At 66.7% G+C, this 56,727-nt stretch carries 55 protein-coding genes and 3 pseudogenes (2 of these 58 running past the window's edge); 19 read left to right on the top strand and 39 right to left on the bottom strand.

What is annotated here, in order from left to right; genetic code table 11:
- From ACXDF8_RS04505 to ACXDF8_RS04455, 11 genes are all read right to left on the bottom strand, one after another.
- On the bottom strand, positions 1-354 hold the 5' portion of the coding sequence (locus tag ACXDF8_RS04505) for a nuclear transport factor 2 family protein (protein WP_457222039.1). It extends 126 nt beyond the left edge of the window; 354 of the gene's 480 nt are visible here — the first part of the coding sequence; the start codon lies at positions 352-354; its stop codon lies beyond the left edge, outside the window.
- Positions 355-383: 29 nt separating this feature from the next.
- Positions 384-911, bottom strand: a complete 528-nt coding sequence (locus ACXDF8_RS04500; protein WP_457222038.1) for a cupin domain-containing protein — start codon at positions 909-911, stop codon at positions 384-386.
- Between the two features lie 34 nt (positions 912-945).
- Positions 946-2,505 carry an MCE family protein gene (locus ACXDF8_RS04495; RefSeq protein ID WP_457222060.1) on the bottom strand — a complete coding sequence of 520 codons (1,560 nt, stop codon included), beginning with the start codon at positions 2,503-2,505 and terminating at the stop codon, positions 946-948.
- A 3-nt stretch (positions 2,506-2,508) separates the two neighbouring features.
- Entirely contained in the window at positions 2,509-3,684 is a 1,176-nt protein-coding gene (locus tag ACXDF8_RS04490) for an MCE family protein (RefSeq protein WP_457222037.1), read from the bottom strand.
- The gene (locus ACXDF8_RS04485) at positions 3,681-5,150 is read right to left on the bottom strand and encodes an MCE family protein (protein ID WP_457222059.1); all 1,470 of its coding nucleotides are present in this window, start codon (positions 5,148-5,150) and stop codon (positions 3,681-3,683) included. Before ACXDF8_RS04485 ends, ACXDF8_RS04490 begins: the two co-directional genes overlap by 4 nt.
- Positions 5,150-6,622, bottom strand: a complete 1,473-nt coding sequence (locus tag ACXDF8_RS04480) for an MCE family protein (protein WP_457222036.1) — start codon at positions 6,620-6,622, stop codon at positions 5,150-5,152. Before ACXDF8_RS04480 ends, ACXDF8_RS04485 begins: the two co-directional genes overlap by 1 nt.
- On the bottom strand, positions 6,619-7,650 hold the full coding sequence (locus ACXDF8_RS04475) for an MCE family protein (protein ID WP_457222035.1): 1,032 nt from the start codon (positions 7,648-7,650) through the stop codon (positions 6,619-6,621). Before ACXDF8_RS04475 ends, ACXDF8_RS04480 begins: the two co-directional genes overlap by 4 nt.
- Complete coding sequence (locus ACXDF8_RS04470; RefSeq protein ID WP_457222034.1) at positions 7,647-8,858, bottom strand: MCE family protein; 1,212 nt, start codon at positions 8,856-8,858, stop codon at positions 7,647-7,649. Before ACXDF8_RS04470 ends, ACXDF8_RS04475 begins: the two co-directional genes overlap by 4 nt.
- 6 nt (positions 8,859-8,864) lie before the next feature.
- The gene (locus ACXDF8_RS04465) at positions 8,865-9,734 is read right to left on the bottom strand and encodes an MlaE family ABC transporter permease (RefSeq protein WP_457222033.1); all 870 of its coding nucleotides are present in this window, start codon (positions 9,732-9,734) and stop codon (positions 8,865-8,867) included.
- A complete protein-coding gene (locus tag ACXDF8_RS04460; RefSeq protein WP_457222032.1) occupies positions 9,735-10,565 on the bottom strand; it encodes an MlaE family ABC transporter permease in 831 nt (276 codons plus the stop codon).
- 127 nt (positions 10,566-10,692) lie between these two features.
- Positions 10,693-11,097, bottom strand: coding sequence for a hypothetical protein (locus ACXDF8_RS04455; protein ID WP_457222031.1), 405 nt, complete (start codon positions 11,095-11,097; stop codon positions 10,693-10,695).
- A 252-nt stretch (positions 11,098-11,349) separates the two neighbouring features.
- On the opposite strand from ACXDF8_RS04455, the gene ACXDF8_RS04450 reads away from it, so the two are divergent.
- Positions 11,350-11,490, top strand: coding sequence for a hypothetical protein (locus ACXDF8_RS04450; protein ID WP_457222063.1), 141 nt, complete (start codon positions 11,350-11,352; stop codon positions 11,488-11,490).
- A 23-nt stretch (positions 11,491-11,513) separates the two neighbouring features.
- On the opposite strand, the gene ACXDF8_RS04445 is transcribed toward ACXDF8_RS04450, so the two are convergent.
- Together ACXDF8_RS04445 and ACXDF8_RS04440 are read right to left on the bottom strand one after the other, a co-directional pair.
- Positions 11,514-12,497 carry a TerC family protein gene (locus tag ACXDF8_RS04445; protein ID WP_457222030.1) on the bottom strand — a complete coding sequence of 328 codons (984 nt, stop codon included), beginning with the start codon at positions 12,495-12,497 and terminating at the stop codon, positions 11,514-11,516.
- 18 nt (positions 12,498-12,515) lie between these two features.
- A pseudogene (locus ACXDF8_RS04440) lies at positions 12,516-12,665 on the bottom strand (universal stress protein); the annotation flags it as partial.
- A gap of 22 nt (positions 12,666-12,687) precedes the next feature.
- Between ACXDF8_RS04440 and ACXDF8_RS04435 the strand changes: the two are divergent.
- The 3 genes and pseudogenes from ACXDF8_RS04435 to ACXDF8_RS04425 all read left to right on the top strand — a co-directional run.
- Positions 12,688-13,076, top strand: a pseudogene (locus ACXDF8_RS04435) (response regulator); the annotation flags it as partial.
- Between the two features lie 53 nt (positions 13,077-13,129).
- Entirely contained in the window at positions 13,130-14,164 is a 1,035-nt protein-coding gene (locus ACXDF8_RS04430; protein ID WP_457222029.1) for an acetamidase/formamidase family protein, read from the top strand.
- On the top strand, positions 14,161-14,583 hold the full coding sequence (locus ACXDF8_RS04425; RefSeq protein WP_457222028.1) for a RidA family protein: 423 nt from the start codon (positions 14,161-14,163) through the stop codon (positions 14,581-14,583). Before ACXDF8_RS04430 ends, ACXDF8_RS04425 begins: the two co-directional genes overlap by 4 nt.
- On the opposite strand, the gene ACXDF8_RS04420 is transcribed toward ACXDF8_RS04425, so the two are convergent.
- The gene (locus ACXDF8_RS04420) at positions 14,479-14,940 is read right to left on the bottom strand and encodes a DUF2784 domain-containing protein (protein ID WP_457222027.1); all 462 of its coding nucleotides are present in this window, start codon (positions 14,938-14,940) and stop codon (positions 14,479-14,481) included. The genes ACXDF8_RS04425 and ACXDF8_RS04420 overlap by 105 nt on opposite strands.
- A 214-nt stretch (positions 14,941-15,154) precedes the next feature.
- On the opposite strand from ACXDF8_RS04420, the gene ACXDF8_RS04415 reads away from it, so the two are divergent.
- Positions 15,155-15,856: a type 1 glutamine amidotransferase gene (locus ACXDF8_RS04415; protein ID WP_457222026.1), complete on the top strand. Its 702-nt coding sequence runs from the start codon at positions 15,155-15,157 to the stop codon at positions 15,854-15,856.
- Here ACXDF8_RS04415 and ACXDF8_RS04410 read toward each other — a convergent pair.
- From ACXDF8_RS04410 to ACXDF8_RS04390, 5 genes are read right to left on the bottom strand one after another with little or no spacing between them, the layout of a single operon-like run.
- On the bottom strand, positions 15,853-16,308 hold the full coding sequence (locus tag ACXDF8_RS04410; RefSeq protein ID WP_457222025.1) for a hydrogenase maturation protease: 456 nt from the start codon (positions 16,306-16,308) through the stop codon (positions 15,853-15,855). The genes ACXDF8_RS04415 and ACXDF8_RS04410 overlap by 4 nt on opposite strands.
- On the bottom strand, positions 16,305-17,591 hold the full coding sequence (locus ACXDF8_RS04405; RefSeq protein ID WP_457222024.1) for a Ni/Fe hydrogenase subunit alpha: 1,287 nt from the start codon (positions 17,589-17,591) through the stop codon (positions 16,305-16,307). Before ACXDF8_RS04405 ends, ACXDF8_RS04410 begins: the two co-directional genes overlap by 4 nt.
- The gene (locus ACXDF8_RS04400) at positions 17,588-18,352 is read right to left on the bottom strand and encodes an NADH-quinone oxidoreductase subunit B family protein (RefSeq protein WP_457222023.1); all 765 of its coding nucleotides are present in this window, start codon (positions 18,350-18,352) and stop codon (positions 17,588-17,590) included. Before ACXDF8_RS04400 ends, ACXDF8_RS04405 begins: the two co-directional genes overlap by 4 nt.
- A 1-nt stretch (position 18,353) precedes the next feature.
- The gene (locus tag ACXDF8_RS04395; RefSeq protein WP_457222022.1) at positions 18,354-19,214 is read right to left on the bottom strand and encodes an FAD/NAD(P)-binding protein; all 861 of its coding nucleotides are present in this window, start codon (positions 19,212-19,214) and stop codon (positions 18,354-18,356) included.
- Positions 19,207-20,322, bottom strand: coding sequence for a 4Fe-4S dicluster domain-containing protein (locus ACXDF8_RS04390; RefSeq protein WP_457222021.1), 1,116 nt, complete (start codon positions 20,320-20,322; stop codon positions 19,207-19,209). The genes ACXDF8_RS04395 and ACXDF8_RS04390 overlap by 8 nt, the downstream gene beginning before the upstream one ends.
- Positions 20,323-20,448: 126 nt before the next feature.
- Between ACXDF8_RS04390 and ACXDF8_RS04385 the strand changes: the two genes are divergently transcribed.
- The gene (locus tag ACXDF8_RS04385; RefSeq protein ID WP_457222020.1) at positions 20,449-22,287 is read left to right on the top strand and encodes a pyruvate kinase; all 1,839 of its coding nucleotides are present in this window, start codon (positions 20,449-20,451) and stop codon (positions 22,285-22,287) included.
- A 116-nt stretch (positions 22,288-22,403) separates the two neighbouring features.
- Positions 22,404-23,321 (top strand): annotated as a pseudogene (locus tag ACXDF8_RS04380) (IS110 family RNA-guided transposase); the annotation flags it as partial.
- 89 nt (positions 23,322-23,410) lie between these two features.
- On the opposite strand, the gene ACXDF8_RS04375 reads toward ACXDF8_RS04380, so the two are convergent.
- From ACXDF8_RS04375 to hisD, 10 genes are all read right to left on the bottom strand, one after another.
- Positions 23,411-24,529: a hypothetical protein gene (locus tag ACXDF8_RS04375; RefSeq protein ID WP_457222019.1), complete on the bottom strand. Its 1,119-nt coding sequence runs from the start codon at positions 24,527-24,529 to the stop codon at positions 23,411-23,413.
- A 114-nt stretch (positions 24,530-24,643) separates the two neighbouring features.
- On the bottom strand, positions 24,644-25,381 hold the full coding sequence (locus ACXDF8_RS04370) for an IclR family transcriptional regulator (RefSeq protein WP_457222018.1): 738 nt from the start codon (positions 25,379-25,381) through the stop codon (positions 24,644-24,646).
- Between the two features lie 21 nt (positions 25,382-25,402).
- Entirely contained in the window at positions 25,403-25,747 is a 345-nt protein-coding gene (gene hisI, locus ACXDF8_RS04365; RefSeq protein ID WP_457222017.1) for a phosphoribosyl-AMP cyclohydrolase, read from the bottom strand.
- A gap of 72 nt (positions 25,748-25,819) precedes the next feature.
- Complete coding sequence (gene hisF, locus ACXDF8_RS04360; RefSeq protein ID WP_457222016.1) at positions 25,820-26,593, bottom strand: imidazole glycerol phosphate synthase subunit HisF; 774 nt, start codon at positions 26,591-26,593, stop codon at positions 25,820-25,822.
- On the bottom strand, positions 26,593-27,396 hold the full coding sequence (locus ACXDF8_RS04355) for an inositol monophosphatase family protein (RefSeq protein ID WP_457222015.1): 804 nt from the start codon (positions 27,394-27,396) through the stop codon (positions 26,593-26,595). Before ACXDF8_RS04355 ends, hisF begins: the two co-directional genes overlap by 1 nt.
- A complete protein-coding gene (priA, locus tag ACXDF8_RS04350; RefSeq protein WP_457222014.1) occupies positions 27,396-28,142 on the bottom strand; it encodes a bifunctional 1-(5-phosphoribosyl)-5-((5-phosphoribosylamino)methylideneamino)imidazole-4-carboxamide isomerase/phosphoribosylanthranilate isomerase PriA in 747 nt (248 codons plus the stop codon). Before priA ends, ACXDF8_RS04355 begins: the two co-directional genes overlap by 1 nt.
- A 2-nt stretch (positions 28,143-28,144) precedes the next feature.
- Positions 28,145-28,774 (bottom strand): imidazole glycerol phosphate synthase subunit HisH, encoded by a 630-nt coding sequence (gene hisH, locus ACXDF8_RS04345; RefSeq protein ID WP_457222013.1) that lies wholly within the window; start codon positions 28,772-28,774, stop codon positions 28,145-28,147.
- On the bottom strand, positions 28,771-29,391 hold the full coding sequence (hisB, locus tag ACXDF8_RS04340; RefSeq protein WP_457222012.1) for an imidazoleglycerol-phosphate dehydratase HisB: 621 nt from the start codon (positions 29,389-29,391) through the stop codon (positions 28,771-28,773). The genes hisH and hisB overlap by 4 nt, the downstream gene beginning before the upstream one ends.
- Entirely contained in the window at positions 29,388-30,518 is a 1,131-nt protein-coding gene (locus ACXDF8_RS04335) for a histidinol-phosphate transaminase (protein WP_457222058.1), read from the bottom strand. The genes hisB and ACXDF8_RS04335 overlap by 4 nt, the downstream gene beginning before the upstream one ends.
- 2 nt (positions 30,519-30,520) lie before the next feature.
- A complete protein-coding gene (gene hisD, locus ACXDF8_RS04330; protein ID WP_457222011.1) occupies positions 30,521-31,849 on the bottom strand; it encodes a histidinol dehydrogenase in 1,329 nt (442 codons plus the stop codon).
- Between the two features lie 78 nt (positions 31,850-31,927).
- Here hisD and ACXDF8_RS04325 point away from each other — a divergent pair, with 78 nt between their 5' ends.
- Genes ACXDF8_RS04325 through ACXDF8_RS04310 form a run of 4 tightly spaced genes read left to right on the top strand, consistent with a single transcriptional unit; the run spans position 31,928 to position 34,689 of the window.
- Complete coding sequence (locus ACXDF8_RS04325; RefSeq protein ID WP_457222010.1) at positions 31,928-32,563, top strand: LysE family transporter; 636 nt, start codon at positions 31,928-31,930, stop codon at positions 32,561-32,563.
- Between the two features lie 50 nt (positions 32,564-32,613).
- Positions 32,614-33,186 carry a hypothetical protein gene (locus ACXDF8_RS04320; protein ID WP_457222009.1) on the top strand — a complete coding sequence of 191 codons (573 nt, stop codon included), beginning with the start codon at positions 32,614-32,616 and terminating at the stop codon, positions 33,184-33,186.
- Complete coding sequence (locus ACXDF8_RS04315) at positions 33,183-34,265, top strand: PrsW family intramembrane metalloprotease (protein ID WP_457222008.1); 1,083 nt, start codon at positions 33,183-33,185, stop codon at positions 34,263-34,265. Before ACXDF8_RS04320 ends, ACXDF8_RS04315 begins: the two co-directional genes overlap by 4 nt.
- A 10-nt stretch (positions 34,266-34,275) precedes the next feature.
- Positions 34,276-34,689: a nitroreductase family deazaflavin-dependent oxidoreductase gene (locus ACXDF8_RS04310; protein ID WP_457222007.1), complete on the top strand. Its 414-nt coding sequence runs from the start codon at positions 34,276-34,278 to the stop codon at positions 34,687-34,689.
- A gap of 1 nt (position 34,690) precedes the next feature.
- On the opposite strand, the gene nadC is transcribed toward ACXDF8_RS04310, so the two are convergent.
- From nadC to nadA, 3 genes are read right to left on the bottom strand one after another with little or no spacing between them, the layout of a single operon-like run.
- Positions 34,691-35,548: a carboxylating nicotinate-nucleotide diphosphorylase gene (gene nadC, locus ACXDF8_RS04305; protein WP_457222006.1), complete on the bottom strand. Its 858-nt coding sequence runs from the start codon at positions 35,546-35,548 to the stop codon at positions 34,691-34,693.
- Positions 35,545-37,110 (bottom strand): L-aspartate oxidase, encoded by a 1,566-nt coding sequence (locus ACXDF8_RS04300; RefSeq protein ID WP_457222005.1) that lies wholly within the window; start codon positions 37,108-37,110, stop codon positions 35,545-35,547. Before ACXDF8_RS04300 ends, nadC begins: the two co-directional genes overlap by 4 nt.
- Positions 37,107-38,156: a quinolinate synthase NadA gene (gene nadA / locus ACXDF8_RS04295; protein WP_457222004.1), complete on the bottom strand. Its 1,050-nt coding sequence runs from the start codon at positions 38,154-38,156 to the stop codon at positions 37,107-37,109. Before nadA ends, ACXDF8_RS04300 begins: the two co-directional genes overlap by 4 nt.
- Before the next feature lie 48 nt (positions 38,157-38,204).
- Between nadA and ACXDF8_RS04290 the strand changes: the two genes are divergently transcribed.
- A complete protein-coding gene (locus ACXDF8_RS04290) occupies positions 38,205-38,897 on the top strand; it encodes an NUDIX hydrolase (RefSeq protein ID WP_457222003.1) in 693 nt (230 codons plus the stop codon).
- Positions 38,898-38,939: 42 nt separating this feature from the next.
- Positions 38,940-40,277: a lipase family protein gene (locus ACXDF8_RS04285; RefSeq protein ID WP_457222002.1), complete on the top strand. Its 1,338-nt coding sequence runs from the start codon at positions 38,940-38,942 to the stop codon at positions 40,275-40,277.
- A 6-nt stretch (positions 40,278-40,283) separates the two neighbouring features.
- Here the strand turns inward: ACXDF8_RS04285 and ACXDF8_RS04280 are convergent, their stop codons facing one another.
- The 3 genes from ACXDF8_RS04280 to bioB are packed head-to-tail and all read right to left on the bottom strand — an operon-like array spanning position 40,284 to position 42,163.
- Positions 40,284-40,904 (bottom strand): DUF2567 domain-containing protein, encoded by a 621-nt coding sequence (locus ACXDF8_RS04280; protein ID WP_457222001.1) that lies wholly within the window; start codon positions 40,902-40,904, stop codon positions 40,284-40,286.
- Positions 40,901-41,128 carry a biotin synthase auxiliary protein BsaP gene (gene bsaP, locus ACXDF8_RS04275; RefSeq protein WP_457222057.1) on the bottom strand — a complete coding sequence of 76 codons (228 nt, stop codon included), beginning with the start codon at positions 41,126-41,128 and terminating at the stop codon, positions 40,901-40,903. The genes ACXDF8_RS04280 and bsaP overlap by 4 nt, the downstream gene beginning before the upstream one ends.
- 27 nt (positions 41,129-41,155) lie before the next feature.
- Positions 41,156-42,163, bottom strand: coding sequence for a biotin synthase BioB (gene bioB, locus ACXDF8_RS04270; RefSeq protein ID WP_457222000.1), 1,008 nt, complete (start codon positions 42,161-42,163; stop codon positions 41,156-41,158).
- Positions 42,164-42,219: 56 nt separating this feature from the next.
- Here bioB and ACXDF8_RS04265 point away from each other — a divergent pair, with 56 nt between their 5' ends.
- Positions 42,220-42,816 carry a TetR/AcrR family transcriptional regulator C-terminal domain-containing protein gene (locus tag ACXDF8_RS04265; RefSeq protein WP_457221999.1) on the top strand — a complete coding sequence of 199 codons (597 nt, stop codon included), beginning with the start codon at positions 42,220-42,222 and terminating at the stop codon, positions 42,814-42,816.
- Here the strand turns inward: ACXDF8_RS04265 and ACXDF8_RS04260 are convergent.
- The 4 genes from ACXDF8_RS04260 to ACXDF8_RS04245 form a co-directional block, all read right to left on the bottom strand.
- Positions 42,809-43,336, bottom strand: a complete 528-nt coding sequence (locus ACXDF8_RS04260; protein WP_457221998.1) for a 2'-5' RNA ligase family protein — start codon at positions 43,334-43,336, stop codon at positions 42,809-42,811. The two genes, ACXDF8_RS04265 and ACXDF8_RS04260, sit on opposite strands and share 8 nt — an antisense overlap.
- A gap of 1 nt (position 43,337) precedes the next feature.
- Entirely contained in the window at positions 43,338-44,015 is a 678-nt protein-coding gene (gene bioD / locus ACXDF8_RS04255; RefSeq protein WP_457221997.1) for a dethiobiotin synthase, read from the bottom strand.
- Positions 44,012-45,160, bottom strand: coding sequence for an 8-amino-7-oxononanoate synthase (locus ACXDF8_RS04250; protein ID WP_457221996.1), 1,149 nt, complete (start codon positions 45,158-45,160; stop codon positions 44,012-44,014). Before ACXDF8_RS04250 ends, bioD begins: the two co-directional genes overlap by 4 nt.
- A gap of 135 nt (positions 45,161-45,295) precedes the next feature.
- Positions 45,296-46,600: an adenosylmethionine--8-amino-7-oxononanoate transaminase gene (locus ACXDF8_RS04245; protein ID WP_457221995.1), complete on the bottom strand. Its 1,305-nt coding sequence runs from the start codon at positions 46,598-46,600 to the stop codon at positions 45,296-45,298.
- A 125-nt stretch (positions 46,601-46,725) separates the two neighbouring features.
- On the opposite strand from ACXDF8_RS04245, the gene ACXDF8_RS04240 reads away from it, so the two are divergent.
- From ACXDF8_RS04240 to efeU, 5 genes are all read left to right on the top strand, one after another.
- The gene (locus tag ACXDF8_RS04240; RefSeq protein WP_457221994.1) at positions 46,726-48,900 is read left to right on the top strand and encodes an acetyltransferase SucT; all 2,175 of its coding nucleotides are present in this window, start codon (positions 46,726-46,728) and stop codon (positions 48,898-48,900) included.
- A gap of 40 nt (positions 48,901-48,940) precedes the next feature.
- A complete protein-coding gene (glgX, locus tag ACXDF8_RS04235) occupies positions 48,941-51,085 on the top strand; it encodes a glycogen debranching protein GlgX (protein WP_457221993.1) in 2,145 nt (714 codons plus the stop codon).
- A 17-nt stretch (positions 51,086-51,102) separates the two neighbouring features.
- A complete protein-coding gene (gene treY / locus ACXDF8_RS04230; protein WP_457221992.1) occupies positions 51,103-53,403 on the top strand; it encodes a malto-oligosyltrehalose synthase in 2,301 nt (766 codons plus the stop codon).
- Positions 53,396-55,117 carry a malto-oligosyltrehalose trehalohydrolase gene (gene treZ / locus ACXDF8_RS04225; RefSeq protein WP_457221991.1) on the top strand — a complete coding sequence of 574 codons (1,722 nt, stop codon included), beginning with the start codon at positions 53,396-53,398 and terminating at the stop codon, positions 55,115-55,117. The genes treY and treZ overlap by 8 nt, the downstream gene beginning before the upstream one ends.
- Before the next feature lie 121 nt (positions 55,118-55,238).
- Positions 55,239-56,727 carry the 5' portion of an iron uptake transporter permease EfeU gene (efeU, locus tag ACXDF8_RS04220; protein ID WP_457221990.1) on the top strand. The gene runs 86 nt beyond the window's last position, so the window shows 1,489 of its 1,575 coding nt (coding positions 1-1,489); the start codon lies at positions 55,239-55,241; the stop codon falls past the right edge of the window.

Genomic DNA, 56,727 nt, shown 5'->3' with positions numbered 1-56,727 from the left:
CATGATCTCGCCCGCGTCGGGAGAGATCGTGTACCCAATCGTCTGATCGATGAAGACTCTGTTCGGCGTCGCATAGACGTCGTGCGTGAGATCCTCGAAGTCGCTCGTTGCGCGGAATAGCTCCTCGTAGTGCTTGAGTACCGATTCCTTGCCCTGGTACTCAAAGTCAACACCCGGGAAGTGCAGCGCCCATTCGATATCGTCGCGATACAGTTTGGCGAGGTCAGTGATGCGCTCGGCTGCCTCCAACGCGACGTGCCAATGGACCAACCACAGTGCATGGTCCGCGGTACCTACCGCGGGCTCGTTGTCTGGATCCGCGTAGATCCCCTCTCGGACAATGCGAGCCGTCATGATGATTGTTTCCTTTCGTGGGTTGCGGGTTAAGCACTCGCCGGATTACCGGTTGCGAGTTGATGCGCAGCCAGATGCAAGTAGTCCTCCCGGATGGGAGCGAAGATGTCCAGAGCGCGGAGAGGTTCGTCGCCCAAGACCGTCGCCTGGTGCGGAACGTCGGCCGGAATGTACAAGCAGCAACCCGGTGTGAGGACATAGCGATCTTCGCCGTTGAGAACCAGTTCCAGGGTTCCCGACAGCACGACCACCGTCTGGTCGAACGGGTGCTGGTCGATAGGAGCCGGTGGATGATGTGGCGCAACCCAGACCGTCTGGATCAGAGCGGCATCGGTCACGATCGCGGTGCGTTTGAAGGAACCTCCTTGAAGTTCCTCCTTGGGGAGATCATCGAGTACTGCGAAGTAAGGTTGGTCAGGCAATGTGTTACCTCCTAGGAGCTTGTCCTCCCCACTAAACGGCAGCCGTGACTGCGCCGTCAACACCGCGTGCCGCGCAATGGATTGAACCGCCGCTGTGGGCTTTATTCCTACATCCCAACGCATTTCGTCCAGCAAAGCACAACGCTGAGTCCTGTCACCAAGCCCGGGATCATGCCGCCCCTGGCCCCAACATGTCCTTCCAGCCATCATCAGGCTCGAGAGGAGACTGGCTGAGAGTGAATCTTGTGCCGTCGGGCGCGACGACCAGGCCGTTCTGTGGGCTGTAGAGCCCCGTCGGCGCCAACGACGGGGTGTAGGTGCACTGACTTGGCTGCTGACCCGAGCACTGCACGGAACCGGCACCAGGATCGGTCAACGGATCACTTATCGGCGTCGGTGGTTGCGGAAGCTGGTCAGCCGGTGCGGGATTCAATCCAGAGTCGATCGACGGCGCAGGAATCACGACACCGGGTTTGACCGGCTGGTCACAACGGGCAGCCGGTGCAGGACAGGTCACGGACTGGTTGGGGTCGCCGTACCACGGATTGGTTCCCAGCGGGCTGTACGGTTCGCCGCTATGACATTCGGCGGGAGTAGCCGCCCGCTTCCCAGGCACATCCTGGCACGGGAAGTTGCGTGCGCCGCGGACTGCATTCGCTGGTGTGTCCTTAGGTATTTTGCAGTAATACGTTGTGTCGGAGAGGTTTGCCACCGAGGTGTCCGCCGGCGACCGCCATTTGTTCGCGGGTAGGAAGCCCGTGAGACACGGGGGAGGCTCATTGAGGTTGAGGTCAACATTCATCACGGCTTTGCCTGGATAGAGCCCAGCAGAGGTCTGCGCGATGGATGCACCCTGCGGCGCAAACACAAGAACTTGCTCGAGTCCAGCATGATAGCGCTTCAGCATGTCGAACACGATGGCCAGATTGGCCGCCACCTGAGGCAGTGCGTCCCCGAGATCTTTGAAGACGGCCGTGGCCGATTGCAGCGTGGGGGCCGCCTGCTCGAGCCCACCCCGAAGTGCGCTGTCCTGCTGCGCGGCCTGATTTGCAATGGACCTCAGGTTGGCCGCCCAGCGCTCGATAGCATCGCGAGAGTCAACCTGACTGTCGAGAATCGGACCGGAGTGGTCAATGAGGTCGGTGGTGGCGCCGACGTTGTCCTTGAAGTCCTCGGCGATAGCCTGTGTCGCGTCGACCAGACGATGCATGGACGGCCCCAGTCCCCCGACTGCCGAGGATGTTTCATCGAGCAGCGAGCTGATTTTCGCACTGGGCAGTGCGGCGAGTGCGCGATTGGCCGAATCCAGTGTCTGGCCGATCTCGCTGGGCACCGTCGTGTCGCTGATGACCTGGCCGTCTGCCAGGAAACTTCCGGTGTTACCCCGGATGGAGACCAGGTCGATGTACTGCTCCCCCAGCGCCGACACCGAATGGACGTTGGCCGACGCATCCGTGGGTATCCTCACATCGTCGCGAATACTCATGGTGGCACGCACGCCTGTCTTGGTGGGCCGCACCGCTGTGACCCGGCCGATGGCCGTGCCTCGATAGGTGACATTTGCGGTGGCGTACAAACCGCCGGACGAGGGCAGGTCCGCATAGAGTGAATACCTGCCGATCCCCAAAAGCGCTGGTACTCCGACGTAGAACAGGAGCAGAACCGCCAGGGCGATCACTGTGAGCAACGAGAAGACGATCAGCTGGATACGCCGGGTTCGAGTAATGATGGTTCACTCACCCCTCTCGACCAGCGGCCCATTAGGTGCATCGTGCGGGTTGGGCGTGAACCGCACGTCGGGGAGCATGGTGTTCGGGTCACGTCCCCACGCTTGCTCGAGCGCCCGCAGCGCGCCAGAGAATCCGGTACCGGTCAGCATGCCGTTATCGAGGGTTGACAGCGTCAGGTCGGTTACCAGCGACATGTTCACATAGTCCCCACGAATTACTTTGGGGATGTTGTTGACATCGAACGGCTCCGTCAGCATGACCCGGAGTGCTTTGACCAAATACGGTGCTGCCCGACCGAGCTGATTCAACGGGCTCTGCGACAGCTCTAGATTCGCGTGGAGATCGGCTTCGCTCGGTGCCAACGCCGCGTCGACGGCGGAGCTCACCCGACCGAGCGCCTCAACCGCTTGGGTGAATAACCGCTGGGTATCGGCGAAGTGCTTGATCAGCGGCGTGAACTCCCGTAGCAGAGCATCGTAGGTATCGCTGTGCTGGACCACCATTGTCAGGAGCCGGTCAGTAGAGTCGATCGCGCGAATGAGGTCGCTGCGTTGACTGTTCAGTTCGGCGGTAAAGGTGTCAAGCCGTCCCAGGAACTCGCGGATCTGATCGGCATGCCCGGTCAGCATGTCGTTGGCCTCGCGCTGGATGACCTCAAGTTCCGGTATGCCACCACCCTTCAATACCGTGGCGATGCTGGCCAACACGCGCTCAGTCGTCGGGAACGCAGTCGAATTCTTCAGCGGAATCGTGTCGCCGCTCTTCAGCGGAGTGGGCGACGGATCCTGCGGCGCAGCAAGTTCAAGGTGCTGGGCACCCAGCAGGCTGGTCTGGCCGATCCGAGCGACCGCATTCGTAGGAAGCTTGACTCCCGGTGTCAGATCCACCGTCATGGTCGCAACCCAGTTCTTCAACTCGATGGCACGAACGCTACCCACAACGACATCAGCAACTCGCACAAGGCTGTTGACGTTGAGTGCGAGCGTATCGGGCATCTGAACATAGACCGTGATGTGACGTCCCCCCGCGCCGGGCTCGCCGGGCAGCGGCACATTCGCAATCCCCCGCCACTCACCGCATGAGGTCAGCAGTAGGCAAGCGATGGTCGTCGCGAGGCCGCGGCCGGCGAACTGCCGGGCCGTACGGGTGCTGCTCGCGATGGCGGCCGCAATCGTCATCGTCCTTCTCCAGCTTCCCCCGGCAGTGGCGCCACCGGGACATCCGCGTTCGCAGGTGAGCTTGACCGGGAGTCCGAAGTAGAGGTGTCCGGCCCGCCCAACAATTCGGCCAGAGAGTCAGGTGTCAACATGTTCGCGGTGAGCGCCTGGACATCGACCCCCTGCATTCCCGGTGCGACGATCCATCCCGGTTCATGGTTTCCGAATGACCAAGGCGTATCCCGCGCCCAGATCCCGGGAACCGTTGTGTCTTTGAATCCTGTCGGAGGATGGAGCCGGTCCTCGGAGTAGGAGATCTGGTTCGGCAGCGTCATTGCCGAGGTGAACTGATTGAGGCCGATAGGCGGGTAGTTGGCCTTGACAGCGTCCAGAACCGGGGTCAGATACTGCGCGCACAATTCGGCTGAGTCCTGGTATCCCAACCGACTGCTGGCCTGGATGGAGCTACAGATGAAGGCCAACGGGTTTGCGAAGTTAGGCATTGCCAGGGATGCGGTGATGCCGCCATGTGCCGGGGCGTAGCTGTTCGACGCGTTTGCGGCAATGTTCGGCGAAGCGTGCAGGATGGATTCCAGGCCCTCGCGCGAATCCGGCTGAACGAGGGCGTTGGAGACATCAGCAAGGCTTTGAATGTCGGCGGCGAACACCTCGCCGTTGTCGTTTACGAACTTGCGAGACGCCTTTAACAGCGAATTGAAGTCACGCAGCGCGTCTGCAACCTCGTGATCATTTCCGGTGAATTTCGCTGTGAAGCTGGACAACTGGTTGTTCAGCTCGGCGAACTGTTTATCGCTTCGATATAGCGCGTCGACGAACAGCGCGAGGCTTCGAGTTGTCGAGAAGTAGTCGCCACGGCCATTATTGAGTGCAACCACTGCGTCGGACACACTGGCGAGTGTGTCGTTGAGTTGCCGCCCCTTTCCGGCCAGTCCGTCGGCAGCCGATTCGATGAGTTCCCCGAACGGCCCCTTGGGCTGATCGGGGGTGGGACCGAGCCCGGTCAAGACTCGATTTACAGCGTTGCGTACATCATCCCATTCGAGTGGCACCTGCGTTCGCTCGATCGGGATCACATCGCCGTCGGCCAGTGCGGCTCCCCCCGTGTAGGCGGGCGACAACTGTATACGCCGGGATGCGATCAGGCTTGGATTGATGATCGAGGCACTGGCGCCAACGGGAACCTTGTGGGATTTCGCGTAATGAAACGAAACCCTCATCTTGTCGCCGGCAGGTTCGATGCGGTCCACTTCACCGATGGGGACGCCCAGCACCTCAACCACATCACCCGGATAGAGCGAAAGGGTTTGGGAGAAGTAAGCCGTCACGTAGGTATCCGTCAGCTTCGTGTACAGCCGATGCCCGGCGATTGCCGTGACGGCGGTAATCACCGCCACGCCGCCGATCAGGACGGCCATCCTCGGCAAGCGAGCTAGGCGTCCGCCGCGGGCGTTGAGAACGCGCATGATTAGCGACCTCCGTCATCTGGCAATGCGGTTGGATCCTCCGGCGGCGTTATCGTCTGTGAAGCCGCATCGCCCTGCATACGGCCTCCCGGCGGAGCAGGGGGTAACGGCACTGGTGTGCCCACAACGTTGGGAGCCGGCTCGCCGGGGGCCGCGGCGGCGGGCACTCCTGCAGACGGCGGCGGCCCGTTGGGATTCGGCACCGAGGCAGCGACGTCGGGTGCGCCGAACTGACCTGTCGTAGGACCGAACGGGCCTTGGGTCAGCGCCGCGCAGGGCAGCGGGCTCTCGGGAGTCGGAATACCGTCGGCAGCCGGCGAATACGAACATGGTGACCCTGGCGGGACCGCGGGACCGGGGTGATCGGGCGTGCCTTCGAGGACAGGAGGTGCGGGCGGCGGGGCGCCGTTGGGCAATCTCGTCCCGTTGGGGTCAGGGAATCTGAAAGCCGGCAGTCCCGCATTGCGCCAGAATTCTTCCGGATCGATCCCGCGATTCTTGAAGGCTGCGTCGATGAAAGGCTGGAGGATCTGTCCAGGAACCAGGTTCACCATTAGCCCTTTGAGGAACGGGCCCGAAGCGTAGACCTCGTTTTCCTGTATAAGAAGCCTGCCCAGTTCGACGACCGTGTCGTGCAGATCGATCTTGCGTTTGCGCAGGATCCCGGTGACGACGCGAAGCTGTTGCAGGACGGCGTTGATACCCGGGTTGTCTTTGATCAATCCCTCAACCTGGATGGATACCGCGTCCAGGCGCTCGAGCAGGTAGCTGATGGCCTCGCCACGGGCGTTCACCGCTGCCAGCAGAGAACGCGCGTCCACCAGAAGCCGGTTGAATTGTCCGCCACGCTCACCGAGGATTCCGGCGATCTTGTTCGCACTACTGAGCAACCGGTCGATCTCGGCGTCGCGATTGCCGATGGTGTCGGAGAACCTCTTCACGCCGTCGAGCGCGGCACTGAGGTTGGGCGAGGTCTGATCCATGGTGTCCGACAACACTTTCAACGATTGCCTGACTGTGTCGATGTCCCAACCCGAGATTGCCCGCGTCGAGTCGGTCAGCGCCTCCGGTAACTGATAGGGCGAGGTCGTCTGGCCGATCGGGATCACGCCGTTGGGCTGGAGCAGATGTGCACCGTGATTGTCGATCGCCATGTTGCGCCGACCGAGAATGGTGTCGGTGCGGATCGCGGCGTGGCTCTGAATTCCAATGCGCTTGTCACCCATCGTGAACCCCACCAGTACCTCGGCGCCATCGAGCCGAAGGCTACGAACCAGACCTATGTCGACCCCAGCGATCTGCACCTTGTCGCCGGCCTTCAGCCCGCCGGCATCGGCAAACTCGGCGTAGTAGACCGGTGTTGCGAACAGCATGGGAACGCTGGTGAAGCTCTGTGCCAGGCCGACGGCGAGGCTGGCAACGACGACTCCGATGAAACCGTTGCGAATACGGCTCTTGCGATCCAGGAACTTCACTGCGGTGTGCACCTACCCGTCGGCTGCGACGTGAGCTTGACCTCGCGGACCGGACCGCCGGGCTGCAGCCCGTTCAACATCACCGTGATATCGCACAGGTAGAAGTTCACAAAATCCCCGTAAACACCGGCAGCCGGCAGCATCGTGCGGAGGTTCTTGGGAATCTGTTGCAGAGTTCCATCCAGCTTGTCACGTTGATCGACCAGGGGTTGTTGCATCGCGTTGAGGTAGCCGAGCGTGCTGTGCATCAGCGCCCTGTTGCCCATCAAGAAATCTGCGAGAGTATTGGCGGAGTTGCTGATTCCGGCGACCGAGTCCGCGATGGGGTCCTGCTGGTTCTTCAGTCCGGAGATGAGCGCCTGGACGTTGCTGATCGAATCGCCGAAGCCTTGCTGATGTTTGACCGTGATGTCCAGCACGGTGTTGAGATTCTTGATGACCTCGCCGATAGTCTGGTCGCGGTCGGCCAGTGCCGAGGTGAGTTCCGCAGTTTGGTTGAGGATGTCATCGATGGTGCCACCCTGCCCCTGGAAGACCGTAATGAGCGATTGAGCTACATTGTTGACTTTGTCAGGATCCATCGACCGGAACAGCGGCCGAAACGATCCGATGAGCGCATCGAGATCAAGAGCCGGGCTGGTGCTCGCGAGTTCGATTGTGCCACCGGGTGGCAACCGCTTGTCGCTATCGCCGCGCTTGAGTTCCAGATAGCGATTGCCGACGACGTCGGCGTATCTGATCGCCGCCATGGTTCCCTGGTACAGCGGAAGATCGTGGTTGACCTCGAAGTCGACGCGCACCCGCTGGTCGTCGTCAATGAGTTCGACGTCGGAAACCTTGCCAACCTCAACACCGGAAGCCCTCACGAACTGGCCCGCCCGCAGACCGCTGGTGTTTACGAAAATCGCGCTGTAGGAATCGGTTCGATCGAACCGGATCTGCCCGAATACGACGACGATAACTGCCGTGAACAGCAGAAGCACCAGTGCGGAGACCGCAAGCTTGAATATTGTTGATCGATCGCTCATGGGTTAATCGTGTTCTCCCCGAATTGGCGTCCCCACACATACTCGGTGATCAGCGGTTGACCGAGTGCGAAGTGGTTGTAGGGGGCTATGCTCACACCGGTGTCGGCGACTAGATACGGTGCGGGCCAGAGGTTTCGGTCGATTTTCTGCCAGCATCCAGGTCGGCCTTCCGGGCCGCCCTTGGCATTTACTCTGGGAAGGTTGTCGGGGTACACGTAGGGATTGGGGCCGCCCAGCAGCGTGCCGTACGCGACGATCGAGTACCCGTTGCCGCCGCCCGCCGCCGCCGTGGCATCCACCGTGTCCGCGTAGTTGCGGATCGTGCAGAACAGCTCTGGACTGTACTGGTTGAACAGCTGCGAGGTCGGCACAAGATCCTTGGCTGCTCGCACGAAATAGGGACCACCCCGTTCGAAGACATCACCGGCAGTGTTGCCGAACCCGACAGAAGCCAGCAACGCCGAATCCAGATCCGACCGGTGCGCATTGAGCGACCGCGCGGTCGTGACGGAATCCTGCAGGGCACTCCAGAGATCCGGCGAAGCGTCGGCGTATGTGTCGAGTACGTCCGCGAGCTGCTTGGTGTCGTGATTGATCTGCGGCATCCGCGGGTTGAGCTCCGCAAGTACATCGTTGGCGGCGCCGATCGAACTGCCGAACTTCTGACCGAGCCCGTCAAGTGCCTGAGCCGTCGCGGTGAGGGTCTGGTTGAGCTTGATCGGATCGACCTTCTGCGCGATTGACAAGACCGTCTCGAACAGGGTGTTGAACTCGGTTGTCACCGAACTGATGTCGATGACTGCGTTCGGAGCCAGTGGTTGCTCAGACGGGTTCTGCGGAGATCGAAGCGCGACGTACTTGTTGCCGAATACCGTGTTCGCCTTGACCTCCGCCTGGACGTTGCGCGGTATCAGGTGCAAATCGACCGGGTCGAGGTCGATGGTGAACCGCGCCATCGGCTCGCCGTTCACGTCGATGGCGGCGATGTCTGCGACGCGGCCGATCGCGACGCCGTTGAATGTGACCTTCGACCCCGGATTCATCGACAAGCCCGCACGGTGGGAAATCAACGTAATCGGCACTGCCGGCGTGAATGACCCACGGAACTGGAGGTAGGTCAGCGTGCACGCGCCCGCCACAATCAGGACAAGACCGCACGCCGCAAGTCTCTTGGAGCGCCGTGATACCGAGCTCTTGATCGCACCCATAGTTGTCTACACCGTCAGGTTGAAGTTCGGGTTGGTTCCGTACAGCGCCAAGGAAGCCAACAAAACGACGACGACAATTGCGACCAACGACGCACGCATCGACCGGCCCACGGCTTCACCAACCCCTACCGGCCCGCCACTGGCGTAGTAGCCGAAGTAGCAATGGTTGAGCATCACGATGACCGAGATGACGACCGCCTGCGCAAACGACCACATCACATCGTCGGGCCGCAGGAAGGTTCGAAAGTAGTGGTCGTAGGTTCCTGTCGACTGCCCGTAGATGAACGTCGTGGTCAGCTGCGCCGACAGAAACGACATAATGATCGCCATCGCATAGAGTGGGATGATCACGACGAAACCGGCGAGGACCCGTGTCGAGACGAGATATGAAATCGATTTGATTCCCATCACTTCGAGCGCGTCGATCTCCTCGGAGATCCGCATCGCACCCAACTCGGCGGTGGCACCTGCACCGACGGTAGCTGCGAGCGCCTGCCCGGCGACAACCGGTGCAGCGATCCGCACGTTTACCATCGCGGCGAAGAATCCGGTGAATGCCTCGACCCCGATATTGCCGAGCGAAGCGAAGCCCTGGATGGCGATCAACGAGCCACCTGAGAGGGTGACGAACCCGACGATCGCCACGGTCCCGCCCACGACCGCCATCGCGCCACTGCCCATACCGATCTCGGCGATGAGGCGCACTACCTCACGGCGGTAATGCCGCACTGCGTAACCGACCTGGCCAAAGGCGGTCAGGATGAACCAGGCCAGATCGCCGATCGCGTCGAACGACACCAGCGGTGCGCTGATCCACAGCTTCCCACGCGAGAACGCCCGGGGGAAACGAGCTCTCAACACCTGCGCTGTCGTCATCTAGCGACCTGTCCCGAATCGCACACCGATCGTCGTCAGAATGACGTTGATCGCGAACAGCGCTACCACCGACAGAATCAACGTCTCATTTACTGCAGCGCCCACGCCTTTGGCGCCACCGGCCACGGTCAGGCCGCGGTAGCAGCCGACCAGGCCCGCGATTAGACCGAAGGTGAGGGCCTTTGCGATCGAGATGACAACCTCGGGCAACCCTGTGGCCAGCGTCAACGTCGATACGTAGGCCCCTGCAGAGACGTTCTGAATGTAGACACCGAAGATATAGCCGCCCACCAATCCGATGGTGATGACAGCACCGTTGAGAAGGAACGCTACCGATGTGGAGGCCGCGACCCGGGGTAGAACGAGCCGATGGATGGGATCGATACCCAGCACTTCAAGCGCGTCGATCTCCTCGCGGATGGTTCGCGCCCCAAGGTCGGCGCAGATTGCTGTCGATCCAGCACCCGCGACGACCAGGACCGTGACCAGCGGGCCGAGTTGGGTGACCGCACCGAGCGCTGCCCCGGCACCCGATATGTCGGCCGCGCCGAACTCTGCCAGCAGGATATTGAGCGTGAAGATGATCAACACGGTCAGCGGCACAGATACCGCTACGGTCGGCAAGAATGCCACCCGCAACAGAAACCAGCTTTGCAGACAGTACTCCCGCCACTGAAAGCGACGGCGTGTGGCGACGGCGACCTGAATGGACATGCCCACAAATCCGCCGACGGCGTCCAGCACTGGGCTGATGCGATCGCGCACTTGGAGTGCATGATTGGCCGACTCCGAGTGCGGTGGGCGAGCATGTGTCGGCGCGGCAAGACTCATAGAACCAGCATCCCGACGCGGCGTGTAGCTGCTGTTGGAACATTGCTCGTCGTCACCCTCAGAACCCCAACGCTGAGACTGACTGTAGTGATGGAGGCCACTCCGATGTTCATCGAGGGCACGCTAGCTACGCGAATGTCGGGGTGTCCAAGACTCGTTCCGCTGTGCGGATGGACGGTCGCAGGCAGAGCGCGGCGGCTTCCGCCTTGCCGGTGCCATCCCATCGTCGGGCCGGCGAAACCCCGGGAACCCGACGAGCATCGCGGTGCCGACCGACGGCGACGTCTGGCCACGGGTCCTGCAGCTGGCTGGCCACCTCGGTGACCACCATCACCACGGCAATCACCCCGATCGACAACCCCGTCGAGATCTCCGCGCCTGCAACGTGCTGGCCGCCGTCGATGAACTGCACGCTGTTCTGGTTCAGCGCGAACAACACGTCGATGATCCCGATTGCGCTGAGCACCAACGACATCGATGTGACAGCCGGCTTATCGTCGAGCTTGGCAACGAATTTGCCCCCGATCGCCACCGGTTCGGGGTACAGACCAGCCCCAGTCACCGCCGCCGAGTCACAGCCTCTGCCACAGCCGCCGTTGTGTGCGCGGCCCAAGGATGACGCCGATGACCCACCAGGGCACCATTCGAGTTCGGTTAGCTGCGAACGCAATTGGCGTCGCTCACGCCCCGGCGACTATCGGAATTGCGGTGGCTGTGGCTTTGCCTGGTACGCCGAGCGTGAGCTTGGCGGGAACGACTGATGATGTCCGAAACACTCGAGTCCGTGGCGATCGAGGTACATCAACGCCAGCTCGCTGAGCAGCTGCTGGCGCAGGCGAAAGAACAGGGAAACGGGCTGGTCGGTGTGCCGACGCCTCATGACGCTGAGATTGTGTTGTCTGCTCGAACCCAGCTCAACAACTAGACGGCAATTAATGACTCAGGACACTAGGTCAGTCTAGCCCGCCCCCGCGTCTTGACCAGACTCGCGACGGTGGTGATCACCAGGATCACCGCGATCACCCCGATCGACAGGCCGGTCGAGATCTCCGGCACCTTGACGTGCTCGCCTCCGTTGATGAACGGCAGGGTGTTCTCGTGCAGCGCGTGCAGCACCAGCTTGACGCCGATGAACGCCAGGATCAACGAGAGCCCGTAGGACAGGTACACCAGCCGGTCCAGCAAACCGCCGATGAGGAAGTACAGCTGTCGCAACCCCATCAGCGCGAAGGCGTTGGCGGTAAACACGATGTAGGGCTCTTCGGTCAGCCCGTAGATGGCCGGAATCGAATCGAGGGCGAACAGCAGGTCTGTGAACGCGATGGCGACCAGCGCCAGCAACATCGGCGTGACGGCCCGGTTGCCGCTGATTTTCGTCAGAAATTTGTCACCGTCGTAGTCGTCGGTGGTAGGCACAAACTTGCGCACCAGGGCGATGATGCGGCTATCGCGCTTCTCCTCGACCTCTTTCTCGTGGCCGGCCTCGCGGGCGAGCTTGACCGCGGTGAGGATTAGGAAGATGCCGAAGATGTAGAACACCCAACTGAAGGTGTTGATAGCGGCGGCACCCAGAGCGATGAATCCGGCTCGCATAACCAGCGCCATGACGATGCCGATGAGCAAGAGCTTCTGCTGGAACGCCCGCGGCACTGCGAAGGTGGCCATGATGACGGTGAACACAAACAGGTTGTCCACGCTCAGCGCCTTTTCGGTGACATAGCCGGCGAAGTACTCCCCGGCGAATTGTCCACCCCATTGCCACCAGACCACGAAGCCGAATGCGATCGCGAGTGCGATGTAGACCGCCGACCAGGTCGCCGATTCCTTGAACGTCGGCTCGTGCGCCACGCGAACGTGGGCGAAGAAGTCGAAGACGAACAATCCCAGTATGACCGCGCACGTGATGAGCCAGACCGATCCGGTGATGTCCATGCCATCCATTATTCGGTATTAGCCAGCCTCTACCGCAAGCACAGGTTTGGGACATTCCATCAGCAGTTGTTGGGCTACGGCGCCAAGGAGCAGTCTGCCAGCCGGATTGCAATGTTTGAGTCCGATCACCACTAGCTCGGCATCGGGGCGCTCCATCGCCTCCAGCAGCAGGGTCTCCTCGTCGCGGTGCGCCCACCACCTGCCTCCCGACCTGATCCTGCTGGACATCTACCTGCCCGACATGACGGGCCTGCAGGTACTGGAGTGGTTACGCGCCGGAGGAGAGGCGGTGGGCGTCATCATGATCGCCGCGGTCAGGGAACTGGACACCGTCAGCGGCGCCATCAACGGCAGTGCCGCTGATTGTCTGATCAAGCCGTTCGAATTCGACTAGCTGAGAACGGAATTGGAGTCGTTCGTGGCGCGAGCCAGGTGTCCGCAGCCGAATGCGCTGAGCTGGTATGTATCTCACGCGTCAGCGCGCGCCGGCATCTCGGACACTTCCCGCAGACCGGGGCCGTCGGGCTGCGGTTGCGCTACGGCGCGGGCCGGCCCGAACGCCGCTACCACGCGGTCTGAGCCGCTCGTCTCGCCGCGCGCGGCTCCCTGCTCGCTGGCATGATCTGACGCTTATGACTGTGCACCACCTTCCGGCGACTGCGCAGACGGTGCATTGGGGGTTCTTCGATCCGCGGGTGGCGCCCGCGCTGACCGTGGAGTCCGGTGACCTGGTGGCGATCGAGGCGATCACCCACCACGCGGGTGACGCACCGGATTTGTTGATGGACGAGGCGATCACCCGACTGTTCAGCGACGTCGACGACCGCGGGCCGGGGCCGCACATCCTCACGGGGCCGATCGCCGTAACCGGGGCACGCCCGGGCGACGTGCTGCAGGTCGACATCCTGGAAGCCACCCCCCGGCTGCCCTACGGGTCGAATCTGGCCGGGCACTGGGGCTATCTCTACCCTGAGATACCCGTCGAGCGGGTGACCGTCTACGAACTGGACGTCGAGGCGCTGATGGGCCGTGCCCTGTTCGGCTACGACTGGACCACCACCCCGCTGGCCGACGCACCGGGCACCATCGTGACCCCCGATCCGGCTCACCGCCAACCGGCCCTGCCCGGTGTCGTGGTCCCCCTGCGTCCCCACTTCGGCACCATGGGCGTCGCGCCGGCGGCCGCCGAACGGATGTCTTCGGTGCCGCCCGGCGACCACGGCGGCAACGTCGACAACTGGCGGATCGGTGCGGGTGGGCGGATGTACTACCCGGTCCAGGTGCCCGGCGCGCTGCTGTCGGTCGGCGATCCGCACGTCTCGCAGGGCGACGGCGAGGTCAGCGGCACGGCCCTGGAGTCGTCGCTGAACGGGCTGTTGCGCTTGACGGTGCGGCGTGATCTGCCGTTCACCGTTCCGGTGTTGGAGACCGCGACCGAGCTATTGGTGCACGGGTTCGGCGACAGCCTCGACGCGGCGATGAAGAGCGCGACCCTGCGGACCCTGGGACTGCTGGAGAGCCACTTCGGCTTGTCGCGCGCCGACGCCTATTCGTTCATGTCAGTGGCGGTCGACTTCACCATCACGCAGGTGGTGGATCAGCGCCAAGGTGTGCACGGCCGCATCGACAAGCGCTGCTTCCCACGCTGGCAGAATCCGGCGGTATGACCAGCGCGTGCGGCATCCGCTCCTTCACGTTCACCCCGGCCGACGGTGTTCCGCCCGCGGTGGCGCCGTTCGCCCACGCGACGGCAGCGGGCCCGACCCTCTATGTCACCGGACAGATGCCGACAGACACTACCGGCGCGCTGGTCGGCCAGGACGTCGCTACCCAGACCGACCGGGTGCTGACGAATCTGGCGCGCGTCACCGAACTGTGCGGCGGGGGGCTGGCCGACGTCGTGTCGGTGCGCGCCTACCTCACCGACTGGTCGGACTACGACGCATTCAATGCTGCCTACGCCCGGTGGTTTCCCGAGCGGCTACCGAGCCGGACGTGCGTCGGCACCACGGGGCTGGCCGTGGGCGCCCGGGTTGAGATCGACTGGGTCTGCTGGCGCGCCGACGGCTGGCCGGGCGTGGCCTGAGCGCCGCGCGGTCACCGCGTAGGCGGTCCACGACACCAGCACGGCGAGGAACGCCGCCACCTGTGCGTAACCGGTGCCGCCGGAGGGATACATGACGCCGGTGATGTAGTGGTCGATGAAACCGGCCGAACCGAGCGGCGGCATGCCCGCACGGGGCCGGGACCACTGCTCGAGCGCGGTCAGCGGGCACCAGAAATGCAGCGCGACACTGCCGATACCCCACAGCACCACGGGCACGTGCAGCCAGATGCTGCGCCGCCAGCGCAGCGCCAAGAACCCGCCGCTGGGCAGGTAGATCAAGAAGGCGAAATGGGCGGCGACGACCAGCCACACCAGGGCGGTGTACAACGCGGTCATGTCTCACCTGTCACGCCCCGCGGCCACGGGGCTCGCTGTAGCGAGGATACCTCCGCGCGACGACTCCCGGTCGATGCGCCGTGCCGGCGCAGACGCGCCTCAATGGCGGTCACCACCCGTGTCGGTGTCGGTGTGCACACCGTGACGATGTTGGCCGTGGTCGACAGCGCACCTCGGACTACGGGTAGCAGGCTGCCTGCCGTACGGTATTCGCGTGCCCCGCAAGGTTCTGTTCATCTACAACGATCCGAACGCGCCCGAGGCGCTGCTCGGTGAAACGTTCGCCGAACTCGGTTTCGACACCGACACATTCGAGGTGGTTCCGGCCCACCGAGCCGACGATCCCGCCTTCGACGTCACCTTTCCCGACATCACCGGCTACGACGTGATCGTGCCGCTGGGATCTCGCTGGGCAGTCTACGACCAGCGGTTACCGTGGGTCGCTACCGAGATCGAGGCGGTCCGCAGGGCGGTCGACGCCGGCGTCGGTGTGCTGGGGGTGTGCTTCGGCGGCCAGCTGGTGGCGACCGCATTGGGCGGCTCCGTTGAGCGCTCCCCGGAACCGGAGATCGGCTGGCATCACGTGCAGAGCGACGATGACGACCTGGTGCCCGGCGGACCGTGGTTCCAGTGGCACTTCGATCGGTTCACCCCGCCTCCCGGCGCCAGTGAGGTGGCTCGAACCGGCCGCGCTGCACAGGCTTTCGTCCTGGGCCGGGCCATGGGTCTGCAGTTCCACCCCGAACTCGACGCCAAGTTGCTCGACGTGTGGATCGACGACGACCGCGAGAACGAGGTGGCCCGCCTTGGGCTGCGTCATGACGACCTTCGCGAGCACACCCTGACCCACGTCGACGACGCCGCGCGCCGGTTGCGGCTGCTGGTGCGCAGTTTCCTGGACCGGCTGGCGAACTAGCCGGCCTCGCGCGCCACCTCGGCACGCACCAGCGTGGCAGCGATCGGCACCGCGGCTGCGACCGCCGGGGTCAACCCGCGGCCGTGGCCCATGTCTGCCGCATCGACGGCGATGACGACCAGTCGCCGCGGCGCCCGGCCGAGGGCACGGCCGAGGTCATAGGTCTGGCTCAAGTTCAGCTCATGCGAGCTGACGCGACTGTGTCCGGCCACATCCTCGACGGTGCAGGCGCGCACCCGCCCCGGTACCGCGTCCGGACCGGCCGCGGCATCGACGACCACAGCCAGCGCGACACCGTCCCAGGCGTCCAGAATGGCCGTTGGTTCGAGCGCACACGTGACGACCCGAACGGTGGCCGGGCATTGCCCGGCCAGTGCGACGGCCACCGCCGGGCCGAACCCGTCGTCACGCCGCTCGATGTTGCCGACGCCGATGACGACGGCGGCGGTCATGATCGATCCACCGTCAGTGTCAAAAAGTGCGTTGCGCACGAGATGCACGGGTCGTAGTTGCGGATGGTGCGCTCGCACATCGCCGTCAGCGCCGCGTCGTCGAGGTCCGCGCCGGCCAGCACCACCCGGGTGAGGTCATCCTCGATGGCGGCCTGGTTCTGCGCGGTCGGCGGCACAATGACCGCCGAAGCGATCAGTCCGTCGTCGTCGATCTCGTAGCGGTGGTAAAGCAGCCCGCGCGGCGCCTCGCTGACGCCGTGCCCGACGCCCGGGCGGGCTGCCACCTCGACGAACGGCCGGGCCGGCGGCTCGTATTCGTCGATGATCCGCAGCGCCTCGCTGACCGCGTACACCGTTTCGACGGCGCGAACCACGATGCTGCGGAACGGGTTTCGGCACTCCGCACCCAGGCCCGCGGCGGTCGCGGATTCTCGCGCCACCGGTGACAGCAGCGCCGAACTCAGCGAATAGCGGGCCAGCGGGCCAGTGAGGTGCCGGCCGCCGTCCAGCGTCGCGTGCAGCGCAGTGGAGTGCGGAACCTGTGTCTCGACCACGTGCTGGCTGAATTCGGCGATGGGAAAGGGGGTTCCGGCGCTTCGGGTGATCAGCCCGTCTTCGATCGCATAGCGCTGCCCGGTCAGTGCCAGCAACTCGTGCTCGACGGTCAGCTCGGGGAAGTCGAAGCCGGCGACCCAGGTCACCGTGGCCAGGGCGTCGTCGAGCGCGCGACGCAGCTGCTCGGCCATCGGTTTGAGGTCGGCCTTGGCCGGCACCGAGTAGAACCCGCCGAGCCGCACGTTGATCGGGTGGATCGAACGGCCGCCGACAAGTTCCATCAGCTGGTTTCCGGCTTTCTTCAGCGCCAGGCCGCGCTCGACGGCGGTGCGGTGGTTCCTGGCGACCGCGATGATGTCCGGTTCGGCCAGGAAGTCCGGCGCGTGCAGCATGTAGATGTGCAGGGCGTGGCTGTGGATCCACTCTCCGCAGTACAACAACCGCCGCAACGCCACCAGCATGGGGTCCAGCGTGACGCCGCAGGCGTCCTCGATCGCGTTGCAGGCACTGACCTGATAGGCCACCGGACAAATGCCGCAGATCCGTGCGGTGAGGTCGGGTGGTTCGGTGTGGGCACGGCCACGCAGGAACGCCTCGAAAAACCGTGGCGGCTCATAGATGTTCAGCTCCACCCGCTCCGGTACCCCGTCGCGCAGCTCGACGTGTAAGGCGCCTTCGCCTTCGACGCGGGTCAGCGCGCCGACGCGGATGGTGCGCTGCTCGCTCATCGGGGCTTCCGATCGGTCTCGAGTGCCTCGTGGAACGCGGTGACGTTGAACGTCTCGAACACCCGATCGGCCTGCTGCCCCGACATCCCGTCGCGGTGCAGCAGCGGGATCATCGCCGGCATGTTGGGAGTAGCCGTCGGTCCGAAGCAGCCGTAGCACCCGCGGTGATGGCGAGGGCAGAGCGCACCGCAGCCGGCGTGGGTAACCGGGCCGAGGCACGCGACTCCCTCGGCCACGGTCACGCAGGTAACCCCGGCGCGTTTGCATTCGGTGCACACGGTGGCCGCGGGCAGTCGGGGCTTGCGCCCGACGAGCAGGGCGGCCAAGGTATCAAGCAGCTGTCCCCGGTCGATCGGGCAGCCGCGCAGCTCGTAGTCGACCGTGACGTGGGCCGATGCCGCAGTCGAGGTGGCCAGGGTGTGGATGTAGTCGGGCCGGGCGTAGACCACCGAGGTGAACTCGGCGACGTCGGCGAAGTTGCGCAGCGCCTGGATGCCACCGGCGGTGGCACACGCCCCGATGGCCACCAGAGTTGTTGACTGTTCTCTGATTTCGCGGATGCGGCGCTCGTCGGAGGGGGTGGTGATGGAGCCTTCAACGAGGGACAAGTCGTACGGGCCGCCGACGATCGCACTGGATGCCTCCGCGAACGCAGCGATCTGGACCTGCTCGGCCAGTGTCAGCAACTCGTCCTCGCAGTCAAGCAGTGTCAGTTGGCAACCGTCGCACGAGGCGAACTTCCACACGGCGAGACTGGGCATCTCAGAGTTCCTCGGTTTCCAGCAGGCTGCGCGCCACGTCGTAGCCGACGACGGGGCCGTCCCGGCAAACCAGAAGCGGGCCGAGTTGGCAGTGGCCGCACCAGCCGATGCCGCACTGCATGTTGCGTTCCAGCGACACCCGGATGTCGGTCGGCGCGACACCCTTGTCCAGCAGTGCCGCGGCACCGAACCGCATCATCGGCTCCGGCCCGCACAGGAAGGCCGTCACGTTCTGCGGCACCAGCGACAGCCGCCCCAGCGGTTCGGTGACGAAGCCGGTCTCCCCCGGCCAGCCCTGGATCGGCACGTCGACGGTTCGGTGCAGCTCGAGTCGCGAATCCTCCTGCCAGCGCTGCAGTTCCGCGGGGTAGAGGAAGTCGCGTTGTGACCGAGCACCGGCGATCAACACCACCCGGCCGTAATTGTGCCGGTCCGACAGGGCGCCGAGGATGACGGGGCGAAGCGGAGCCAGCCCGACCCCGCCGGCGACGATCACCAGGTCGCGTCCTGTTGCGGTGTCCAGACCCCAGCTGGTTCCGAACGGACCGCGCACCCCGATCGTGCTCCCCGGCCGCGCCGCGCACAACCTCGCGCTGACCGCGCCGACCGCGCGGATGGTGTGGGTGATCGTGCCGTCGGCCACCGCCGGATCGCCGCTGACCGAGATCGCGACCTCGCCGACGCCAAAGGCGTAGAGCATCATGAACTCCCCCGGTCTGGGGGTGGAGAGTTCGGTGGTCACCGGCTCCAAACACAGGGTCACCGAGTCGGTGTTCTCGGGCACCCGGGAGCGCACGCGGTAGGGCACCGGCGCCATGGCCGACGACTGCGGCGCCCAGCCGCGGGTCGCGGTCTCAGTCATGCTCGTCCGCCAGCCGGGCCAAGGTGGTCATCTCCTCGGTGATGTCAATTCCGGTGGGACACCATGCGATACAGCGTCCACACCCCACGCACCCAGAGGTGCCGAACTGGTCGTGCCAACTGGACAACTTGTGGGTCAGCCAGTGTCGGTAGCGCGACGCTCCGGAGCGGCGCGCCGGACCCTCGTGCATGAAGGTGAAGTCGAGTTCGAAGCACGACGCCCACTCCATCCACCGCTCGGCATGCTCACCGGTGAGGTCGGTGACGTCGGAGGTGCTGGTGCAGAAGCACGTCGGGCAAACCATGGTGCAGTTACCGCACGTCAGGCAGCGGGCGGCCACGTCGACCCAGTGCGACGAATCCCGCGATTCGACCAGTAGGTCGCGCAAGTCCCGCTCAGGCATCCTGCGTCCCATCGTCTCGGCGGCGGCCAGTACCCGTGTGCTCGCCTCGGCGACCTCCGCATCATCGGCCGGTCGGCACGGCACGCCGGCGAGCACCTCTGCCCCGGCCACACTGCCCACCTCGATGACGTAGGTGGATTCGTCGGTGCCGGTGCACTCGGTGAGGGCGAGATCGTAGCCGCCCCCGCAGGCCGGCCCGGTGCCCATGGATGCGCAGAAGCACAGCCGGCCCGGTTCGGTGCAGTTCACCGCCACCACGAAGATCTGCCGGCGCCGTGCGACATATGAGCCGTCGGGGTGCTCGGCGTCGGACAGCACACGGTCCAGAACGCCGATGGCCGCCAGATCACAGCCGTGCACTCCGAGGAAGGCGTATTTGGGCTCCGGTTCGTAGGAGGTTGTAGCGCCGTCCGGCCCGTACGACCACACCTTCTGGCGTGCCGGATGCAGGAACTGTTTCCAGGACTGCGGCCCCGACGAATGGCCGAACGCGGCCTGGTCGCCGCGACGGCGCAGCGAATAGGTTCCGGGCGCGACATCGACCCCCCAGCCGTACGGCAGATCGTCGGCACTGTCGAGTTCGGCCAGCACGATCGCGTTGTCGCGCACGGTCGGACCGACCACCCGGTAACCCCGGTCGCGCAGTTCGTCGACCAGACGATGTAGACCGGCGCTGTCGAGCACGACGGCGTCAGTGGTTGCCATGCAGACATCGTGGTCCACGACCGGTGCGCCTGACATGTGCCATTGGCCGACGACCCCGAAGGTCTAAAGTCACCTGCGCAGAACCGTTCATCTGATGGCAACCTGGCGTGACTAGCGTCGCCGAGCATGTCCGCCGCGACCGATCAACTCGAGCGCCTACAACGCGAAGTCGACGCGCTGCTCGACGGGCTGGCCGATGCCGAACGGCGCTGGCGACCGTGGACCGATCCGGTCCATAGCGAGAATCATTGCAGCGCAATCAATCTTGTGCACTACTGGGCGATCCGGCAGATGGATCTGCGTAACCTTCAGCAACAGCTGGCCGAAGTCGGGTTGTCCTCACTGGGCCGCAGCGAAGCCCATGTCGAGGCCACCCTGCGCCGAGTTTCGGCCGCCATCGCGGCGATGCGCGGTCACGGCTGGAAGCCCGGTGGTGACACGGTTGCCGGAGCGGGCGTCGAGGTCGAAGACGGTGCGCGACTGCTCGAGCGCAACGCCACGGAACTGCTGGGCCCCGCCGCCGAGGATCGCGCGGCCCGGATCATGGTGACCCTGCCCTCGGAGGCCGCCACCGATGCCACCCTGGTGCGGAACCTGGTTGACGCCGGCATGCGTATCGCCCGCATCAACTGCGCCCACGATGACGCGACCGCGTGGAAAGCCATGGCGGACAACGTCCGCTCCGCGGCGTCGGCTGCGGGACGGACCTGCCTAATCGCCATGGACCTCGCCGGCCCGAAGCTGCGGACCGCGCCATTAGAGCCGGGGCCGCGCATCGTGCGGTTGCGGCCCACCCGCAACGCGCACGGTCAGGTGGTGGCCGCCGGGCGGGGCTGGCTGACCAGCGCCCGACGTCCCGCCCGTCCGCCGGAACCGGGTTTGACGGTGTTGCCGGTCGACAGCGAGTGGCTGGCCCGCCGTGCCGAGGGTGACGAACTGGTGCTGCGTGACACCCGCGGATCCAAGCGTCGACTGTTGCTGGCAGCTGTGGCGCCGGGCGGATTCGTCGTCACCACCGAGAAAACCACATACCTGGGGACCGGAACGGTGTTGGTCGCCCCCGGCGGGGATGCCACCGAGATCGGCGAATTGGCTGCGCTCGAACAGTATCTGCCGCTGACCGCAGGCGATGTCATCATTCTGACCCGGGATTGCACGCCTGCCCGGGTCGACGACGACGGTCCGCCCACCATCGGGTGCACCCTTGCCGAGGTGTTCGACACCGTCGAGCCCGGGGAGCGGATCTTCTTCGACGACGGCAAGCTCGGCGGCACGGTGATCGCCGTCGCCGCCGAGCGCATCGATGTGCGCGTCGACCACCCGGCGCACGGCGAGGTGAAGCTACGCGCGGGCAAGGGCATCAATGTGCCCGACACAGACCTGCCGATCTCCGCGCTGACCGAGAAGGACCTGGCAGATCTGACCGCGGTGATCGAACTTGCCGACTTCGTTCAGCTGTCCTTCGTCCGCGAGCCGTCCGACGTGATCCGGTTGTTCGAGGAGCTGGGCCGGCTCGGCGACACCGAGCTGGGTGTGGTGCTCAAGATCGAGACCCGCCAGGCCTTCGAGCGGCTACCGCAGCTGCTGCTCACCGCAATGCGCCGCCAACGGGTCGGGGTGATGATCGCCCGCGGCGACCTGGCAGTGGAGACCGGCTTCGAGCGGATGGCCGAGCTCCAGGAGGAGATGCTGTGGCTCTGCGAGGCCGCACACCTGCCGGTTATCTGGGCGACCCAGGTGCTCGAACAGCTCGCCACCACCGGGCGGCCGTCGCGCGCCGAGATCAGTGACGCGGCGATGGCCGAGCGCGCCGAATGCGTGATGTTGAACAAGGGGCCCTACATCATCGACGCCGTCGTCACCCTTGACGACATCCTGGGCCGGATGGCCGGACACGAGTACAAGAAGAACCCGCTGCTGCGGCCGTTGCGATCCTGGCGAGCCGCGCCCCCTCCGGCCGGCTAGACGGTATGGAGGCTGACTCGAGGCCGAAGGCCTCGGGCTGCAATCGGACGTGGGTTGCCGGTGTTGAGTGAACACTCGCACTGGTAGAGCCACAGTTGCAGATCAGGAGGCCTCCGGTGAGTTTCAACGGTACGAGTGTGGGGTTGGACGTGCACGTGCTTTCGGTGGTTGCGCATGCCGTCGACGAACAGACGGGTCGAGTCCAGCGGGCGCGGTTATGTCCCGATCACGGCGAGATCCTGGCCTGGTTGCACCAGCTGCGTGGCCCGGTGCGGGTGGCCTATGAGGCCGGGCCGACGGATTTCGGGCTGGCGCGGGCGTTGGCCACTGCCCGGATCTACTGCGTGGTCGCGGCGCCGTCGAAGTTGATCCGCCCGGCTGGGGATCGGGTCAAAACCGATGCTCGTGACGCGGCGCATCTGACCCGGCTGCTGCGCTTGGGCGAGGTCGCCGCGGTGACGGTGCCCGAAGTCGAGGTGGAGGCGGTGCGTGATCTGGTGCGGGCCCGAGAGGAGGCCCGCGCGGATCTGATGCGGGTGCGGCACCGCTTGTCCAAGCTGCTGCTGCGCCAGGGCCGGGTGCACTCCGGTCGACGGGCCTGGAACGGCGTGCACGAAACCTGGCTTCGGCAGCAACGATTCGAGGATCCCCACACCAGGGCAGCCTTCGATCATCACTTCGACGCAGTCCTGTCGGCGACCGCGGCCAGGGATCGCCTCGACGAGCAGATCGTCACCGTCGCGGCCTCACCACGGTGGGCCGATCAGGTCGACCGGCTGGGCCGTCTGCGCGGCATTTCGGCACTGACCGGGCTGGCGTTGACCGTCGAGATCGGTGACTGGATCCGGTTCAGCGGGTCCTCAACCGGCGCCTACGTCGGACTGGTCCCCACCGAGTACTCCTCGGGCGCATCCCGGGTGCAGGGTTCGATCACCGAAGCCGGCAACGCCCACGTGCGGCGATTGTTGATCGAATCGGCCTGGCACCACCGCGCGGCGTATCGCAATCCCGGACCGACGATGCGGGCCCGCTGGGCCTAAAACTGCCACCGATCAAACGAAAGCCGCCCCGGCACCAAACCGGGGCGGCTTTCACCTGCCTCTTGACAAACAATGCCTACATATCAGCTGTGCGTCGGTTCCGGCAGCGGTGCGCCCATGTACATCGACTCGTAGAAGGCTCCGGTCTCGGCCCGTATGCAGGCCACCAGCCGATCGTCCTCGTAGTGCGTGAGCTGGGCCGGCCCGATGTAGCGCAGGACCGCGCCGCCGTGGACCGATGAGCGGGCCTTGTCCTCGTCTGTGCCCGGAATCAGCTCGTCCCAATTCATGCGCATCGTGGTCGTCGTGTGGCGTCCGCTGACGGTGAGTCGGGTCGCGCCGTCCTGGTACTCAAAGGTGAAGGCGTCGGGGAGCGGCTTTCCGGTGTAGGAGTCGAGATGGGTGCTGTCCACGCGGTAGGTGATGTGTTCGCAGTCCTGGGTGCCTGGACCACCGGCAAGCAACTCCGCGCCCCGGTAGACCATCAGGTAAGGCTGCTCGGCGTATCCGAACTGTTCCTCGAAGCGCATGTTCACCGCCAACACGGTGTAGTCGTCGAACTGCGCGTGGAACCAATCCCAATCGTGCAGAAACTCCCCCAACGGCTGGTTCATCCAGCCGCGGTCGATGTAACCCACGCCCTGGCTGTCGATGTCCAGACCGCCGCCGCGAATGACGACATGCGCATTCCCGTTCGGCACCGGGATCGCCCACCCGAAGAAGTGCTCGTCATGCTCCCCAAAAAGGATGTGCCCGGCTTCCGGTCGCCACGGGGCAGCAGTCGGTGTCAGGTCGATCTCGACGGTGACCCCCTCAGCCTCGAAATGCGTCCGATAGCGGCCGTCGGCAAGCCGTTCGAAACGGTTGTCGCCCAGCTGGATGGCGCAGTCAGCGTCGGAGAGCGACTTCAGATCGTCCCCAGCGAAGTGTGCGAACTTCTCGACCATGCTGCCGTCAGGGAACGTGATGGCGATCTGGGCAGAGGGAACCAGCCCCAACTCGGCCATGAAAGCCGGTGCGGTCAGGACCCCGACGGCGATCTCGCACTCGGCGATCTCGGCCTTCATGAACCACCACTCCAGCGTTCCGGGGCTGCCGTCGACGTGCATGCGGTCCTCGCGGATGGCGACCTCACCGGGCCGCACTCCGAGTGCACGGTAATCGCTCTCGGAATGGGCGAGCCGCAATGGGATTGTAGTCATCTTGGTAACCGTCCTTCGTGTGTGCGTGGAGCTACGACAGCCACTATTCCGACACCGACTGTGAGCCCGCGGGCCTCGGTCCGCCTCACGGACCGGCAACTTTCGTTTCGAACGTCAGACCCCGGCGGCGCGGATCGCAAGATCCTCCGCAATACCGGTTGCGGCTCGGGCAACCATGGCTCCGAGCTGGTCCCTGATGCCCGCGGCGAGTACGGCCTCGGGCACCGTGACAGAGATGGATCCGACCGGCCAGCCCAGGCCCAAGCGGATTGCCGCTGCAATCGTGGTCGAAGCCACCTCGAGGTCGCCGCTGACAGCGAACCCACGCCGACGGATAAGGTCGTGCCTGCGTCTCAGGTCATCCTGCCCGGCACCGAGGTGGGCGGCGCCGTCATGGCGGCGCAGATACCGCCCCAGCTCGCCGGGCGGGGCGAAGGCCATGATCACCTCACCGTCAACGCCGGCGTGCAGCGGTTCACGAGAGCCGGTCGCCGAAAAGCCCTCCCGACCGACGTGGCCCACGGTCACGATCTCGTCGCCGTCACGGATGGACAACGTAGCGCCGCATCGAGATTCGCGGGCCAGAGCCTGCAGGCGCCTCATGCCGACATCGGGCAGATCCATCCGGCCGGCCGCTGATACCGCGACGATGAAGGGTTTGGACGCCACTTCCCACTTGGTCCCGTCGCGGTCCGGAACTATGTGGACCCACCCGGCCTCGGCCAAGGTGACAAGGCACCGCTGCACGGTGGTCTTCGGGATACCCAGCGCACGTGCCAGCGCGGACAACCCGACGGGCTGAAGACGCGCCACACCTTCGAGCACCTCAAGGGCGGTCAGAACGTTGCGCACGACGTGTCCACGAGCGGCTTGCTACTCCTCGCCGAGGAGCAGATCGGCATCGAAGCAGCTGTGGTCACCGGTGTGGCAGGCCCCGCCGACCTGATCGACCTCCAGCAGCACCGCGTCACCGTCGCAGTCCAGCCGCACCGAGTGCACGTGCTGGGTGTGGCCGGAGGTGGCGCCCTTGACCCAGTACTCGCCGCGGGAGCGCGAATAGTAGGTGGCTTCCCGGGTGGCCAGGGTGCGGGCGAGCGCCTCGTCGTCCATCCAGGCGACCATCAGGACATCGCCGGTGCCGCGTTCCTGAGCGATCGCCGCGAACAGCCCGGTGGCATCGCGCTTGAGCCGGGCGGCGATATCAGGGTCCAGGCTCATCGGACGTCACCTGCCTTTGTCCTCTTCGCTGCGCTCATCGGACGTCACCCCAACTTGTCCTCTTCGCTGCGCTCATCGGACGGTGATCCCCGCTGCTGCCATCGCCGCCTTCACTTGACCGATCGTCAGCTCACGGAAGTGGAAAACGCTCGCCGCCAGTACCGCATCGGCGCCGGACTCCACCGCAGGCGCGAAATCGCCGACCGCACCAGCGCCACCGCTGGCGATCACTGGAACGGTGACGGCCTTGCGCACCGCCCGCAGCATCGCCAGGTCGAAGCCGGCCTTCGTGCCATCGGCGTCCATAGAGTTCAGCAGGATCTCCCCGACGCCCAATTCCGCTCCACGGGCGGCCCATTCGACGGCGTCGATCCCGGTCCCCTGCCGTCCGCCGTGCGTGGTGACCTCCCAGCCGGACGGGGTGGGCACCGAGCCCGCCGGCACGGTGCGGGCGTCCACCGACAGCACGATGCACTGCGACCCGAATTGCCGGGACAACTCGGCCAGCAACTCCGGGCGGGCGATCGCGGCGGTGTTCACCGACACCTTGTCGGCACCGGCGCGCAACAGCGCGTCGACGTCGGCCACCGAACGCACCCCGCCACCGACGGTGAGCGGAATGAACACTTGCTCGGCGGTGCGCCGCACCACGTCGAGCATCGTCGCACGCCCCGACGAAGAGGCCGTGACGTCCAAAAAGGTCAGCTCGTCGGCGCCTTCGGCGTCGTAGACCGCCGCAAGCTCGACCGGATCACCGGCGTCGCGGAGGTTCTCGAAGTTGACGCCCTTGACCACCCGACCTGCGTCGACGTCCAGGCAGGGGATGACGCGCACTGCGACGTCCATCAGCGGTAATCCTCCGGTGAACCGATAGAAGCCAGGATTTCAAGGACGTGCTCGTGCACGCCGGGCGCCGCGGCCAGCGCCGAGCGCGACGACGGCGTCCACTGCTCACCGGAGAGGTCGGTGACGACTCCCCCGGCCGCCCGCACCAGCGCCACCCCGGCGGCGTGATCCCAGATGTGGTCGCCGAAACTGATTGCCGCACCGAGAATTCCAGCGGAAACATAGGCGATGTCGATGCCGGTGGCGCCGTGCATCCGCAGCTTCGAGCAAACCCGACTCAAGCTTTCCAGCACGGCCAACCGGTAGCGGCCGGGGAACCGGCCACGCCAGTCGACGTTGAACGTGCCGATACCCATGACGCATCCGCCGATATCGCCGCGTCCGATCGGCGACAGCGCGACACCGTTGTAGTACACCGGTCCACCCACCACCGCGCTGTAGCGCTGATCGGTGAACGGCAGCCACGTCAACCCGGCGACCGGCTCGCCCTCGCGCAGCAGACCCAGCAGGATTGCCGCCATCGGCGACCCGGCGGCGTAGTTGAACGTGCCGTCGATCGGGTCGAGCACCCACACCAGCGGCGAATCGATGTCGGCGCCGCCGAATTCCTCGCCGTGCACGCCGATGCCGGTGGACTTCTCCAGCGCGGAGACGACCTGGCGCTCAATAGCCAAGTCCACCTCGGTGGCGAAGTCGTTGCCCTTCTTCTGCACCGCCGAATCGGCGCGATGCCCGGCGATGAACGGCCCGGACGCCTCGTCCAGTATCGCCGCAGCCTGGGCCACGAGGGCGTCGAGGTCCACTACCGGCTCACCGCGGCCAGCGCCTCCGGGAGCGTGAAACGTCCTGCATACAAGGCCTTTCCGACGATCGCACCCTCGACGCCGCTGTCGGTCAGCGTCGCGATGGCGAGCAGGTCTTCCAGGCTGGACACCCCGCCCGAGGCGATCACCGGAGCGTCCGTGCACTCCGCGACGCCCTCGAGCAGGTCGAGGTTGGGCCCGGTCAGCGTGCCGTCCTTGGTGACATCGGTGACGACGAAGCGCGAGCAGCCCTCGCTGTCGAGTCGCTCGAGCACCTGCCACAGATCCCCGCCGTCGGTCTCCCACCCGCGCCCACGCAGCCGGTAGCTCTCGTTGGCCGAAGCGGTGTCGACGAGCACGTCCAAGCCGACAGCCACCCGGTCGCCGTACTCGGCGATCGCGGCCGCGCACCACAGCGGGTTCTCCAGAGCCGCGGTACCGATGTTGACCCGGGCGCAGCCGGTGGCCAACGCGGCCTTCAGTGACTCGTCATCGCGGATACCCCCGGAAAGCTCGACTTTCACGTCGAGCTTTCCGACCACCTCGGCGAGCAGTTCGCGGTTGGAGCCGCGCCCGAAGGCCGCATCCAGGTCGACCAGGTGGATCCACTCCGCGCCGTCACGCTGCCAGGTGAGCGCCGCGTCCAGCGCCGAGCCGTACTCGGTTTCACTACCGGCCTTGCCTTGCACCAGCCGCACCGCGCGGCCGTCGACCACGTCGACGGCCGGAAGGAGAATCAATGGCACTTCTACAGCCCCTCAACCCAATTCGCGAGCAGTGCCGCACCGGCGTCGCCGCTCTTCTCCGGATGAAATTGTGTCGCCGACAGCGGGCCGTCCTCGACCGCGGCAAGGAACCGCACGTGGTGGCTGGCCCAGGTCAGCAGCGCATCGGGTGCACCTTCCCACGTCTGCGCGGCGTAGGAGTGCACGAAATAGAACCGGGTGTCGGCGTCGAGTCCTTTGAACAACCGACTACCGGATGCCGCCTCGACCACGTTCCAACCCATGTGCGGGATCACCGGCGCGTCCAGGCGGGTCACCGAACCGGGCCACTGGCCACAACCGCGGGATTCGACACCGAACTCCACGCCCCGGGCGAACAGGATCTGCATGCCCACGCACACGCCCAGCACCGGCCGGCCCGCCGCGACCCGGTCGGCGATGATGCGGTCACCCCCGATCCCGCGCAGTCCGGTCATGCAGGCCTCGTAGGCACCGACGCCCGGCACCACCAGGCCGTCGGCATTGCGGGCACGCTCGGCGTCGGAGGTGACCTCCACCTGGGCCCCGGTGCGCTCGAGCGCGCGCTGCGCCGATCGCAGGTTGCCCGAGCCGTAGTCGAGGACGACTACACGCTTAGCGGATCCACCTGTCACAGCGAACCTTTGGTGGACGGCACGCCGGTGACCCGCGGATCGGGTTCCACCGCCTGCCGCAGCGCGCGGGCCACCGCCTTGTACTGCGCCTCGGTGATGTGGTGTGGGTCGCGGCCGTAGATGGTGCGCACATGCAGCGAGATCCGGGCGTTGAAGGCCAACGACTCAAACACGTGCCGGTTGACCACGGTGTGGTACGGCACGGCGGAACCGGCGATGGTGAAGTCCACCATGTAGTCCGGTTCGCCGGTGTGCACGAAATAGGGCCGGCCCGAGACGTCGACGGCAGCATGGGCCAGCGTCTCGTCCATCGGGATGAACGCGTCACCGAAGCGGCGGATGCCCTTCTTGTCGCCGAGCGCCTGGCCCAGCGCGGTGCCGAGCACGATCGCGGTGTCCTCGATGGTGTGGTGGCCCTCGATGTCGACGTCGCCCTGGGCGCTGATCGCCAGGTCGAAGCTTGCGTGGGTGCCCAGCGAGGTCAGCATGTGGTCGAAGAACGGCACCCCGGTATGCACGCTGACGTCGCCGGTGCCGTCGAGGTCGAGTTCGACGACGATGTCGGATTCACGGGTCTTGCGCTCCACCCGGGCGCGACGGGTAGCGATGGCGGTCATGGTGCTCCTAGCGGCTGGGCCAGATCAGTGGTGGCCAGCCGGGCGCTGGCGGCCAGGAAGGCGTCATTCTCGTCGGCCAATCCGATTGTGGTGCGCAGGAATCCGCGGATCCCGACGTCGCGGATGAGGATTCCGTCGTCCAGATAGTGTTGCCAGGCCGTTGCGGCGTCGGCGAATTCGCCGAACAGCACGAAATTGGCGTCGCTGGGAATCACCCGGAATCCGAGCTCGGTCAACGCCGCACTGACCCGCTCCCGTTCGGCGACCAGGGTGGCGACGCTACCCAGCGTCTCGTCGGCGTGGCGCAGTGCGGCGCATGCAGCGGCCTGGGTGAGTACCGACAGGTGATAGGGCAGGCGCACCAGCAGCACCGCATCGATGATCGCCGGGGCGGCGGCCAGGTAGCCCAGCCGCCCACCGGCGAAGGCGAAGGCCTTGCTCATGGTCCGGGTGACAACGAGGCGGTTCGGGTATTCGTCGATCAGGGCGATCGCACTGGGCTGGCTGGAGAATTCGCCGTAGGCTTCGTCGACGATGAGGATCCCGCGCCGCATCGCGTCCAGCATCCGCCGCATATCGGGCAGCGGAATGCTCTGTCCGGAAGGATTGTTGGGGCTCGCGACGAACACCACGTCGGGATCGCGAGCGGCAATGACGGTAGCCGCCGTGTCGGCATCCAGGCTGAAGTCCGCGGCTCGCGACGATTCGATCCACTCGGTCTGGGTGCCATCGGAGATGATGGGGTGCATCGAGTACGACGGCACGAAGCCGATGGCGCTGCGGCCCGGGCCGCCGAACGCCTGCAGGAGTTGCTGCAGGATCTCGTTGGATCCGTTTGCCGCCCAGACGTTCTCGTATGACACCTCGATACCGGTCTGCCGGGTCAGGTAGTGGGCCAGGTCCGCGCGCAGTTCGACGGCGTCACGGTCGGGATAGCGGTGCAACTCCGCGGCGGCCCGCTCAACCGAACGGGCGACATCGTCGACCAGCGCGCGGCTGGGCGGGTGCGGGTTCTCGTTGGTGTTCAGCCGCACCGGCACCTCGAGTTGCGGGGCGCCATAAGGCGATTTGCCCCGCAGATCGTCGCGCAGCGGAAGGTCGGCCAGCGTCACACCGGCGCCCGGGATGCTCACTTTTCGAACCTCCGGCGCACCGCTTCACCGTGCGCCGGCAGGTCCTCGGCCTTGGCCAGCGTGATCACATGGCCGGCAACGTCTTTCAACGCCGCCTCGGTGTAGTCGACGACATGGATGCCACGCAGGAAGGTCTGCACCGACAGTCCGCTGGAATGCCGGGCGCAGCCCGCGGTCGGCAGCACGTGATTGGACCCCGCGCAGTAGTCGCCCAGGCTCACCGGAGACCAGGGGCCGACGAAGATCGCCCCCGCCGCCCGGACGCGGGCCGCCACCTCGTTGGCATCGGCGGTCTGGATCTCCAGATGCTCTGCGGCGTAGGCGTTGACCACCCGGACACCGGTGTCGATGTCGTCGACCAGCACGACGCCGGACTGCCGCCCACGCAGCGCCTCGGTCACCCTTTCGCGGTGCTTGGTGGTCTGCAACTGCACCGCGAGTTCGGCCTCGGTCGCCTCGGCCAGCGCGGTGCTGTCGGTCACCAGCACGCTGGCGGCCATCACGTCGTGCTCGGCCTGGCTGATCAGGTCGGCGGCAACGTGCACCGGATCGGCGGTGTGGTCGGCCAGGATCGCGATCTCGGTGGGACCGGCTTCGGCGTCGATACCGACCTGCGAACGGCAGATCCGCTTGGCGGCAGTGACGTAGATGTTGCCCGGCCCGGTGATCATGTCGACCGGGGCCAATTCGGCACCGTCAGTGTCGGTACCGCCGAAAGCTAGCAACGCCACCGCCTGCGCACCGCCGACGGCCCACACCTCCGCGACGCCCAGCAGCCGGGCGGCGGCCAGGATGGTGGGGTGCGGTAGTCCGCTGAACTCGGACTGCGGCGGGCTGGTGATCACCAGCGAGTCCACCCCGGCGGTCTGGGCGGGCACCACATTCATCACCACGCTGGACGGGTAGACGGCGTTGCCACCCGGCACGTAGAGCCCGACCCGCTCGACGGGTACCCAGCGCTCGGTGACCGATGCGCCGGAGTCGAACAGGGTGGTGGTGTCGGTGCGCCGTTGGTCGGCGTGCACCGCCCGGGTGCGGTCGATGGCAACCTCGAGCGCGGTGCGCACCTCAGGATCCAGGGCAGCCAGTGCGGCGTCCAGCTCGCGGGCCGCGACACGCACGGTCAGCGGCCGCACGCCGTCGAACTTCTCGCCGTAGTCCAGCGCAGCCACCGCACCCCGCGCCGCGACGTCGTCGACGATCGGGCGCACCTTCGGCACGACGGAGTCGACGTCCACACCGCCGCGGGGCAGCGCCGTACGCAGCTGGGCCGCGGTGAGCGTACGCCCCCGCAGGTCGATCCGGTTCATCGCGAAGCTGGTCATCGCTTCAATTGTCCCCGATCCGTGCACCTGAATAAAAATCGATTGAGCGCGGCGGCGCCGAGCCCGGATACTGCCGTCATGCAATGGGACCTGTGGCTGGCCTTTCTGGGCGCCTCCATCGCCATCAGCATCTCCCCCGGCGCCGGTGCCATCCAGTCCATGGCGACCGGCCTGACCTGTGGTCTGCGCCGCGGATACTGGAGCATCACCGGGTTGCAGATCGGCTTGATGCTGCAGCTGGCGGCCGTGGCCGTCGGCTTGGGGGCCACGGTCGCGCAATCGGTGGTCGCCTTCTTGGTCATCAAGTGGGTCGGCGTCGTCTACCTGGTGTATCTCGCGGTACGCCAGTGGCGCAGCGCCCCCTTGGACCTGGACGACGAGCTGCGCACCGGCGCCGACAACCGCCGGCTGGCCCTGCTGGTGCGCGGCTTCCTGGTCAACGCGACCAACCCCAAGGGGCTGGTGTTCCTGCTGGCGGTGCTACCCCAATTCGTGGTGCCGACCGCACCGCTGGTGCCGCAGTACCTGACCATCGCGGCCACCATGGTGGCCGTCGATCTGGTGGTGATGGGGGCATACACCGGGCTCGCGTCGCGGCTCCTGGGCTGGCTGCGCACTCCCCGTCAGCAACGAGCGCTCAACCGGACCTTTTCGGGGCTATTCGCGACCGCAGCGGTGGTCCTCTCCCTGGTGCGACGCGCCGCGGCGACCTGACCGGCTACCCCTGCGGGCAGCGCGCGGCGGCTCTAGAGTTAAGCCCTGCAATGACTGCCATACCAACGCCGTCGACGCTGCGTGGCCGCCGGCTGACGCAGAAACGCCCCGCGGCCGTGCTGGCGGCCCTGATGCTGGCGGTGCCGCTCGTGCCCGTGATCCTCGACGCCACACTGCCGTCGCGGGAGTGGAATCCCGCGGAGGCCGGCGCCGAACAGCTCAGTGCCGTCACCGACGAGGGCAACGTGGTGGCGGTGGAGACCCCACAGGGGTGGCAGGCGCTCGACCAGGGCGACAGCGCGGTGTTACGCAACAGCGACGTCACCGTTTTGGTGGAGGTCTTCGACCGGGATCAGCGTGATCCCGACGCGGTGACCGACCGGCTCATCCGGCTGCATCGCATCCAAGGCATCACCTCGGCCCTCGACGGCGGTCACATCACGTCTCCCGACGGCGCCCTCGACGGGCACACCTGCGTGGCCGTCACCGAGTCGGCCACCGGAACGTGCGCCTTCCTGCACGACGACGACGTCATCGTCTCGGTCGTGGCGCTGGGCTCACCGGGCCAGCCAGCCCCGCCGATCGGCCAGGTCATCGATCTGATCACCAGGACCAAGCAGTGAGCGCCCCGCAGCAGCCGCTGGTCTACCGTCCCGGGTCGGCGGTGTTCTGGCTGTACGTGGCTGCCGCGGTCGTCGGGATCTTCGGGCTGCTGCTCGAGTACGGCGGCGCGATCCACGAGACGATGTCGGCAGAGATCGTGCTCAGCCCGGTGTGGCTGGCGTTCATCGTCTTCCTGGTCTGGCTGATGTACCGGTTCGATCCATACCGCACCGTGCGGCACTATCCGCAGGTCCTTGTCGCCGGCGCTGCGCTGGGCGGCACGATCGCGCTACTCATGGCGATGAACGGCAACACCGCGCTCAACGAGGTCTGGGGGCGCTACATCGACCCAGACACTCTCACCCAGTGGGGGCCAGCGCTGACCGCGCCCATCATCGAGGAGGCGGCCAAGGCGCTGTGCGCGGCCGTCATTCTGGTGCTCTGCGGCGCGGTGTTCAACCGGATCTCCCAAGCGCTGCTGGTCGGCATGTTCGTCGGCTTCGGGTTCGACGTGATGGAGGACCTGAGCTACGCCACCAACGACGCGCTGAAGAGTCTGGACTCCGACCTCTCCGGCGCCGGGACGAACCTGGTGGTCCGGATCCTCACCGCCATCCCAGCACACTGGGCCTACACCGCATTGGTCACCGTCGGTGTTCTGATTCTGTTATCGACATTCGACGAGCGCACCAGGTGGTCGTGGCGGCGCCGCATCGGCACCGCGCTTCCGCTGCTCGCGGCCGGTCCGTTCATGCACTTCATCTGGGACGCACCGGTCCCCGGCGTGCTGGGCAAGTTCGCCATCAACCTCGCCGTCTTCGGTGTGGCCGTGTTCCTGCTGCTGCGTTACGAACGCAGCCGTCTGGTGGACCTCATCGCTGCGATGCGCACCACCCAAGCGCTGGCCGGCGTCGAGCCCGCGGTGTTGGAGTCGCTGCCCACGGCGCGCGCCCGCCGCAAACTGCGCCGCGCGGCCCGCCGCTCCGGCGGCCGACCCGCCGGCAAGGCCGTGAAGTATGAGCAGCGCGCCGCCTTCGACCTGTTGGCGGCCGCCGCCGTAGAGGGCACCGCCGCGGCCCCCGCGCCGGCCACGGCATAGATTCGGCACCATGGCAACCAAGGATCATCCGAACAACGCGCCCGGCGTGCCGATGAAGTTCCCGGTCTGGTTCGAGAACTTCCAGATCAAGTACTTCAACCCGGCCATGCGGCCGCTGGCGAAATTCATGCCGGGGATGTCGGTCATCTCCCACCGCGGCCGGACGTCGGGCAAGGCTTACGAAACGATCGTCTCCGCCTATCGCAAGGGCGACACCGTGGCGGTCCTGCTCGGCCATGGAAAGACCAACTGGGTCAAGAACATTCTGGCCGCCGGTGAAGCCGACATTCGCCTGGGCCGGCACACCCTGCACCTGGTCAACCCGCGGATCGTGCCCGCGGGAACCGACGACCCGTCGCTGCCGCGGATCGCTCGTTCGGGCGTCAAGCGCGGCGTGGGCGCGTTCGTCGCCGACGTCGGCTGACCTACAGATCGAGTCCGACGTCGAGCACCCGCACCGAGTGCGTCAATGCGCCGACCGCCAGATAGTCGACGCCGGTGCCGGCGTACTCGGCGGCGGAGCCTAGGCTGAGCCCGCCGGAGGATTCGAGCTGCACACCAGGGGCACGCGCGTCCCGACGTTGCACGGCGATCTGGGTCTGCCAGACCGGGAAGTTGTCCAGCAGGATCAGCGCCACGTCCTCGGCGAGAACCTCGTCGAGTTGCTCGAGGGTGTCCACCTCGACCTCGCATGGCACATCCGGCGCGGCGGTGCGTACCGCGCGCAGCGCCGCCACCACCGACCCCGCGGCCGCCACGTGATTGTCCTTGATCAGGGCGGCGTCGCCCAAGCCCATCCGGTGATTGACCCCGCCGCCGACCCGCACCGCGTACTTCTGTAGCGCCCGCAGACCGGGCAGGGTCTTGCGGGTGTCGCGGATGCTGGCCTTGGTGCCCTCGACCGCCTCGACCCACGCCGCGGTGGCAGTGGCGATCCCGGACAGGTGGCACACCAGGTTCAGCAGTGTCCGTTCGGCGGTGAGCAGGCCCTGCGTGGGCGCCTCCACCCGCAACAGCGCCGTACCGGCTTCGAGTCGGGTGCTGTCCTCGACCCGGTCGACGACCGAGTAGCCGTCCTGCCCGAGTACCTCGTCGAGCACCAGCAGCGCCACGTCCACTCCCGCCGCGACGCCGGGCTCACGGGCCACCAAAGCGGCGACGGTCCTGGCGTCGGCGGGCACGGTGGCCAGCGTCGTGACGTCGGGGCCGTAGCGGAGATCCTCCTCGAGCCCGCGCCGGATCGTGACGAGCGCCTCCGCCAGCTCGGTGTCGGTCGGTTTCATCGCACACACACCGCCGCCGGTTCGCCGTGCAGGGTGCGACTGACGGCCTGCGCCGGGTCGGCGGTGGGATAGTCACCACGATGGTGGCAGCCGCGCGACTCGGTGCGGGCCAGCGCGGCGGCGGCAACGGCGCGGGCGGTCACGGTCAGCGCGACATCCTCGACGTCGGCCCGGGTGGCGGTGGAACGGGGCGTGGCCTCGGCCAGGGTTTCGGTGAGCTGCTCCAAGCCGTCGGCGTCGCGAACCACCGAGGCCCAGCGGGTCATCGCGGCCTGCAGTGTCCGGCGGTCCAGCGCATCGTGTTGGCACCGTTCGACTTTGGCCATCGGCGCGGCGGCATCTCGGGAATGCTGCGCGGCGGCGTTACCGGCGCGACCACCGACCACGAGACCTTCCAACAGGCTGTTCGACGCCAGCCGGTTGGCGCCGTGCATTCCGGTCCGGGCGACCTCACCGGCCGCGAACAGGCCGGCCATCTCGGTACGCCCGTACACATCGGTGCCGACACCGCCGCAGCTGTAGTGCGCCCCCGGAACCACCGGGATCGGCTCACGGGTGGGGTCGATTCCGGCGGCTCGGCAGGCGGCCGTCACCGTCGGGAACCGCTGCTCGAACCGGTCGACTGAGCGGGCATCGAGGAACACACATTCATCGCCGCTCGCCCGCAGCCGCGCCTCGATGGCCGCGGCCACCACGTCGCGCGGCGCCAGATCGCCCAGGGGGTGCACCCCGTCGGTGACCGACTCACCTCGGGCGTCACGCAGCACGGCGCCCTCGCCGCGCAACGCCTCGGTGATCAGCGGCCGCCGGCCGGTGCCGTTGCGGTCGAACAGCATCGTCGGGTGGAACTGGATGAACTCGACGTCGGTGACGCCGACGCCGGCCCACAGCGCCAGCGCAATGCCGTCGCCGGTGGAGCCCTCCGGATTCGTGGTCGCCGCGTAGAGATGGCCGAGGCCACCGGTGGCCAGGATGACCGAGCGGGCGTGCACCACCCCGAGTCCATCGGCGTTGCGGACGAGCACCCCGGTGACCGCCGATTCATCGTGCAGGATCTGGAGTGCGACGTGGTTGCGGCGGATGTCCAGGGTGGCGGCGGCATGATTGAGCGCGCGCTGGACCTCGGCACCGGTGGCGTCCCCGCCTGCATGGATGATCCGCCGTCGGGAGTGACCGCCCTCTCTGGTGAGCGCCCATTGCCCGGGAGCGCTCTCGTCGAACCGGGCACCGTCGTGCACCAGATCGACCACCGCGCGGTGACCGTCAGCGACGATCGAGCGCACCGCGTCGGGATCGCACAAACCCGCACCCGCGGCCAGGGTGTCGCGAACATGGGCGTCGACGGAGTCGTCGGTGCTCGGCAGCACGACCGCGATGCCGCCCTGGGCGTAGAACGTCGCCGTATCGTCAGCCTTGCTCAAAATGACTGTGCGCCGGCCCATCCGGTGTGCGGCCAGCGCCGCGGCCAGACCGGCGACGCCGGTGCCGATCACCACGACGTCGGCGCGTTGCTGCCAGTCCACGCCCGCGGTGTTGGCACCGCAAGCGAACTGGCGGGTCATTCCCCGCCGCCGGGCTGGCCGATCTCGATCATCCGCTGGACGCTGGCGCGAGCCAGCCGGGCGGTTTCGGCGTCGACGTCGACCTCGTCGGCGCCGTCCACCAGGCAGCGCAGTAACGCGGCCGGAGTGATCATCTTCATATAGCGGCACGATGCCCGGTCATTGACGGCCTGGAAGTCGATACCCGGTGCGGCGCGGCGCAATTGGTGCAGCATGCCGACCTCGGTCGCCACCAGGACCTGCTTGGCGTGCGAGGCCTTGGCCGCATCCAGCATGCCGCCGGTGGACAGGATCTTCACTCGGTCGGCGGGGAAGGAACCCTCGCCGGCGAGGTACAACGCCGATGTGGCGCAGCCACATTCGGGATGCACGAACAGCTCAGCGTCGGGATGGCTGCGGGCCTGGGCGGCCAGTTCGTCGCCGTTGATACCCGCGTGCACATGGCACTCGCCAGCCCAGATGTGCAGGTTCTCCCGGCCGGTCATCCGGCGTACGTGCGCGCCGAGGAACTGGTCGGGGCAGAACAGCACCTCACGGTCGGCCGGAATCGAGGCCACCACCTCGACCGCGTTGGACGACGTGCAGCAGATATCGGTCAGCGCCTTCACTGCGGCGGTGGTGTTGACGTAGGACACCACCACCGCGCCGGGGTGCTCGTCTTTCCAGGCCTGCAGCTCTTCGGCGGTGATGGAGTCGGCCAGCGAGCAGCCGGCGCGCTGATCGGGGATCAACACCGTCTTCTCCGGGGACAAGATCTTGGCGGTCTCGGCCATGAAGTGCACGCCGCAGAACACGATGGTGTCCTCGGCGGCTTCGGCGGCGATCCTCGACAGTGCCAGCGAGTCGCCGACGTGGTCGGCCACGTCCTGAATCGCCGGCAACTGATAGTTGTGGGCCAGGATGGTCGCATTACGCAGTTCCGCTAGACGGCGAACTTCGGCCGCCCACTCTTCGTCGCCGACCACTCCGGTGTATCCACCGGGCCCGTCAGTGATGCGGGCAGCCAGGTCGCTGGCGACGGAGTCGGCACGATCCAAGACGGTCATCGCCGCCTCCTGTCTTGCAGTCGAGGTTTTCGACTTATAATCGAAAACGTGACTCATACTAGCACCGAGCACGAGGTGCTTGCCGTCGTATTCCAGGTTGGCGACGCCAGCTCCCGGAAACCCAGCCTTAACGTGCTGTTATGGCAACGGGCCCTGGATCCCGAGCGCGGTAAGTGGGCACTGCCCGGCGGCCGGCTGGGACCCGACGAGGACCTGATCAGTTCTGTGCGTCGCCAACTGGCCGAGAAGGTCGACGTGCGTGAGATCGCCCACCTCGAGCAACTCGCGGTCTTCTCCGATCCCGGCCGGGTACCGGGCCCGCGCACCATCGCCTCCACCTTCCTGGGTCTGGTGCCCTCGGTCGCCACCCCCGAGCTACCACCGGACACGCGCTGGCACCCGGCAAGCGCGCTGCCCGACATGGCGTTCGACCACGGCCCGATGGTGGACTACGCCAGGACCAGACTTGCCGCGAAACTCTCCTATACCAATATCGGATTCGCCCTCACACCAAGGGAATTCGCACTTTCCACACTGCGCGACATCTACGGTGCGGCGTTGGGATACCAGGTCGACGCGACCAACCTGCAGCGCGTGCTGGCCCGCCGCGGGGTGATCACACCGACCGGAACCACCGCACATTCGGGCCGCAGTGGCGGCCGCCCGGCGGCCCTGTACCGCTTCACCGACTCACGGCTGCGGGTCACCGACGAGTTCGCCGCATTGCGCCCGCCTGGGTGAGTCGACTGGTTCTTAGAGCCTTCTTAAGGTATGAAGGATGGAATGAATCCGGTGAGTGCCGTCGGGGCCGTCAGCCCCGAATGGATCGGCGCGGCCCCGCACGAGGAACTCGAGCGGGGCGCGCGTCCGGTGCTGCCGGCCGAGGACGCGTTCTACCAGCCGCCGACAGGCTTCGAGCATGCCGAGCCGGGCACCGTGTTGCGCTCCCGCGATGTCGAGCTCGGGTTTCTCGGCCTGATTCCGCAACGCGTCACGGCAACTCAACTGCTGTATCGCACCACCGATCACGACGGTTTGCCCCAGGCCACCGTCACCACCGTCCTGATTCCGAGCGGCCACACGCCCGCTCAGGTCCGCAACATCGTGTCGTACCAGTGCGCCATCGATGCAGTGTCCTCGCGCTGTTTCCCGTCGTATGCGATGCGTCGGCGCGCCAAGGCGGTCGGATCGCTCCCCCAGCTGGAATACCTCCTGATCGCTGCCGCACTGGCAGAGGGCTGGGTGGTGTCGGTTCCCGACCACGAGGGGCCCAACGGGATCTGGGGCGCCCCCTACGAGCCCGGCTATGCCGTCCTGGACGGCTTGCGCGCCGCGCTCGGATTCGCGCGGTTCGGCCTCGCCGACGACAGCCAGATCGGGCTGTGGGGTTACTCCGGCGGCGGGTTGGCCAGTGCATGGGCGGCCGAAATGCACGAGGATTACGCCCCCGAGCTCAACATCGTCGGCGCAGTCCTCGGATCGCCGGTCGGCGACCTCGGCCACACGTTCCGGAAGTTGAACGGCACCTACCTCGCCGCGCTGCCCGCCCTGGTGGTGTCCGCGCTGGCCAAGACCTACCCCGACCTGAATCGGGTGATCGAGCAGAACGCCACCGACGAGGGCCTGGCATTGCTGCGTCGGCTGGAACGGATGACGACCGCCGAGGCCGTCATCCGGCTGTTCCGTACCGATTTCGACAACCTGGTGTATCCGCCACTGGAAGAGATCCTGGCGACCCCCGAGGTTCAGTACGTCTTCGACAACATCAAGCTGGGCAAGGCGGTGCCCGACCTGCCGGTGCTGATCGTGCAGGCCGTGCACGACTCGGTGATCGCGGTCGAGGACATCGACGACCTGGCGCACGCCTATTCGACCGGCGGAGCGAAGGTCACCTACCACCGCGACGGGTTCAGTGAGCACATGCTCCTGCATCCGATGTCGGCGCCGATGACGCTGCGCTGGCTCACCGACCGGTTCGAGGGGCGCCCAATCGACGAGCACATCGTGCGGACCACCTGGCCGACACTGCTCAACCCGATGACCTATGCCGGGATGTGGCGGCTCGGCGGCATCGTGGCTCGGGTGTTCTCCGGCGGCCGCATCCCGTTCCGCCCGCTGTAGCGGGCCTCAGTTGTCCCTGGGCGGCCAGCCGCCCAAATCGTCGCGCGGGGTGGCCACCGCTAACAGCGCATATACCAGTGCGGCGATCGCGGCCGGGAACAACAACGTCGTCGCGACCTGCAGCGGGCCGTGGGAGAAGAACACCGGCGGCGCCTCGGAGTAGTAGAAGACCCGGTTCTGCGGCGTCACTGGTGCGGTGTCGAACGGATTGGGGCCGTAGCGCCAGTGGACCAACGCCGCACCGACGCCAGCCGCAACAGCGGCCGACGCGAGGAGCCCGACCCACAGCGCCGTCGCGATGACCGGCCCGCGATGCGCGCGCCACTGCCACACCAGCACCGCCGCGACGATCGCCAGCGATGTCAACAGTCCGATGAGCATCGCCGCCGCGACGAACAGATGGTCCGATTCGCTGCCCAGGTAGGTCTGCACGCGTTGACCGGAACGGGTCAGCGCCACCACACCGTGCGCGGGCGGAGCCAGCCAGGACCACAGCGCGCCCGCCAGTGCGCCGACGATCACCAGACCCCCGACGACGACTGCCGCCGCGCGCCGCCTGGACGTCCGCGGGACCGGCGGTGGTGGCGGGACTGGTGCGACCGGTGCCGCGGTGTCCTCCAGGCTCATCGCTGGCCCTCAAGGTCGTGGGAGTCGACGCGGCCGTGCCGCGAGCACTTCGCCCACCAGCCGTCCGGACGGACCTGGACGACCATCCGGCGGCCACACTCGGCGCAGAACCGGGGCGGCTCGAGCCCCAGTTGGGCCGCCGTCGGCACCGAGGAGCCGGCGAGGTCGCCGGTGTAGACGTTGTAGATCCCAGCACCAACCGGCGCGGGCAACTGTTCGACCATCACCTTGCCCTTTGTACAGATTCCGGGCTACAGGCTGGCGTTGAGAGCCTTGATCGGCATCTGCAGATCCTCGAGCAGTTCGAGGTCCGCCTCGGCCGGCCGGCCCAACGTGGTCAGGTAGTTCCCGACGATCACCGCGTTAATACCGCCCAGGATCCCCTGCTTGGCGCCCAGGTCGCCGAGAGTGATCTCGCGGCCGCCGGCGAAGCGCAGCATGGTGCGCGGCAGGGCGAGGCGGAACGCGGCGACGGCCTTGAGCGCCTCGGTGGCGGGCAGCACCTCGAGGTCACCGAACGGGGTGCCCGGGCGCGGGTTCAGGAAGTTCAACGGCACTTCGTGCGGGTCGAGTTCGGCGAGGTTGGCGGCAAATTCCGCGCGCTGCTCCAGGGTCTCCCCCATCCCGAGGATGCCGCCGCAGCACACCTCCATGCCGGCCTCGCGGACCATCTCCAGCGTCCCCCAGCGCTCTTCCCAGGTGTGGGTGGTCACCACGTTGGGGAAGAACGACTGCGCGGTCTCCAGGTTGTGGTTGTAACGGTGCACGCCCATATCTTTGAGGCGGTCCACCTGCTCCTGGGTCAGCATGCCCAGCGAGCAGGCGATCTGAATGTCGACCTCGTTGCGGATGGCCTCGATGCCGGCAGCGACCTGCGCCAGCAGCCGCTCATCGGGGCCACGCACGGCCGCCACGATGCAGAACTCGGTCGCACCGGACTTGGCGGTCTGCTTGGCGGCCTCGACCAGGCTGGGGATGTCCAGCCAGGCACTGCGCACCGGGGAGGCGAACAGGCCCGACTGCGAGCAGAAGTGGCAATCCTCTGGACAGCCACCGGTTTTCAGGCTGATGATGCCCTCGACCTCGACTTCCGGGCCGCACCAGCGCATGCGCACCTCGTGGGCCAGCGCCAACAGCTCGTCGAGCTGGTCGTCGGGCAGCTGCAGAACTTCGAGCACCTGCTCGCGGGACAGCCCTTCGCCGCGCTCGAGCACCTGCTCACGGGCCGATGCCAATACGTCGGTGGCTGCCTGCGTCACTCGCTCGTCCTCCTGCAATTCGCCAACTTGAACAGTGTTCAGGCTAGGCTACCGGTGTGCAGCTGCACAAACGCGACGTGGTGGGCAAAGCGGCGGCGATCCTGGACAATTACGGCATCGCCGACCTGACCATGCGCCGGTTGGCCCGCGAACTCGACGTCACCCCCGGCGCTCTCTATTGGCACTTCGCCAACAAACAGGAGCTGCTCGGCGCGGTTGCCGACCACGTGCTGGGCCCGGCTTGCCGGCCCGTCGCCCAGCAGGACTGGCGGCGACGCATCGAGAAGGTGTGCCAGGCGCTGCGCGACGCGCTGCTCTCCCACACCGACGGTGCGGAATTAGTTTCGGCCAGCTTCGCCGCGGGCCAGTCTCGCGCCGTCGAGCAGATCCTCGGCATGCTCGCCGAGGCAGCGGGCGAAGCGGGCATCGACGCCGCCCACCAGACTCAGGCAGCGCGCACCGTGCTGCACTACGTGCTCGGTGCCACGGCCGACGAACAGTCGCGGCTGCAATGGGATGCCGCCGGCGCGGAGCTACCGGCGCGGCAGTCGGTGCTGGCCGCCGACCCGTCCGCCGGCTTCGTCTTCGGACTGCGGCTGCTGACCGACGGGCTGGCTGCCCAGCGTGCGGCGGCCGACCCGACGCTCAACTGAGCAGCACCCGCTCCACCCGAGCGTCGCCGTCCCAGCGCCGCAGCCCGACGACGGTCGCGGCGATGTCCTCGGCGATGCCCTGTACCTCAGCCAGCGCCCGCCCTATCTCGTCGGCGCCGAACCGGCGGCCCAGCGTGACGTGCGGCGTCCAGTGCCCAGGGGCGCTGTGGGGGTAGGGCTCCGTCGCGAAGGAACGGCACCGGCCGTAGATCTCGTCATGCAGCACCAGCAGCCTCTGCGAGGCGACGACCAGGCGAGCCAGCGTAAGCCGGTCACCGCCGCCGAAGATCAGCGGTGCGCCCACCACGACCCGCAGCGGCAGGTCCTCGGCAACGTCCGCCAGCTGGGCGTCGACGTCGGGTGCGATGCGTTGGGCGGCGATCAGCGTGACGTGCGGCCGGTTGGTCTCGCTGGTGACCCGCAGCTGGCTGGGCAGTCCGGCCGCGGCAAGCCGATGCCAGACGGCGCGGAGGACGGCGTCGCTGCGGTCGTCGAAGAGCAACTCGATCGAATGCGCCATCTCAGATCAGGCTGGCGACCCAGTCCGGATCGAACGCCCGAGCACTGAACAACTCGAAGTCCACGGTGGACACCGCTGCCACGCCCGCAGGTAGCGCAGCGCGCACCGGGGCCAGTCGCGCCAACGCGTCACGGTTGGTCTTCGCCACCGCTCCCGGTTGCGCCGGCCACGTGCCGATCACCAATCCGGCGCACGAAAGACCTTTGGCAGCAAGACCTTCCAGCGTCAGCGCGGTGTGGTTGAGGGTGCCCAGCACGGGTTCGGTGACGACCAGCACGGGTGCGGAGAGCTGCACCGCCAGGTCTCGCAGCGTCACCCCGTCCGCGGCCAGCTCCACCAACAGACCACCCGCCCCTTCGACCAGGGTCAGCCGGCCGGGCCGGTCGGCGGCACGAACGGCGGCCAGCAACTCGTCGGCGGTCGGCAGGGGCTGCCCGGCGAGTTCGGCGGCGGCCGCCGGTGCCATGGGTTGTGGGTAACGGGCCACACCGATCAGCTCGCTCACCCCGGACAACCGCCCGACCTCGGCGAGGTCGTCGTCGCCATCGGCTGTTCCGGTCTGGACGGGTTTGCACACCGCCACCTCGCGGCCGTTGACCCGGGCGTGGCAGGCCAGCGCCGCTGTGGCGACCGTCTTGCCGACTCCGGTGCCGGTTCCGGTGATCACCAGGACACTCATCGGCGACGACCGCCCAGGACGGCGGTCAGCACCTCACGGGCAGTGTCCAATTCGTCGTCGGTCAGCGAGGCCCGCGCAGTCAGCCGCAGCCGCGAGGTGCCCGCCGGGACGGTGGGCGGCCGGAAGCAGCCAACGCGCACCCCCGCCTGCAGGCAGGCGGCCGCGGCAGCCAACGCCACCTCCGGATCGCCGAGGATGACCGACACCACGGCCGACTCGGGGACCTCCGCGACGTCGCACATCCCAGCCAGGGCGCGCGCCCGGTCGATCACGGCGGCCGCTCGCTCGGGTTCGGCGTCCAACACCCGCAGCGCGGCCAGCGCCGCACCCACCGCGGCCGGCGCGAGGCCGGTGTCGAAGATCATCGTGCGGGCCGCGTCGATCAGGTGGTCACGCACCGCGGCCGGGCCGAGCACCACACCGCCCTGGCTGCCCAGGGACTTCGACATGGTGGTCGTCACGATCACATCGGGAGCGCCGGCAAGGCCCACCTCGTGGACCAGCCCGCGCCCACCGGACCCCCGGACGCCCAGCCCGTGCGCTTCGTCGACCAGCAGCAGCGCACCGTGGGCGCGACAGACCTCGTGCAGCCGGCGCAGTGGGGCGAGCGCGCCGTCGGTGCTGAACACCGACTCGGTGATGACCAGGGCTCGCTCCTCGTCGCGGCCGGCCAGCGCCGCCGCCACCTCATCGACGTCGTTATGCGCGGAGACTACGACCCGGGCCCGGGACAACCGGCAGGCGTCCACCAGCGAGGCGTGTGAGAGCGAGTCGGAGACCACCAGTGAGCCGGGCCCGGACAGGGCCACGACGGCGCCGATGTTGGCGGCGTAACCGGAGGAGAAAACCAGAGCGGTGTCGACGCCGACGAACTCGGCAAGCTCGGTCTCGAATTCCTCGTGCAGTTCGGTATTCCCGGTGACCAGGCGCGAGCCGGTGGCGCCCGCCCCCCAGGTGCGCAGTGCCGCCACTCCGCCGTCGATCACCGCCGGATGTTGCGAGAGCCCGAGGTAATCGTTGGAGGCCAGGTCAAGCTCGGTAGCGACCGCGGGCCGGGTACGCAGCGAGCGTCGCAGCCCGGCGTGCCGGCGTTGCTGCTCGACGGTGTCGAGCCAGGCCAGTGGCGAAAGACCTACGCGGGTCACAGCGGCTCCTCTGCGGACTTGAACACCGTTCAGGTTAGCGTGGCGACGAGCACCGAGGCACGAGGGGTGAGGAGTCGCGCCATCAGGCCAGCGTGGCGACGAGCACCGAGGCACGAGGGGTGAGGAGTCGCGCCATCAGGCCAGTGCACCGGCAACGGCGACCATCGCCGAGGTGATCTTGGCGATCTCCTCCGGCGTGCAGACGAACGGCGGCATCGCGTAGATCAGGTTACGGAATGGGCGCAGCCAGACCCCGTGGTCGAGCGCCACCGGGGTGGCCACCGCCAGGTCGACGGGCCCACGTGTTTCGATCACCCCGATCGCCCCGCAGACCCGCACATCGGCGACACCGGGCAGATCCCGGGCCGGCGCCAACCCGTCGGCCAGGCCGGCACCGATCTCCGCGACCCGGCCGCGCCAGTCCTGGGCGAGCAGCAGCTCCACCGAGGCCACCGACACCGCGCAGGCCAGCGCGTTGGCCATGAACGTCGGGCCGTGCATCAGCGCGCCGGCGTCGCCGTCGCTGATCGTCCGGGCGATGCCCAGCGTGCACAGGGTCGCCGCGAGGGTGACGTATCCACCGGTCAGCGCCTTGCCGACGCACATGATGTCCGGGCTGACCCCGGCGTGGTCGGCGGCGAACATCTCCCCCGTGCGACCGAACCCGGTGGCGATCTCGTCGAAGATCAGCAGCACGTCGGTGCGGTCGCAGATGGCCCGCAGCTCGGTCAGATACCGCGGGTCGTGGAAGCGCATGCCGCCCGCGCCCTGCACGAGCGGCTCGACGATGACGGCAGCCACCTCCCCGGCGTGCTCGGCCAATTGCGCCTCGAAGGCGGCGACATAGTCCGGGTCGTACTCGCCGGGCACGGGTGGGGCGAAGATCTGCCTGGCAAGCACCGAGTTTTCCCCGGCGGCCCACAGCTCATGCATGCCGCCCTCGGGGTCACAGACGCTCATCGGAGTGAACGTGTCGCCGTGATAACCGCCCCGCCAGGTCATCAAGCGACGCTTCTGGAAGCGGCCCACACTGCGCCAGTACTGCAACGCCATCTTCACCGCCACCTCGACGGCCACCGAGCCCGAGTCGGAGAAGAACACGGTGTCCAGCCCGGCCGGGGTGACGTCCACGAGCAGTTGCGCCAGCCGCGCGGCCGGCTCGTGAGTGAGCCCGCCGAACATCACGTGGTTCATCGTGGCGAGCTGCCGGCCCATGGCGGCGTCCAGCACGGGATGCCCGTGGCCGTGCACCGCGGTCCACCAGGAGGCCATCGCGTCGAGCACCTGCACCTCGGTGCCGTCGCGGACCAGCGTCAGCCAGGCACCCTTGGCCCCGACCGCGACGACGGGTGCGAGGGCCCCGGCCCCAATGCTGCTGTAGGGGTGCCAGATATGGGCGGCGTCGATCGCACTGATCTGGTCGGGGGTCAGCGCCGGCACGCTGCAACCCTATCGGGCGCTGGGCAGCGCCCGAGCACACCTTTGCTCGACGAAAGGCGACACCTTGTGACGCGGTTCGCTGGAGATGAGCTGTTCAGGCGAGTTGGGTAGATTGTCACTCGACCATGTTGACCCTGCCCACGACCCGGCCGACGGTAACAACCGACCCGGGTGCCGCTCAGCGCGCCGCGTTGGGGTCGCGGAAATCCGGCTTCTACCGCCACGACCTCGACGGTCTGCGCGGTATCGCCATCGCCCTGGTGGCGATGTTCCACGTCTGGTTCGGTCGCGTCTCGGGCGGTGTCGACGTCTTCCTGGTGCTGTCCGGGTTCTTCTTCGGGGGTTCGCTGTTACGCGCCGCGCTGAACCCGGCTTCGTCGTTGTCGCCGTGGCCGGAGATCGTCCGGCTGGTGCGGCGGCTACTGCCGGCTCTGGTTGTGGTGCTTGCCGCCGCGGCCGTGCTGACCATCCTGATCCAGCCGGAGACCCGGTGGGAAACCTTTGCTGACCAGAGCCTGGCCAGCCTCGGCTACTACCAGAACTGGGAACTGTCCGCGACGGCGTCGAACTACCTTCGTGCCGGTGAGGCCGTCAGCCCCCTGCAGCACATCTGGTCGATGTCCGTTCAGGGGCAGTTCTATATCTCGTTCCTTATTCTTGTCTTTGGGTTTGCCTTCTTGCTGCGCCGCCGACTGGGCAAGCGCCTTCGCGTCGTCTTCATCGCTTTGCTGGCCGTCCTGACGGCGGCGTCGTTCATCTTTGCCATTTACGCCCACTCGGCCGACCAGACCACCGCCTACTACAACAGCTTCGCCCGGGCCTGGGAATTGCTGGTCGGCGTCCTCGTCGGGGCGCTGGTGCCCTACGTCCGGTGGCCGATGTGGCTGCGGACAGCGCTGGCCACCGTGGGACTGGCCGTCATCGCCTCCTGCGGCGCCCTCATCGACGGGGTCGACGAATTCCCCGGCCCGTGGGCCCTCGTGCCAGTCGGCGCGACAGTACTGATGATCCTTGCCGCAGCGAACCGGCAGGCCGCCGCGTCGACGCGGGACCGGCTGCCGTTGCCCAGCCGCCTGCTGGCCACCGCGCCGCTAGTGACATTGGGCTCGATGGCCTACTCGCTGTATCTGTGGCATTGGCCACTGCTGATCTTCTGGCTGGCCTACACCGGCGACGGTCACGCCGGCTTGGTCGACGGCGCCGCGATCCTGGCGGTCTCCGGCGTGTTGGCCTACCTGACCATGCGCTTCGTGGAGGAGCCGCTGCGCTACCGACGCTCCGCACGCGCGACCACCCCCGCCCCGGTCGTCATCCCGTGGCGCAGTCGCCTGCGTCGCCCCACAATCGCGCTGGGCACCACCGTCGCGATGCTCGGAGTAGCGCTGACCGCCACCTCGTTCACCTGGCGTGAGCACGTCACCGTGCAGCGGGCGAACGGCAAGGAACTGGCCGAACTGTCGCCGGTGGGCTACCCCGGCGCCCGCGCGCTGACCGAGCACGTCCGGGTCCCGAAGCTGCCCATGCGGCCCACCGTCCTGGAGGCGAAGAACGATCTACCCGAGTCGACCAACGACGGCTGCATCAGCGATTTCGACAATGTCGGCGTGATCAACTGCTCCTACGGCGACGTGACCGCTACCCGGACCATCGCACTGGCCGGCGGCTCGCACGCCGAGCACTGGATCACCGCGCTCGACGTACTGGGCCAGCTCCACCACTTCAGGGTCGTCACCTACCTGAAGATGGGCTGCCCGCTGACGACCGAGAAGCAGCCGTTGGTGATGGGCGACAACCGCCCTTACCCGAAGTGCCGGCAGTGGAACGAGCGGGTGATGGCCAAGCTGATCCACGATCACCCCGATTTCGTCTTCACTACTTCCACGCGGCCGTGGAACATCAAACCCGGCGATGTGATGCCCGCCACCTACATCGGCATTTGGAAGGCTCTCTCGGACAACAATATTCCGATCCTGGCGATGCGCGACACCCCATGGCTGGTCAAAGACGGAAAGCCGTTCTTCCCGACCGACTGCCTGGCCAAGGGTGGTGACGCGGTGTCATGTGGCATCAAACGCTCCGAGGTGCTCTCCGATCGCAACCAGACCCTGGACTTCCTGGGTCAATTCCCGTTGATGAGGGTGCTGGACATGAGTGACGCGGTGTGTCGGCCCGACTGGTGTCGCGCAGTGGAGGGAAATGTGCTGCTTTACCACGATTCTCATCACCTGTCGGCCACGTACATGCGCACGCTGATCCCCGAACTGAACCGGCAGATGGGTCCGGCGACGGGGTGGTGGTGACTACCGCGCATCCTTCCCCGCACGTCGATAAGGTCGAGTGATGTCGTCGAGCCAACCCGCAGTGACCACGGTGTGGCCGGGCACCGCCTACCCGCTCGGTGCTACCTACGACGGCGCGGGGACGAACTTCTCGCTGTTCTCCGAGGTCGCCGACCGGGTGCAGTTGTGCCTGATCGCCAAGGACGGCACCGAGACGCGCATCGAGCTCGACGAGGTCGACGGGTTCGTCTGGCATGCCTACCTGCCGACCATTACCCCGGGGCAGCGCTACGGCTACCGGGTGCACGGCCCGTGGGATCCCGCCGCCGGGCACCGGTGTGACCCCAGCAAGCTGCTACTCGATCCGTACGGCAAGTCCTTCCATGGTGATTTCGACTTCTCCCAGGCGCTGTACTCCTACGACCTGTCGGCCGACGACCTGGCCACGGGCGGAGTGCCGCCGATGGTCGACTCGCTGGGCCACACCATGACCAGCGTGGTGATCAACCCCTTCTTCCACTGGGGCTCCGACCACCCGCCTCGCACGCCGTACCACGAGACGATCATCTACGAGGCGCACGTCAAGGGCATGACCCAGACGCACCCCGGCATCCCCGAAGAGCTGCGCGGCACCTACGCGGGATTGGGCCACCCGGCGGTCATCGAACACCTCAAGGACATCAATGTCACCGCCATCGAACTGATGCCGGTTCACCAGTTCCTGCACGACCACCGGCTACTCGACCTCGGCCTGCGAAATTACTGGGGCTACAACACCTTCGGCTTCTTCGCCCCGCACTACCAGTACGCCGCGACCCAGCATGCCGGCGGTGCGGTCGCCGAGTTCAAGACCATGGTGCGCTCATTCCACGAGGCCGGTATCGAGGTGATCCTCGATGTGGTCTACAACCACACCGCCGAAGGCAACCACCTGGGCCCCACGATCAACTTCCGCGGCATCGACAACGCCGCCTACTACCGGCTGCTCGACGACGACAAGCGGTACTACAAGGATTTCACCGGCACCGGCAACAGCCTCAATGCCCGTCACCCGCACACCCTGCAGCTGATCATGGACTCACTGCGCTACTGGATCCTGGAGATGCACGTCGACGGGTTCCGCTTCGACCTGGCCTCTACGCTGGCGCGCGAATTCTACGACGTCGACCGCCTCAGCGCCTTCTTCGACCTGGTGCAGCAGGATCCGGTGATCAGCCAGGTCAAGCTGATCGCCGAACCGTGGGACGTCGGGGAGGGCGGCTATCAGGTAGGCAACTTCCCCGGGTTGTGGACGGAGTGGAACGGCAAGTACCGCGACACCGTGCGCGACTACTGGCGCGGAGAGCCCGCGACTCTCGGCGAGTTCGCCTCGCGGCTGACCGGGTCGTCGGACCTCTACGAGGCCACGGGTCGCCGGCCCAGCGCGAGCATCAACTTCGTCACCTGTCACGACGGCTTCACGCTGGCCGACCTGGTGTCCTATAACGAGAAACACAACGAGGCGAACGGCGAGGACAACCGCGACGGCGAGAGCCACAACCGTTCCTGGAATTGCGGGGTCGAAGGACCCACCGACGACCCGAAAGTCCTGGCGCTACGCCATCAGCAGATGCGCAACATCATGGCCACCTTGATCCTCTCGCAGGGCACACCGATGATCGCGCACGGCGACGAGATCGGTCGCACCCAGCACGGCAACAACAATGTCTACTGCCAGGACTCCGAGCTGTCCTGGATGGACTGGTCCCTGCGTGAGGTCAACACCGAACTGCTCGAGTTCACCCGAAAGGTGACCGCACTGCGCAAGCGCCACCCGGTGTTCCGCAGGCGGCGGTTTTTCGAGGGCGAGCCCATCCGCAGTGGCGACCAGGTACGCGATATCGCCTGGCTCACCCCGTCGGGGATCGAGATGACACATGACGATTGGGGCTCAGGCTTCAAGTTCGTCTCGGTGTTTCTCAACGGCGAAGCCATCACCGCCCCGAACGCTCGCGGCGAACGCGTGGTCGACGACTCCTTCCTGCTGTGCTTCAACGCCCACAGCAAGCCCATCGACGCCGTCACACCCGACGGCGACTACGCCGAAGAGTGGACCGCAGTCCTCGATACGTCGGATACCGCAGGCAACACCGAGATCCTGGTCAAGGCCGGCGAGAAGATCACCGTCTCTGCCCGATCGGTTCTCGTGCTTCAAAAGACCGTCTAACGGGAACAGGGACAGCTATGGCTTACCCGGTGCTGTCCACCTATCGACTACAACTGCGCGGCGCGTCCGCGGGAGAGGCATTCACCTTCGCCGACGCCGAGAAGCTCATCGACTATCTGGACAGCCTGGGCGTCAGCCACCTCTACCTGTCCCCCATCCTGACCGCGGTGCCGGGCTCGACGCACGGCTACGACGTCACCGACCCGACCACCGTGTCCGACGAACTCGGCGGCGCCGAGGGGCTGGCGCGCCTAGCCGACGCGGCCAAGGCCCGCGGGTTGGGGTTGATCGTCGATATCGTGCCCAACCACGTCGGGGTGGATCAGCCCGAACGCAATCCGTGGTGGTGGGATGTGCTACGCCACGGACGGGAATCGGCCTACGCCACCTATTTCGACATCGACTGGTCGGTGGACCCCGATGGACGAATCCTGTTGCCGGTCTTGGGTTCCGATGACGACACCGCCGACTTGACGGTGGACGGTGACACCTTGCGGCTGGGCGAGCTGGCCTTCCCGATCGCCCCCGGCACCGGTGCGGGCACCGGCCCCGCGGTGCACGACCGCCAGCATTACAAGTTGATCGGCTGGCGCAACGGGGTCTGCGGATATCGCCGATTCTTCTCGATCACCTCGCTGGCCGGACTGCGCCAGGAGGACCCGGAGGTGTTCGACACCACCCACGCCGAGGTCGCCCGCTGGTTTCACGAAGGACTCGTCGACGGTGTGCGGATCGATCATCCGGACGGGCTGACCGACCCTGCGGGGTATTTGGTCCGGCTGCGTGAGCTGCTGGGACCGCGGGCCTGGATCGTCATCGAGAAGATCCTCGGCGTGGACGAGGCACTGGACCCGATGCTGCCCGTGGACGGCACCACCGGCTACGACGTGCTGCGTGAGGTGGGCGGCGTGTTCGTCGATCCCACCGGAACCGAAGCGCTGACCGCGCTGGTGGAGGCCAACGGTTTCGATTACGCAGGCGTCCCGGAGTTGTTGCGGCACTTGAAGATCAACACCGCCACGACCACGCTGGCCAGCGAGCTGGCCCGATTGCGCAGCTCCATTGTGACGACCGTCGGCGCCGACCACCCGTTGTTGCCCGACGCCGTGGCCGCACTGCTGACCAACATCGGGGTGTACCGCAGCGACTACCTGAACCTCGCGCCGGTGCTGTCCAGCGCCATCGCCCACACCGTGGCCGCCCAGCCGGCGCTGGCCGCTCCGCTGGAACTGGTGTCGACCGCGGTCGCCACCGGGGACGAACCCGCGGCGCGATTGCAGCAACTGTGCGGCGCGATGACCGCAAAGTCGGTGGAGGACTGCTACTTCTACCGCGACGCCCGGCTCGTGTCGCTCAACGAGGTCGGCGGGGAGCCGGAGCGCTTCGGGGTCAGCGCCGCGGAATTCCATCGCAGCTCGGCGGTGCGCGCCACGCTGTGGCCGCGGTCGATGACCACGCTGTCGACCCACGACACCAAGCGCGGCGAGGACGTGCGGGCCCGTATCGCGGTGCTCTCGCAGGTGCCGTCGCTGTGGGCGGAGTTCGTCGCGAGTTGGGCCACCACCACCCCGGCACCCGACGACGCGACGGCACTGTTCCTGCTGCAGAACATCTTCGGGGTGTGGCCCGCCGACGGCAACGTCACCAACGAACTACGTGAGCGCCTGCACACCTACACCGAGAAGGCCGTCCGCGAAGCCTCCTGGCACACCTCGTGGAACGAGGTGAACACCGAATTCGAGGACGCCGTGCACGCCTGGGTCGACGCCATCCTCGACGGGCCGGTGGCCACCGAGTTGACCGGGCTGGTCGTCCAGCTCGAACCGCACGCACACAGCGACGCCCTCGGCCAGAAGCTGCTGGCGCTGACCGTCCCCGGCATTCCCGACATCTACCAGGGCACCGAGCTCTGGGAGGACAGCCTCGTCGACCCCGACAATCGCAGGCCGGTGGACTATTCCGCACGAGCCGGGGAACTGGACCGGTTGTCCCACGACAAGATTCGCGTCGTGACGGCAGCATTGCATGCCCGCCGCGACCGGCCCGAGACGTTTTTGTCCGGCGGGTACACCCCGGTGCTGGCCGCAGGTAGCGGCGCCGAGCACGTGGTGGCGTTCCGGCGTGGTGCGGAGGTCCTGGTTGCGGTGAGCCGGTGGACCGTGCGGCTGCACCACGACGGCTGGGGTGACACGCATGTTCCACTTCCGGAGGGCACCTGGACCGACCGGCTGACCGGTGCCGCCTGGTCGGGCGCGGCCCCGGCCGGCCAGCTGTTCGCGGAGCTTCCCGTCGTCCTGTTGGAGAAGTGTGATGCCTGAATTCGCGGTGTGGGCACCGTTGCCCAAGCTGGTTCGGCTCGACGTCGCCGGCGCGCTGCACGACATGACGCGCGACGACGACGGCTGGTGGCACGCCAACGTCGACTGCCCCCCGGACGCCCGATACGGCTTCGTCCTCGACGACGATCCCGCCGTCGTACCCGACCCCCGCTCCCCCCGCCAGCCCGACGGTGTGCACGAGCGGTCGCAGTTGTGGGATCCGGCGCGGGTGCAGTGGACCGACCAGGGCTGGGCCGGCCGCTCGATCGAGGGTGCGGTGATCTACGAACTGCACACCGGCACCTTCACCGACGAAGGCACGTTCGACGCGGCGATCGCCAAGCTCGACTACCTGGTGGACCTCGGCGTGGATTTCGTCGAGCTGATGCCGGTCAACGCGTTCAACGGCACCCACGGCTGGGGCTACGACGGGGTGTTGTGGTACGCGGTGCACGAACCCTACGGCGGGCCAGACGGTTTGGTGCGCCTGATCCAGGCCTGCCATGATCGCGGGCTCGGGGTGCTGATCGATGCGGTGTTCAACCATCTGGGCCCGTCGGGCAACTACCTGCCCAAGTTCGGGCCGTATCTGTCCTCGGTGGCTAATCCGTGGGGCGAGGGCGTCAACGTCGCCGGACCCGACGCCGACGAGGTGCGTCGCTACATCATCGACTGCGCGCTGCGCTGGATGCGCGACTTCCATGTCGACGGGTTGCGGCTGGACGCGGTGCACGCGCTGGTGGACAACACCGCCATCCACATCCTGGAGGAGATGGCCGCCGAAACCGACGCGCTGTCCGCGGTTGTGGGCCGGCCGCTGTCGCTGATCGCCGAGAGCGACCTTAACGATCCCCGGCTGATCACCCCCCGCGACCGCGGCGGCTACGGGATGACCGCCCAGTGGGACGACGACATCCACCACGCCATCCACACCGCCGTCTCCGGCGAACGGCAGGGCTACTACGCCGATTTCGGTTCGATGGAGACACTGGCCACCACCTTGCGCAACGGGTACTTCCACGCGGGTACGTACTCGTCGTTCCGGCACCGCCGCCACGGCCGGCCACTGGACAAGTCGCTGATCCCGGCGACCCGCCTGACGGCATACACCACCACACACGACCAAGTCGGCAACCGAGCTCTGGGCGACCGGCCCTCGCAGAACCTGGACAGCGGCCAGCTGGCCATCAAGGCAGCTTTGGCGCTTGGATCACCCTATACAGCAATGCTTTTCATGGGTGAGGAGTGGGGATCGACGCGACCTTTTCAGTTCTTCAGCTCCCATCCCGAACCCGAGTTGGGCATCGCGACAGCAGAGGGCCGCAAGGCCGAGTTCGCCGACCACGGCTGGGATGCCGACGACATCCCCGACCCGCAGGACCCGCAGACGTTTGAGAACTCCAAGCTGGACTGGGACGAGACCGAGCAGGGCGACCACGCCGAACTGCTGGCGTTCTACCGCGGGTTGATCGCGTTGCGGCACACCGAACCCGACTTCGCCGATCCCTGGCTGACCCATCTTGCAGTGGACTTCGACGAGGACCAGCGGTGGATCGTGATGCGCCGTGGACGCTTCGCCGTCACCTGCAACCTCGGCGAGGACGCGGTGAACGTGCCGGTCACCGGCGAGGTGGTGCTGGGTTGGGGCGAGGTGCTGCCCGGACCCGAGATCACCGCCATGCCTGGACATTCCGTGGCAATCCTGCGCACGTAACCTGCCAAGTCACTGGGAATCTCTGCCAGAGATGGAACCGCCGGCAACGGTTAGCTTAGCCTCTCCATAGTCCGGGTCTCCACCGGATCGGTGGAGAGGAGTCGGTCTGCAAGGCATCTTCGTGGGCACGTTCCTCATCGGCCTGCGTGAGGGACTGGAAGCAACCCTTATCGTCAGTATCGTGGGCGCATTCCTGCGCCGCAACGGGCGATCGGTTCGGCCCATGCTGGTCGGTGTCGGGCTGGCCGTCACCCTGAGCATGGCCGTCGGAGTCGGACTGGACGCACTGTCCGCGTCACTGCCCCAGCGCCAACAGGAAATGCTGGAAACCGTGATCGGTGCCGCCGCCGTGGCGTTCGTCACCTCGATGATCATCTGGATGAACCGCGCCGCTCACCGACTCAAAGGCGAGCTGGAACATGAGGCGGCCCAAGCCATCAACACCGGAAGCACGTTGGCGTTGGTGACGATGGCTTTCCTTGCGGTGATCAAAGAAGGATTCGAAACAGCCGTCTTCCTGCTCGCGGCCGCACAGGCAACGCACAGCAGTGGCGGAGCGGCACTGCTGGGGGCCGTTGCCGGTATCGCGGTGGCCATCGCCATCGGCGTCGGCATCTACTTCGGCGGGCTCAAGCTCAACCTTGGCCGGTTCTTCCGTATCACCGGGGTGTTCCTGGTGTTCATCGCCGCCGGCCTTGTCGTCGGTGCGGTGCGCACCGCGCACGAGGCCGGCTGGATCGACATCGGCCAACAGCGGATCTTCGATCTGTCGTCCTGGATACCCCCGCGCTCGGTGCGCGGGGCGTTGGTGACCGGAATGTTCGGCATTCCCAGCGACCCCCGGCTCATCGATGCCGTCGCCTGGTTGGCGTACGCCGTTCCGGTCCTGGCAGTGGTTCTCCGGCCGGCACGACTCCACGCCTCCCCCACACAGCGGCCTCGGCTACTGGCCGCCACCTCGGCGGCGTTGGCCGTTGCCGCGGCACTGCTGGTCATCGCCGGCTGGTCACAGCACGCTCAGTCACCGGGTTCGACCCGGACAGTCACCCTGGCCAGTGGCGGATCCACCACTATCGCACTGCACTTCACCGGCGACGCAGCGTCATTGACGGTGGGCGACGGCGGACCCATCGCGTTGACGAAGGCCGGTTCCCAGGTGATCGACGGACTGCCGGTTACGCTGTGGCAGAAGACCTTTCCCGCTAATCCCGGTGCCGTTGCCAACCCGGTGTCGCTGGCGCAGCTTGCAAACCTGACCGGCGGCCGGCTGCCGGTCGGCCTGAGCAGCACCCGCACACCAGGCCCGTTCCAGGCGCAGTGGACCGCGACGATCTCGTATTGCGTCAGCAGTCATGGCGATTCGCTTGTCAGCGGCCAGCGGCAGAGCAACCGGGTCGCCGTGCTGCGAGGCGGCGGGCTGAGCTCACCCAAGACGGTGAGCCTGGGCGTTCTGGACGGCGATTGGAGCACCACCGCGGCCGACGACGCCGCCGTCGCAGCGACCGTCTCTCACCTCACCGCGCGCCTTGGCGAGCAGCGGCTGTGGCGCATCTGGCTGCCACTGCTGTTGGCCGCCTGCTCGGTCTTGACCGCCGTCCTGGCCTATCGCG

The organism is Mycolicibacterium sp. CBM1, from assembly GCF_054073305.1.
The sequence above is the reverse complement of the archived record's forward strand: the minus strand, read 5'-3'. Positions and strand labels throughout refer to the sequence as shown.

What these genes read in the sequence shown, in the direction of transcription:
- ACXDF8_RS04490 (WP_457222037.1), bottom strand. Translation starts at nt 3,684, where the DNA reads ATGACGATTGCGGCCGCCATCGCGAGCAGCACCCGTACGGCCCGGCAG.
- ACXDF8_RS04475 (WP_457222035.1), bottom strand. Translation starts at nt 7,650, where the DNA reads ATGAGCGATCGATCAACAATATTCAAGCTTGCGGTCTCCGCACTGGTG.
- ACXDF8_RS04470 (WP_457222034.1), bottom strand. Translation starts at nt 8,858, where the DNA reads ATGGGTGCGATCAAGAGCTCGGTATCACGGCGCTCCAAGAGACTTGCG.
- ACXDF8_RS04465 (WP_457222033.1), bottom strand. Translation starts at nt 9,734, where the DNA reads ATGACGACAGCGCAGGTGTTGAGAGCTCGTTTCCCCCGGGCGTTCTCG.
- ACXDF8_RS04460 (WP_457222032.1), bottom strand. Translation starts at nt 10,565, where the DNA reads ATGAGTCTTGCCGCGCCGACACATGCTCGCCCACCGCACTCGGAGTCG.
- ACXDF8_RS04445 (WP_457222030.1), bottom strand. Translation starts at nt 12,497, where the DNA reads ATGGACATCACCGGATCGGTCTGGCTCATCACGTGCGCGGTCATACTG.
- ACXDF8_RS04430 (WP_457222029.1), top strand. Translation starts at nt 13,130, where the DNA reads ATGACTGTGCACCACCTTCCGGCGACTGCGCAGACGGTGCATTGGGGG.
- ACXDF8_RS04425 (WP_457222028.1), top strand. Translation starts at nt 14,161, where the DNA reads ATGACCAGCGCGTGCGGCATCCGCTCCTTCACGTTCACCCCGGCCGAC.
- ACXDF8_RS04420 (WP_457222027.1), bottom strand. Translation starts at nt 14,940, where the DNA reads ATGACCGCGTTGTACACCGCCCTGGTGTGGCTGGTCGTCGCCGCCCAT.
- ACXDF8_RS04410 (WP_457222025.1), bottom strand. Translation starts at nt 16,308, where the DNA reads ATGACCGCCGCCGTCGTCATCGGCGTCGGCAACATCGAGCGGCGTGAC.
- ACXDF8_RS04405 (WP_457222024.1), bottom strand. Translation starts at nt 17,591, where the DNA reads ATGAGCGAGCAGCGCACCATCCGCGTCGGCGCGCTGACCCGCGTCGAA.
- ACXDF8_RS04400 (WP_457222023.1), bottom strand. Translation starts at nt 18,352, where the DNA reads ATGCCCAGTCTCGCCGTGTGGAAGTTCGCCTCGTGCGACGGTTGCCAA.
- ACXDF8_RS04395 (WP_457222022.1), bottom strand. Translation starts at nt 19,214, where the DNA reads ATGACTGAGACCGCGACCCGCGGCTGGGCGCCGCAGTCGTCGGCCATG.
- ACXDF8_RS04390 (WP_457222021.1), bottom strand. Translation starts at nt 20,322, where the DNA reads ATGGCAACCACTGACGCCGTCGTGCTCGACAGCGCCGGTCTACATCGT.
- ACXDF8_RS04385 (WP_457222020.1), top strand. Translation starts at nt 20,449, where the DNA reads ATGTCCGCCGCGACCGATCAACTCGAGCGCCTACAACGCGAAGTCGAC.
- ACXDF8_RS04375 (WP_457222019.1), bottom strand. Translation starts at nt 24,529, where the DNA reads ATGACTACAATCCCATTGCGGCTCGCCCATTCCGAGAGCGATTACCGT.
- hisI (WP_457222017.1), bottom strand. Translation starts at nt 25,747, where the DNA reads ATGAGCCTGGACCCTGATATCGCCGCCCGGCTCAAGCGCGATGCCACC.
- hisF (WP_457222016.1), bottom strand. Translation starts at nt 26,593, where the DNA reads ATGGACGTCGCAGTGCGCGTCATCCCCTGCCTGGACGTCGACGCAGGT.
- hisB (WP_457222012.1), bottom strand. Translation starts at nt 29,391, where the DNA reads ATGACCGCCATCGCTACCCGTCGCGCCCGGGTGGAGCGCAAGACCCGT.
- hisD (WP_457222011.1), bottom strand. Translation starts at nt 31,849, where the DNA reads ATGACCAGCTTCGCGATGAACCGGATCGACCTGCGGGGGCGTACGCTC.
- ACXDF8_RS04325 (WP_457222010.1), top strand. Translation starts at nt 31,928, where the DNA reads ATGCAATGGGACCTGTGGCTGGCCTTTCTGGGCGCCTCCATCGCCATC.
- ACXDF8_RS04320 (WP_457222009.1), top strand. Translation starts at nt 32,614, where the DNA reads ATGACTGCCATACCAACGCCGTCGACGCTGCGTGGCCGCCGGCTGACG.
- ACXDF8_RS04310 (WP_457222007.1), top strand. Translation starts at nt 34,276, where the DNA reads ATGGCAACCAAGGATCATCCGAACAACGCGCCCGGCGTGCCGATGAAG.
- nadC (WP_457222006.1), bottom strand. Translation starts at nt 35,548, where the DNA reads ATGAAACCGACCGACACCGAGCTGGCGGAGGCGCTCGTCACGATCCGG.
- ACXDF8_RS04300 (WP_457222005.1), bottom strand. Translation starts at nt 37,110, where the DNA reads ATGACCCGCCAGTTCGCTTGCGGTGCCAACACCGCGGGCGTGGACTGG.
- nadA (WP_457222004.1), bottom strand. Translation starts at nt 38,156, where the DNA reads ATGACCGTCTTGGATCGTGCCGACTCCGTCGCCAGCGACCTGGCTGCC.
- ACXDF8_RS04285 (WP_457222002.1), top strand. Translation starts at nt 38,940, where the DNA reads ATGAATCCGGTGAGTGCCGTCGGGGCCGTCAGCCCCGAATGGATCGGC.
- ACXDF8_RS04280 (WP_457222001.1), bottom strand. Translation starts at nt 40,904, where the DNA reads ATGAGCCTGGAGGACACCGCGGCACCGGTCGCACCAGTCCCGCCACCA.
- bsaP (WP_457222057.1), bottom strand. Translation starts at nt 41,128, where the DNA reads ATGGTCGAACAGTTGCCCGCGCCGGTTGGTGCTGGGATCTACAACGTC.
- ACXDF8_RS04260 (WP_457221998.1), bottom strand. Translation starts at nt 43,336, where the DNA reads ATGGCGCATTCGATCGAGTTGCTCTTCGACGACCGCAGCGACGCCGTC.
- bioD (WP_457221997.1), bottom strand. Translation starts at nt 44,015, where the DNA reads ATGAGTGTCCTGGTGATCACCGGAACCGGCACCGGAGTCGGCAAGACG.
- ACXDF8_RS04240 (WP_457221994.1), top strand. Translation starts at nt 46,726, where the DNA reads ATGTTGACCCTGCCCACGACCCGGCCGACGGTAACAACCGACCCGGGT.
- glgX (WP_457221993.1), top strand. Translation starts at nt 48,941, where the DNA reads ATGTCGTCGAGCCAACCCGCAGTGACCACGGTGTGGCCGGGCACCGCC.
- treY (WP_457221992.1), top strand. Translation starts at nt 51,103, where the DNA reads ATGGCTTACCCGGTGCTGTCCACCTATCGACTACAACTGCGCGGCGCG.
- treZ (WP_457221991.1), top strand. Translation starts at nt 53,396, where the DNA reads ATGCCTGAATTCGCGGTGTGGGCACCGTTGCCCAAGCTGGTTCGGCTC.